Source organism: Bacteroidota bacterium (genome assembly GCA_017303975.1).
GTDB lineage: Bacteria > Bacteroidota > Bacteroidia > JAFLBG01 > JAFLBG01 > JAFLBG01.
In genome coordinates, this window is the sequence record JAFLBG010000002.1 from 57672 (window position 1) to 115342 (window position 57671).

Here is a 57671-nt window from a genome sequence, read left to right on the forward strand (position 1 = left end):
GTTATTAATGAGTACACTGCAACAGGAGCAAGCGCTACTTCTACTATAATGAAAATTGATGAGTTGAGAAATAAAAAAATTGTGTTTATCTATGATAATAGCTACACTCCAAGCTCAGGAACATCAACTTCTTTAAAAGGAACAAAAACATTTGAACAATAATCTTTTAAATCATACAAAAAATGAAAAAACATATTTTAACATTCGTTGCTATTTTAGGTGCGATAGTACTTTTTGATAGCTGTAAAAAAGGAGAAAACGATCCGTTTTTATCTTTACGCTCGCGCAAAGCGCGTGTAGCAGGGGAGTGGAAACTTACTTCCGGTGAAATGAATATAACCTCTGACGATGGTACTTCTTCAATGACTGCAGATGGCAGCACAAGGACATATACAGACAATTCAGGATTTTCTTCATCTGAGGTTTTTACATTGGTATATACATTTGAGAAAGATGGTACTTTTAAATCAACAGAAGTAAGTGGAACCGGATCTTCTGCTACAACTGTAGTTAGAGAAGGCACTTGGAACTTTACAGCAGGTGTTGGCAAAGAAGTAAAAAGAAAAGAGCAGATTGTACTAATTACTCTTACCAAAACTACTACCACAAGCTCTTCTTCTAGCACTGTTACTTATACAGGCGGAGATGCGCCAACTGATTATTGGATGCTTGACGAGTTGAGAAATAAGAAAATGGTTGCTTTATTAGATGGCACTTCTACTATTATTAAGCCAACTATGCTAGCTGATAATTATACTACTACAGGAAATTTAACGTTTGAGCAATAATTAAAATTTAATTAGTAAAAAAAGAGGGGTGGTTTTTAAAAACCACCCCTCTTTTTTTATTTTCGATATGCCTCTACAACGGCCGTCAAATGCTTTGCGCGAATAGCATCAAGTGTATTTACTCTAGAAAAAGCAGAAAGTCTCCGTAATACCTTCTTGGCATAAGAAGTAAAAAAAAGCAAGTACATTCCTAAAATCGGAATTGCCATTGCACAAATTAAAGCATTATAGTTACCTAGTAAACTCTTTATTGTCAATAGCTCTACTGTATATTGCACCAACCAAAAAATCATTCCTAAATTTAGGGCAAAGGATCCCACAAAAACATTATCCTTTACCATACGTTTTGTTAGCCAGCCGGATATAAGATAAGCAGGCGCATTTACTAAAAAAGCAACAGTAAAAAGAGGCACCGCCAGCACACACACAAACAAATGAAATATAAGATTCAACATTCCGGTATTAGGAACAAATAGTTGCAAAGCATCTTGAATATTGTTTTTTTTTAGCTCAACTAAACACGCTTCGCATGCTTTTTTCAGGGAATCTATATTCGCGGGATTTACATTTTGTGTATTGGATATTTTAGCGGCTATTTCTTTTTCCATTAAATACCCTTGCTCAACATTGTCAACTTCAAAACCTTTATCTACAAGCAATTTGGGCTTTAGCAGCAAACACAGTTGTTTAAATAAATCATCGTTCTCGGGATACTTTTGCACAACAACAGCGCCCTTTAAGCTATCTTCTATTTCTTGTGTAAAGTCTGTTATCGCCTTTGCTTTATTCTCTTTGTAGCTATTTGCATAGGATGCAGCAGAAATTGGCTTTCCAAACTCTACACACAAATTACTTCTAAATTTAGTCGGCTCGGAGTAATTTAATCCAACTGGCACAACTAGCACATCTTTCTCAAAATTAAATGCTTCTTCGGTATAAAATACAATACGGGCTAATCCTTTCTTTAGTTTACGAATACGTTTTTCTTGTACACAATCGCCTTCCGGAAAAATCAATATTGATTTGTTTTCTGCCAATAATTTCTTGCATTCTTCAAATGCTTGTTCATTCTTCTTAACCTCTGCAAACCCTTCTCTTATTCGATACATAGGACTAACACTCAGCGAATTCAAAATTCTTTTTTTTAGTGAGGAGTTAAACACATCGGAACGTGCAAAAAAACGAACTTTTTGTTTACAGGCAATGGCAATCACAATAGGGTCGACAAAGCCATTTACATGATTAGGCGCAAACACAACCGGTTTGCCCATCGGAATATTCTCTAACCCTCGATAATGAATTCGATAGAAAACATTGTGAAAGATGGTAACAAAAGGACGGACAAATGAATACAACATGTACAACTAAATTGCGCTGGCTAAATATCGGTACTAATTTTTTAATTGAAAAATATAGGTGTATACAACCCTCTATTTGTGCAAACCAAGTACTACCTATCAAAAAGAACTCGCATCCCTTTTTTAGATTCGTCAAACACCCCATCGTTGTAAACATGATGCCCATTGACAAACGTATGTTTGATTTTTGACTTAAACGTGTACCCTTCAAAAGGGCTCCAATTACATTTATACAAAAGATTTGACTTATCAACCGTCCACGAACTATTTAAATCAACCAACACTAAATCGGCATAATATCCTTCTTTAACATAGCCTCGTTTTTCAACCTGAAAACAATCTGCCGGAGCGTGGCACATTTTCTCTACAATTCTCTCTAAACTTATTTTTTGTTGGTGATAAAATTCTAACATGGCTACCAACGAGTGCTGAATGAGAGGCCCACCGGACGGAGCTTTTGTATATACCTGCATTTTTTCCTCCTGCGTATGTGGTGCATGGTCTGTTGCAATTATATCAATTTTATTTTCTAAAACAGCATTAAAAACGGCTTGCCTGTCTTGTTCTGTTTTAACAGCAGGATTCCATTTAATAAAATTGCCTTTTACATCGTAATCTTTTTCGCTAAACCAAAGATGATGAATGCAAGCTTCGGCCGTAATTCGCTTATCCTTTAAGGGAATATTATTCTTAAATAAACTAATTTCTTTTGCAGTAGAAATATGCAAAATATGTAAGCGAGTATTGTATTTAGCCGCCAACTCCGCAGCATAGGAAGACGATTTATAACAAGCTTCTTCGCTTCGAATAAGTGGATGAAAGCGCACAGGAATATCGTCTCCATATTGTGCAATAAACTGCGCTATTTTTTTTTTAATTGTGGGCTCATCTTCGCAATGAGTAGCGATAAGGGTTTTGCACTCGGCAAAAATAGTTTCTAGTGTTTGTTTATTATCCACCAACATATTTCCAGTAGAAGAACCCATAAATATTTTAACACCACACACCGTTTTAGGATTTGTCTTAAGCACCTCATCTCTATTATCATTCGAGGCTCCCATAAAAAAAGAATAATTTGCCAATGAAACCTCCGATGCCCTGCTATACTTTTGTTCTAACAAATCTTGTGTAAGTGTAGCAGGAATTACATTTGGCATCTCCATATACGTTGTTACGCCTCCGGCAACAGCAGCTTTAGCTTCGGTGTATATTTCTCCTTTGTGCGTTAAACCAGGTTCCCGAAAATGCACCTGATCATCAATTACACCGGGCAATAAATACAAGCCTTTCGCATCAATAATTTTAGTAGCGTTTTCTTTGAGTTGTGGTGCTATTTTTTTTATGATTCCTTCTAAAACATGCACATCTGTAAGGACTACAGAGCCTTCATTTACTAGCATGGCGTTCTTAATAAGGATAGACGACATAAAAAGAGTATTAGGGTATTATATTTTTTTCATTCTCATTTTCCAAACGCCAACAAATGCTTCCTTAAATATTTTGGTACTCATCTTGGAAGTCCCTTCTACTCTATCTTTAAAGGTTATAGGGATTTCTTTAAGTTTAAAGCCTAGTTTCCAGGCGGTGTACTTCATCTCAATTTGAAAAGCATATCCCATAAATCGTATGGAGTCGAGCGGCATTGCTTCCAACACTTTTCTGGTATAGCATTTAAATCCTGCAGTAGTATCTTTAACAGGAATCCAAAGTATTAATCTAACATACAACGAAGCAAAATAAGACATCAATATTCTGTCCAGCGACCAATCTTTTACCTGCCCCCCTTTCACATATCTTGAGCCAATTGCAACATCTGCACTGGAGTTTGCACAAGCATCTCTAAGACGAATTAAGTCGGATGGATTGTGCGAAAAATCTGCATCCATTTCAAAAACATAATCGTATTTATTTTTTATAGCCCACTTAAATCCATGAATATAGGCTGTACCTAACCCTAATTTTCCTTTGCGCTCCTCTATAAATAGCCTATCCGAAAACTCATTCATCAAGCCCTTTACAATAGCAGCTGTTCCATCGGGGGAATTGTCTTCCACTATTAAAATATGAAATGAATGTGGCAAAGAAAATACCGTTCGAATCATCTTTTCGATATTCTCTTTCTCGTTGTACGTTGGAATTATGACAATACTATCCGGCACTTTTCTATTTGTTTTACAAGGTGCATTAAGGTACAAAATATTTGATAAATAAACAGAAACGAAGGCGCTTTAAATATTGTCAAACTCACTATTTTAATGTACGTTTGTGCGTTGCTTAAACTCATTGCCCGTATGGTAGAACAAACAACTCCGCTTCGCGTTTCTCAACTAGCAGAAAACATTATTGGCTCAGAAATAATTAGACTTGCTGCCGAAGTAAATGAAAAAATAAAAAAAGGAGAAAAAATATACAATCTTACTATTGGAGATTTCAACCCTAAGCTTTTCCCCATTCCTGCCGAGCTTAAGTCGGCCATTATTACGGCATACGAAAATGACGAAACAAATTATCCGAGTGCAGAAGGAATGATAGACTTACGCAATTCGGTTTCTGCGTATTTAAAGAAATACGGTAATTTGAATTATGGTACGGATGAAATTGTAATATCAGGCGGTGCTCGTCCACTTATTTATTCGGCTTATCGAACGTTGATAGATCCGGATGACGTAGTAGTTTTTCCTACTCCATCGTGGAACAACAATCACTATTGCCATTTAACATCGGCAAAAGCGATAATTGTTGAAACAACAGCAGAAAATAATTTTATGCCCACTGCGGCAGAGCTAAAACCTTTTTTAAAGGATGCTACCATGTTAGCACTCTGTTCGCCTTTAAATCCAACGGGTACAACGTTTTCGAAAAATCAGTTGCGAGAAATTTGCGAGCTTGTATTAGATGAAAACCGCAAACGAGATTACACCCAAAAGCCGTTGTATTTATTGTACGATCAAATTTATTGGGCACTTACATTCGGAGATACCAAGCATTACGATCCGGTTTCCTTGCTTCCGGAAATGAAAAAATACACTATTTACATTGATGGTATTTCAAAATCGTTAGCTGCCACAGGCGTTAGAGTTGGCTGGGCTTTTGGACCTAAAAAAGTAATTGATAAAATGAAGTCTATAATTGGGCATGTAGGTGCTTGGGCTCCCAAGGCAGAACAGATGGCTTGTGCCGACTACCTATCCAATTATGCGAGTATAGATTCTTTTATGGTTAACATGAAAGAAAAAATCAACAGTAGACTACAGGCATTTTATACAGGATTTACGCAACTACAAAAAGAAGGATTTAAAGTTGCCTGTATAGCCCCACAAGCAGCTATATATCTTACGGCACAATTCCGTTTAATCGGAATGAAAAAAGAAAACGGGGAACAACTTTCTTCCACTAAAGAAATAACTGCGTATTTGCTGAATGAAGCAAAAATTGCGATTGTTCCGTTTTACGCTTTTGGAGACAAAGAAACATCTGACTGGTACAGAATATCCGTTGGTACTTGTAAGACAGAAGACATTCCTTTAATTATTGACAACATAAGACACGCATTAAAAAAATTATCGTAAAAAATGCAAAACCAGTATTGTGTAATAATGGCAGGCGGTGTAGGAAGCCGCTTTTGGCCCATGAGCAAAACAGCTCGACCTAAACAATTTATTGATGTATTAGGAACAGGTAGAACGCTTTTGCAACAAACATTCGACCGCTTTATAAAAATTTGTCCAATTGAAAACATAATTATTGTTACGCATAAATCGTATTTAGATTTGGTAAAGGAACAATTACCGGATATAAAACACGAAAATATTTTATGCGAACCGATTCGAAAAAACACCGCACCTTGCTTAGCTTACGCAAGCTATAAAATACACAAAAAAAACCCAAGGGCACTAATTGTAGCTGCACCTTCTGACCATTTGATAAAAAAAGAAGATACGTTTGTAAAAGCAATAAATTCGTGTTTTAAAAAAGCACAACAAGAAGAATGTATTGTAACACTTGGCATTAAACCCACTCGCCCCGACACCGGATATGGATACATCCAATTTATTGAATCCACGCACAAAGAGAGAGACAAGCGAATTAAACGAGTAAAAGTATTTACCGAAAAGCCGGATTTAGACATGGCTAAATTTTTTATGCAAAGCGGTGATTTTCTGTGGAACTCCGGCATTTTTATTTGGAGCTCAAAAACTATTGTAAAGGCTTTTGAAAAGTACGAGCCCGAAATGGCAGGTATTTTTTCAGAAGGAAGTAGCAAATACTACACTAAAGAAGAAGACGAGTTTATAACAGATGCATACACTCGTTGCAAGAATATTTCTATTGATTATGCTGTATTAGAAAAAGCGGAGAATGTATATGTGCGAGAATCTATTATTGGCTGGAGCGATTTAGGCACGTGGGGCTCTTTATACAATCACATAAAAAAGGATGACAACAAGAATGCGATTGTTGGGAAAAATGTAATGATGTACGGAAGTAAAAATTGTATAGTTAATATTTCTAAGGATAAACTATTGGTAGTTGAGGGATTAGATGATTATATAATTGTAGAGTACGACAACACCATTTTAATTTGCAAAAAACAAGACGAACAGCAAATACGAAATTTTGTAAATGATGTGAAAGTTACCAAAGGAGAACGTTTTGTATAATGCTATTGGATAGTAAAGGCACTAACAAAAAAGCTGAAGAGCTTATTCTCTTACTTATTCCTCTCTTACTAGGCATAGCTGCTTATGTCTGCTTATTTGCAATTGGTAGCTACTACTCTACCTACCCTGATTCTGTTTATATTTATTTGATTAACGGCACTCACATTGCCAATGGCGATTTTGAAATTGGTCATTATGACAACCCGGGAACTACGGTACATTTACTTGCCGGAATAATTATTTATGTTGCACATGCAATCCTTGGCACCCAAACTGTTTTTCAAGATGTATTGGCCAACCCCGAGTTGTATATTAAAATTTGCTCCGGAGTACTTATAGTTACAGGCGTTTTAGTTATCTACTTTAGCTCGAGAAGTATCTATAAAACATTTACAAATTTATACTTAGCACTTGCGTTTCAACTAATTCCGCTATGTGCTTATTTTTGTACCCACTATTTCTTATTAACGAGAATTGTTCCGGAAACATTAATTCTCTTTGTAGTAATTTATTATGCAGCATTCGTTTTAAAAATTTGCAACAAACTAAACAACAACGAAAAGTTAAGTGTAGGTAATATTTTAACTTTCTCAGCTATAACGGGCTTTTTGGTTGTAACTAAAATTACGTGCCTTCCCTTTTTTATACTTCCGCTTTTTTTAATCAGCTCCATCAAAAACAAACTTATTTTTATTGCCGAAACGCTTTTGTTTATTCTTTTGCTAACATTCCCTATTTGGCATAAACTTAGCGATGCTGTGACATGGTTTACAAACCTAACTACCCATACGGGAAACTACGGGCAAGGAGAAGAAAAAATAATTAACACTTCTCTTTTTTACGACAACCTAAAAAAACTTTTACAAAGAGATTTGTTTTATTATACATCTCTGCTTGTCCTACTAACTATACTAATATGGGGATTTGCTAAAAAACAATGGAGTAATTATTATTTTAAGTTGGTGTTTGCCGGAGTGCTAATTATGTTGAGCCAAGTAATTTTTGCAGCAAAACATTTTGGGTATCACTATTTAATTGCATCCCAGTCATTAACTATCCCGCTGCTAATTGCATCCATACTACTTATTAAAAAAGAATACGAAAATAAATACATCCCGATTGCATTGTTAGCCCTTGTGCTTATTTTCCAGTATGAAAAATTTGACGAACAATTTTCCATTTTTTCAGAGCCAAATGCAATTTATCAAACAAGTTTAGAAGTGGAAAAATATAAAGACACTCCGAAGATAATTACTACAGGTTATCAAGGCTCTTGCTTTGTAGCGTCCGCACTAAACTTTGGAGCTTTTTATCACGGCAACTATTTCTTTACAAACTATTATTATCTGCGAACACTTTATCCTACATCCTATTTTTACTCTATTGGAGAAAACAAAATAAGGCATTGGGAAATTGAAATAAGCAATAAAGAGCTTATAAAAAACAATCCAAACATCTTAGTTTACTTCAGAGAGATGGATGATGTGGTTCTGCTAAAAAAAATAACCGAAGGATGCGATTCTCTTATAAAAAAGATAACTCGTGTAAAAGAAAACAAAAACACGAGAGAAACATTTTATTTAATTGAAACCATTTACAGAGCTAACACAGCAGTGTATAAGACAACAAAGACTGTGCTTTGTGATTTCGAGCACATAAATAAAACAGCTAATACTTTTTTTTCTAGCGACAGCGCATTTCAGTTTAAAGGATTAGATAAAATAACCAATGTACTTTATACTTCGGGAAACACATCCATTAAAACAACTCCAGAAAATTCAATTGCCTGCGAAACAAGTATTCCGGTAAAGAAAGGAGACCGTATAAAAATATCTGTAAATAGCTTCTCGCAAGACATGCCAGGACTACTACTACTGCAGGAAGTGGATAAAAGAAAATTTAATTTTAGAAGCGAGTATGTTACTACTATTTTAGAAAATGGATGGAGAACAATTTCTCTTGAAGCTATAATTCCTGAAAACTATACGAGTTCCAAAATAGAATTCAACCTTTACTACTATGGAACAACAGAATGTTACTTTGATGATTTAAAAATAGAAATTCAAAGCCAATAGATAACACTAATAGGTATGTCCCTGCAATTTTTCCATTCTGCCGATTAATCTATTTAACTTTTAATAGGACTTATACAAAGAGTTCCTTTTGCAATCCCAACCACTCCAAGGCAGTACCATGTAATAGTTGTTCTTTAACATGCTTTGGATAGTGCGCGCTTTCAATTAATTTACCGGGTTCGGATTCCCCCAGTGGAAATGGGTAATCGCTGCCTAATGCAACACGATCCGATCCAAATAATTTTACAATTACATCCAATGCGCCTAAATCATGTACTAAAGAATCTACATAAAATTTTCCTAGATACTCTTTGGGATTTACATCGTTGTGAATGGCAACCAAATCGGGGCGACATTTAAAGCCATGTTCAATACGCCCAATGGTAGCAGGAAATGAGCCTCCACCGTGTGCAAATGCAATTTTCAATTTTGGCAATCGTTCAAACACTCCTCCAAATATCATGGAGCAAATTGCTCTTGATGTTTCTGCGGGCATCCCCACCAACCAAGGCAGCCAGTAGCGAGCCATGTGTTCTTGTCCCATCATTTCCCATGGGTGAACAAATATGGCTGCATTTAATTTCTGTGCCACTTCGTAAATAGGGAACAACGAAATAGAACCCAAATTCCAATCGTTAATTACGTGTGAGCCAATTTGCACACCACGCAAACCAATTTTCATACATCGTTCGAGTTCTTGTGCTGCTAAATCCGGGTCTTGCATAGGTATCGTTCCCAGACCAATAAAGCGTTTAGGATACCGTTGAACAATCTCTGCAATATGATCGTTTAAAAATTGAGACACGGCCAAACAATCCTTTGGTTGCGACCAATAATTAAACATAACCGGAACAGTTGATAACACCTGAACTTGCGCCTTGTGTGCATCACATTCGTGCATACGCTTTTCTGCACTCCAAGCATTATCTTCTACCTCTCTGAAAAATTTATCATCCACCATCATCTTTGCACAACATGGCTTGTGGTGATCTAGTCGTACAAATCCGCCATATCCAAACTTTTCTGCCCAGTTAGGCATTTTTTCTGGCAAAATGTGTGTATGTATGTCTATTTTAAGCATAGCTTACTTTTTATACGAAGCCGGGGGCTCCATTACAGCACTACACTTTTTACATGTGCGTAAATCTTCATTACCATAAAACTCTGCAAATGTATTTTGAAAAGCAATTTCAATATTTTTCATTTCAAAATATTTTTCGAACAGTTTGTTATTGCACTTCTCACAAAACCACAATAGTCCATCTTTTTCATTATCCTTCCTTCTGCGCTCCATAACCAGTCCAATGGTATTTGATCCACGCCCTGGACTATGCGGCACTTTCGGAGGCAACAAAAATATATCACCTTCTTTTATTGGCACCTCTACCGCCTTGCCGTCTTCTTGAATTTTAACAACAATGTCTCCCTCCAATTGATAAAAAAATTCTTCGCTTTCGTTGTAGTGATAATCCTTACGGGAATTAGGCCCTCCCACTACCATTACAATAAACTCGGTGTCTTGATACACCACTTTATTTCCTACAGGAGGTTTTAATAAGTGTCTATTATCGTCAATCCACTTTTTAAAATTAAAAGGTCGCTGTAAAGCCATAATAAAGAGATTTAACTAATTGTAGATAATTTAACAATACACTATTGCCTGCTTAGTGTAGCAGTTACACTATCCTTGGTACTACCATCAAAAACAGAATAGGTCATAAAAATAGCACTAGGGCCTTGCAAATTACCAGAGCCTTTTACCGTATTACCTGCAACAGTTTGTTGATTAATTGTAAAATTATTTGCATCAATTACTGCAGTAGCACTGTTATTATTTCCAAGTGCATAAAAATTTTGAAATACAATTTCATCATCTCCACTTCCCTTCACTATTTTAACTGTAAACGTTGGATTTGTTCCGGTAATAGAACTATTCTCGACACAAGACCAAGAACCTTCGTAATTATCTCTTGCATCAGTGCTAGGATCGGTATCTTCTTTCTGACAAGAAGAAAACACAAGTACTACGCCAATTAAAAAAGCGGTAAATGATTTGAAAATTGAATTCATTTGAATAAGTGATTTATTCTAATTTACTATTTATACCTGAATTGTTGCAAATTCGGAGCATATTTTCTAGTACGATTTACTTCGTAGTTATAAACAGCCTGTCCGATCTGCTTTAAAAAAGGGAAGCCAATTTCCTTATACTCATATTTACCATCATTTAGCACACCATCCTTATTTACATAAATTGCAGCCGAAAGGAAAAACTCTACATTGTTTTTAAAATCTACTATATAGGCACAGTCGCTCAAAAATCCATATGACTGACCAACTATATTGAATATTTTAACAGTTGTATCCATGTTTACATTCTTATCTGCTCCCCAAAATAAATATTTTTTATACGCATCGTAATACTCTTTTCTGTTGTAGGCAGGATTCTGAGATTGATAAGGCATCATAGCTAAGTATTTTCTAATAAAATCATACTCTCCAGAGGAAATCGCAAAGCGTTCCGCTTTATCAACATTAGTTGGGAACATCGTTGCCACAACCATTCTATGTACATCTTGTAAAGAAATATAATTCGAAAAAGTAAAATCCTTAGGTTGGGTAACAAGTTTGTTATTCGCATCTACATACGCGTTCCCAATCCGAATTACACCCAAGGGGTGGTAAAAATTATGCGTATCAATCTGCGGAGGCTTTGAATACACTAGTTTCATGCTATCGTTAAAAAAACGAATAGGATTAGTATATCTATTTTCTTTGGTGCCACACTGCGCATCAAATCGATGTATAATGTAAGAGCTTTTATATCCTTTATCGTGAAGCTTAGTATTAATATAATCTGCACCCAAAAATTCAAATACTCGGCTATATGCATTGTTATCACTAACAAGCAACATCTTTTTTATGTATTGCTCTATGGATGGCTTTTTGCTTTCCGAACTTTCATCTGTAAAATAGGACCGCTGACATTTATGTGCACTATCCGTAAACATGTACGAACTTTTAGTCAATTCCGGAAGATCCAATTCATTCAGTTTCTCTAGTGCCAATAAAGCAGTTGGCAGCTTAACCAGACTGGCAGGGTAATAATACTCAAGCGTATCTACCGAATAAAAAAAAGTTGAAAATGTGGGATTGTTAAGCGAGTCGCGATTTATTTGCGTATAAATTAGTTGAATATGGTACGTTGAGTCTTGTGTAGCTATTCTTTGTAAAAAAGCATTAGATGATTTTTTTATAATAGAATCGAGCAGTCCGTAAGGCTTGTCAACAGGTGGATTTATCTTGGCAGTATTACTACAATAAGAAAATAAAAAAAAAGTAACTACAAAAAAATATTTGTCGAGTTGTTTAGGGAAACCCATCATTGCTTTGTTCGTATTACCTGTAAATTCGATTCTCCGAGTTTATATTTGTAACCTATTCCAAATGGAAGTGGCTTCACCAAAGAAGCTTTCGCCTTGTAAGCAGCTACAAAATCGGGCTGATAAGAACCTCCAAACATTGGTATTGGGCCACTATACGTTCCGTACAACTGAACATCCCATTTTGTGGAATCAATAAATCTGTATGGAATTCCGGAATCATCCTGCACAATTTGCGAAGTGTTTGCTAAAATAAAATTTCTGATTTTAGAAAAATAAGTTTTGTGCATAAGATAAGAAGCAGATTTTAAGTATGTATTAAAACTGCCTTCCTTAGCAAGATAGGTGAACAATCCTTGGTTTCTATTTAATTTATCATCCGACAAGTCAACTGAAAAATAGTACACCTGTTTTATTTCTTTTCCATCAGTAAATTTAATAACACAGCCTTTATTTAAAGCAGAATCTAATTGTAGTGAGGTATAATCTAAAAAACTTTTTTCGTTGCCATTAGCATCAATAGCAACATAATTAAAACTTACCAATTGCAAATTCATACGCTTCAAAAAAAGCACAAGCAAATGAACCGTCCCATTTAATTCCTTTTGATGAAAATCACTTGCCATAGAAATGGTGCGAAAAAAACTAAAATTTAAAATGGCGTACAACGATGCATTTACAGCACTTGTGTAGGCATTGAATTTTGATGCATTTGAAAATACTGACGTATCGGGCAAACTACCAATTGGCTCTAAACCAATAAGTATATACTTATCAGCGTCAGGAAATAGTGTATATGCGTTTAGTATATCGGCTCCGGCAAAAGGATAAAACAAAAAATGGGTGGAATCATAAACCAACTCTTTGTTTCTCCATAGAGTCATGGGAAGCGTGTGCAGCGAGTCGTACCGAAGCCAACTAGCATTCATTTTATTGGCATACGTGTACCATTGTTCATTTTTAAGTTGATTAAATTGAGATAGTGTATAAGTTATACTATCTATACCCGCAACGGCTGCGGCTAATTGATTGAGGGGGGCGTCAATATTAATAGCAAGGGCATTTCTATTTGCCTGAAAAACTTTAGAGCTATCGGTAGATATTTCTACATTCTTAGATACTTCATTTTTACAAGAGAAAAAAAACAGAAGTATAAAAACACTAATTAGAAGCCTCATCTGATTTTGACAATAATTTATTAAGTACATAAAAAGCTACACCACTAAAAACAGTTGCTAAACCATACAACGATTCGGTGGGTTTTTGAAGAAATCCTTGATAGGTAAGCCATCCGCTAATAAGTAAAAACAATATCGGAATTAGTGGATATAACGGAGTTTTATAGGGACGAGGTAAATTAGGCTGTCTAACTCTCAAGACAATTAATCCAAGAACTGTTATTAGCAAAAACAGATTTAATGTAAAACTTATATAGGTAATCACCTCATCAAACTTGGCGGTGATAACAAATAAAATAGCAATAATGCCTTGCAATAAAATAGCGTAAATAGGAGATTCATTTTTACTGCGTCTGGCAAACAGTTTAAAAAGTTTAAAATCAGAACCAATTGTTTCGATTACTCTTGGACCAGCGAATATCATGGAACTAACAGAGGCCAATAATAATAACGCAATAATAAGCCCCATCACATTTCCACCTGTTTCGCCCAAAATAAATCGAGAAGCAATAATACCAACCTCCGCTTTACCTTTTATATCGGCTACGGGAGAGCATCTTAAAAAAACATAATTAATTAAAATATACAACACTCCTACTATAACGGTTCCCAGAAGCAAAGAGCGAGGTAAATTTTTATGAACATCTTTTATCTCTCCTGCAATGTAAGCAGAAGCGTTCCATCCTGAATAAGCTAGACTTACAAAGAAAAACGAAATAGCAAACCCTGAACTAGAAATATCATTTACCGAAAAAGCAAAAGAAATATCGCCAGTTGGTTTCACGCTTAGCCCAACAACAATAAGTGTGATTATAATAAGCACATTTAAAACAGTAGTAATTACTTGAAATTTTTTACTTACAGAAATATGTAGCGAATGAATGCCTGCTACTACCACAATTACAATTATAGCGGTCAATTGCGCGGAGCAGGTCGGGAAAACAGCATTTATATACTTACCAAAAGCCATTGCCGAAGCTGCAATAGGCGCAGAAAAACCAACGGTAGCAGAAATCCAACCGGACAAAAACCCCAATAAAGGATGATAAATAGTAGATAAAAAATTATACTCTCCGCCAGAGCGAGGCATAGCTGCCCCCAACTCCGCATAGCAAAAGGCTCCCAATAGAGCTGCAAATCCTCCTAACACCCAAAGCAGCAAAATAGAAAAACCCGAACTCAATCCTTCCACTTGATATCCGAGGCTTGTAAACACACCTACCCCTATCATACTTGATATTACGATAGAAGTAGCTGTAAATAAACCGATGGATTTCTTAGACATTTTATTTATAACTATTTTTTTTGATGTCCTACTTTATGGATATCTATAATTTTTATATGATTAGTATTGGCAAATAAAATACTGTATTCTACCACTCTTATTCTACAGTTAATTCACAATTACGTTTAAGCAAAAATACAAAAACCTTACCTAAAGCTGCTTGTTTTCGTCTCTGAATCACCTTGCTACAACAAGCTTAGTTGTTTTTCTTCTTCCTGAACTATTATCAATTGTTAGCAATTGATATATCCCGTTCGCGAATTTACTGGTTTCAACAATTACATAATTCGAGCTTGCCTGAGTTTCAAAAACTACAGCTCCGGAAATATCCATTACAGATACCGCATGCAGTCCATTTTCATTAAACTCAATATTTACAACATCACCAGCAGGGTTAGGATATACAAGCAATTGTTCGTCATTTGTATAGTTATTTACAAATGCAGGAATGGATAGCATTCCAAGGCTCTCTTTAAAAAGCCCTCTAACAGAACTTACAAGTATGGCATTATTACTTACGCTGTCTTGATTTGTAAGAACTGATACACTAACATTTGTAGTAGGCTCGAATAAATTTTCAGAAATATATCCAAAACAGGTACCTCCGTGAGAATAAACCGTTTTTCCCGCATAAAAATTAGTAAATCTAAATAGCCCCAAACCGTAGGAAGATCCACTTCCTGAGAATATAAATTGTTTCATGTCATTCAACGAACTTGCATTTAAAATGGTTTGGCTATGCATCAAATTATCCCAAAACCATGATAAATCTTCGGCAGTTGCACATATAGCACCGGCCGCGGAAGCCATTGACAAAAAAGCATTGTTAGACCATCCATAGTTAACTTGCATATCTTCTTGGTATCCCATAATATCAGCAGTCCAACCGTTGGGGATGGTGTCTAGAGTAGTTTCAAAAGGAGGAGTAATAGTGTGCTGCAAATTAAATGGAGTAAAAATATAATTTCGCAACGCCATATGGTAAGACAATCCGGTTACTTGTTCGATAATTAATCCCGCCAATAAATAATTCGTATTGCAATAATTGAAAGCCCCTCCGGGATTTGCAATTGGTGCCTTTATAAATTGAAACATCTCTGTAGGTTGCCAAGTTCTTGTAAAATCGGCATTCAAACTATCAAACGTGGCGGGGTTGGAATTAAAATAGTCGTACAATCCACTTTGATGGCGCAACAATTGTTTGATGGTAATTTTTCCGGGAATATTAGGATTGCCAGGAAACCACGTGCCAATTGTATCATTGATACTCAACAATCCTAATTCTTGCAATTTAAGAATCATTACGGCTGTATATGTTTTGGTATTGCTACCGATTGGGAATAACATACTTTTGGTGATTGGCACCCCAACTTCCGAAATTCCATGAACACCATTCCACACGCCAACATTAGGAATAAGAACATTTGCGGCAGCTCCTTTTATGTTGTGTGCATTACACACACTGTCAAAGACAAAATCTAATCGCGCCTTATATACCGAAGGAAATTGAGCAAATACAGAGGTACTCAGAAAAAAAACTGAAACTAAAATTAATAGCAATTTAGATTTCATGATGCAAACAATTTGGTTTGATTGAATATAAGGTTTAAAGGCTACCTAAGCAAATACAGACATTGCTTCACAAAATATATGTTTGAGCCTTTACTTACAAACTCTTGCGTACCAATACTTGTGCGGATTCTGTCTTTACCACTTCCACCTTATCACCTTTTTCAATATAGCCATTCATGGCAATAGCATCGTACACTTCCGATTCAATTTCTACTTTACCGGATGGTCTTAATACCGTAAAAGCTAGGCCTGATTTGCCAATCAAAAAAGAAGTATCTATATCAGCGCTTACGTACCCTTTGTTTGAAGCTTGTGTAGTTTGCAAAACAAATTTTCCAAACAGTTTTGTATCCATTAGCTTAGGCCCAAGATACATGGAAACGCCCACAGACAACACAATAGAAAGCACTACCACAAACAGTGATTTTACAAATCCTTCAAACGGAGGTAAATCAACCGGAGCGTCTATTGTTGGCATTGCGCCTACTAAACTCAATGTTAACCCTAACACAATGCACACAATACCCGAAATACCAATTACACCAAAGCCCGGAATAGCAAAAAGCTCTACAACAACTAATACTACACCCAACACAAATAATGCTATCTCCCAGTTAGCCGCAAGCCCTTCTAAGTAAAGAGGAGCAAAGTAAAGCACAGCAGCTCCAATAGCAGCAAACAGCGGAAAGCCAATGCCAGGAGCCTGCAATTCAAAATAGATTCCGCCAATAATTACCATAATTAAAATGCCACTAACGGCAGGACTTAGCAAAAAGTCAACAATAGCCTCAATTGTAGAAGGCTTGTATTCTTTTATTTCGGAATTTGTAATTCCTAAGCGCGCAATAACATCATCAATATTTTTTACTTCACCCTCGCAATAGCCATTTTTTATGGCTTCTTCCGTAGTAAATGTCAACACCTTGCCGGAATCATTTACGTTTTCAATTTTTATTCTTGGGTCGTTCATTGCTTCTGCAATTCTAGGGTCTCTTTTATTTACTTCTGCTGTAGCACGCAATTTTGAACGCATGTACGACTGGTATTTTTCCGGCTGAGGTGTACCGGCTTGATCAACCACAGTTGCAGCGCCAATGCTGGCTCCTGGAGCCATGTAAATACTATCGCAAGCAATAGAAATAAGTGCTCCGGCAGATGCCGCATTTTTATCTATAAAAACGATAACAGGAATTTTCGAATCCAAAATTTTGGTGCAAATTTTATCAGCCATATCCACCATGCCTCCGTAGGTGTTCATGTGAATAAGAATGTAATCGGCTTTTTGCTCCTCCGCATTGTCAAACGCTGCCTGCGTTTGACGCCATGCAGCTGGGTCTATCTCGCGCTTGATATCGAATTTATAGATAAGTTTGGATTGAGCTTGAATAAAACTGCTTGCGCATACAATTAGGATAAGCAGTAGAGTGAGTTTTTCTAGGGTACCTTTTTTCATCATGCAAAGATGGGGATAAAATTTATACATAAAAGGGTTCAGTTTTCTTGCTCAAAAATTAAAAACATAATCTCATAAATTTTTATTTTTCTAACACAGTAAAACCTATCAGAGTCTGCTTAAATTTATGTGCGCAAACCTGCACACGCATCTCTACTCTGCTCTATTTGACCATACGCTCAAAAGTGTGAGTCAAAGAATCTAGAAACGTATTTATACTAAATTTTCATATAAAGTTAAATGACTCTAGGAGTTATATGATTTTGACTCATATTTACTTGCAAAAAACTGAATATCAAATACTTGCATATTAAAAATTAAAAACAGGAGCATTAGATTTCACTAATTTCGAGTTGATTACCCCAACCGCTGAAAGTACTTTTGAGTAACCAACAACTAAAAATTACACACATGAAAAAATACAATATTAGCACGCTAGCTGTTTTATTATTTGTTTGCTCTTCGCTTTTTGCTAAAGAAAATAAAAGAAAAAATTATGTTTCAATAACAACCTATGGCGGCTATGTTCTTATGCAAAAATTAAAGTACGAGCAAATCAATACATTTCAAAAGGTAGATGCGAGTAATCCTAAAAATAGCAGCTATTTTAATGGATGTGGGATAAAAGCAGACATCCGATTAGCAAAACAATTCAGCCTTACGTTGGATGTAAACAGAACGCGAGTAGATGTAGAATATTTGTTCGATAATTTGGACGATAAATCCTATATGACAAGAGATATAAAAAAAGCAGGCGTTTCCGATGCAGGTAGCTATGTGGTGCAATACAACGATAGCAGGTATAGAGCACGAATTGGAGCTACCTATTTTGCAGATTCATTTGACGATTGGAGCGGTTACATTCATGCCTCTGTAGGACTTATGTATAAAAATGAGAGGTATGCCGCGTTCGGAAATAACATACAAGATGTGTATGTTTCTAGTTCAAAAACTTATGAAAAGAACTATGTTCCTACCGGTCGTGTTGCTGTTGGTTACCAAATACTAATGGGAAGATTTGTTGGAATAAATGCCGAATTGGGTGTGGGGGGAGGACCTTTGGCGTGCATAGGATTGCAGGTAAGGCTGTAATTGTAAACAAAAGATAATTAATGGATTTAATAAAATTGAACTTAATTAAAAAGCATGTAAAAATGAAAAATGTAATTTTATCTATACTGGCTTTGGTAATTATTTTATCTTCTTGCAAAACGAACACTTTCGTTGCAAGAAAATACACAAAAGGAAACTATGCTGAAAAAGCTACCAAATTAGATAAACAAACAAAGAAAATTGCTGTAATATCAGGCACTTCGGAGACAAAAAACAATACAACTCAAAAAGTGCCGATTGCAGAGCAAAGCACATCCTTCAATGGTGCAAAAACAGCGAACGAAAAACCTAATTTCTTTAAAAATTCAAATGCTCTTGTAGAGGCTAACAGAAAAGCAACAGTCAATTCTAAAAAGGTGTTTAGTATAAAAAACAATACGATAACTCCAGCAGTAGCAGAAGCTATAGATACAGAGGCGCAACTAAAAAAAGTTGAAAGGCATAGAAAGGCTAATTTTTTTACAGCACTGGGGGTTGCTATTTTGAGGGTATTAAATTTTCTGTTTTTTGTTACTCAGGTTTATGCGGCATTTGAACCTGCCGGTGTTTGGTTTGCAGGATTGGGCGCTTATTTAGTAGGCTTAATAGGATTATCTATAATAGGACTTTGCGTGTTTATTGTTAATTTGTTTGCATTAAAAGAAGCGAAACGAGCTTCAAAACAACCCAACTTAAACGAGGAGCAGAAACTAAGGGCAAATAAAGCAGTATGGTATGCAATAATTTCTTTACTACTATCTTCTGTTTTTCTTCTAATTTCTATATCTATACCCTTGTTTGTGCTAATAGCATAAAAACACCTGTTAATCTGTTTCAGGTTAAATTTATGCAGAAAAGTAGTTGAATAGCACTGGGAATCTTTATTATTGTTGATGCCTGATTAACTTGGAGAGAAATCCTCCTCCTTAATTAGGCATCATTTCTCTATATATAAAGTAGTCTTCTTGTAATTGTCAAAAACTATCTGTTTTAACTCATTCTGTATTCCCCTATTAGACGCAATCAATTCCCTACCAAATAAATAATTTTCGCCTCCTTCAAAATCCGTTACTACCCCACCTGCTTCTTGAACAATGATTACACCCGCAGCAATATCCCACGCATTCAATTTTTCTTGATAAAAAGCTTCTAGTCTACCACAAGCTACATAAGCCATATCTGCTGCTGCTGAGCCAAGACGCCTCACTCCTCGCGAGTTGCTCTGCAAATACTTTATTGTGTTAAAACTAGCATCGATTGTGCCTTTGCTATCATACGGAAAACCTGTCGCTATTAGTGACTTTGATAGGCTTAGTGTATTTGTTACACTAATCACTTTATTGTTTAAGTAAGCTCCCCCCTTCTCCCACGCATAAAAACATTCATCTAAGTTTATTTCATATATAACACCTAATATGGGTTTATTATTCTTTGCCAACCCCACACTTACACAATAGCAAGGCAATCCGTGTACAAAGTTAGTTGTACCATCTAGCGGGTCAATTATCCAATTATACACATCGCCCTTTTTATCAATAGTATTTTCCTCCGTTATAAAACCTGCCTCAGGCAGCAACAATTGCAGGTATTTTACTAATTGCTCTTCCGCTGTTTTATCTACGTAGGAAACCAAATCGTTTCCTCCTTTAAACTCTACCTTACTCTCATTAAATGTAATACGCTGTTGCTTAATAAAAAGCCCAACCGTTTTTACAACAGGAATAACTTCTTTGCAAATTTTCTCTAAGTCCATTAGTTGATTTTTAGCTCTGAGAAATAGTATTGGAGTGCTTTTTTCTAAAATATACTATCCCTGCAATACCCAGTAGTATCAATATACTTGAAATAATTTGAGCTTGGGTAATATCTCTTCCAAAGATATGATACACGGAGTTTACCCGAATGCTTTCTATCAAAAAGCGCTCTATCCCATTTAGCAATAAATACAAAGAAAACATCAATCCTGGCGCTTGTATTTTTTTTCGAACCATCCAAAGTACACCGAATAAGAATGTGCACATTATTGTTTCGTAAAAGGGTGTTGGAAAAACAGGATTAGCAAGCATGGCACAATGCTCTTCTTCCATGCAACCGGGAATGGGAATACCTACGCTATTTACATTGTGCGGATAATTGTATGCCCACATCCAGTCGGGCAAAAAGCTCATCCAATCTGGTTTGGCAGCTAAATTATCTATCCCCCAATCTCCATCTCCTGCCACTTGGCATCCCACACGACCAACTGCATAGCCCAACATAATAGCCGGAGCGGAGGCATCAACCACATGTAGAACTGTCAACTTGTTTCTTTTTGCATAATAAATCACACAAATTGCACCTAGAATCAACCCTCCATACATGGTCAATCCACTGAATGAAAACATGGCTCCCACCGGGTCTGCCATAAACTCATCCGGATTCTCCAGGTTGTGAAATATTTTAGCTCCTAAAATTCCTGACACTACTGCAATCATAATCATATTACCAACATGCTCGTAAGGATGCATCAACAATTCTTTTTCAACTTGTGCTTTGCCTTTTAATTTTTTCGCATCGCTATACTGCATGTACCATGCAATTGCCAAGCCAATAATTCCTCCAAATAAATTCCCTTTAGCAGACAATAAATACGCAGGCGGCTTCTGTATAAACTCATCGTAGTTCATTGTAATACCAAGCAATTTAAAGCCGAGCACAAACGAAATCAAGAGCATGAATATTCTTTCTACTAAACTAACTGGCGCATTTTCTATACGTTTTACTTTTTGTGGATTCAATAACCCAAGCTCTTCTTTGCGCTTTAATTCATTTGTCCAAAAAAAAGCAGCAGATAAAAATCCGAATGCAACAAAAAAGCCAAAACTCTGCACCACACGCAAAATGCCAATTTCAAAGCCAAACAAATCTTTTACTAAATGATAAATGGTAGGATACATTAGTGGGAATTAAGAATGTTGAATTATTAATGTTGAATTAGGCTTATTTATAATATGTTCTGCATTCTGCAAAATAGCGTCATCAATACTTACTTCAAAAACACCATCAGCGCCTATTTTAGTTAGTTTGCAATTTACAATTTGATTGGTCAACCTCTCCTCAAAAGGGTATTTAATCTTTAAATAATTATCCGAATACCCATATATAAAGGCATCTTTCGTTTCTGTCTCGAATAATACCTTGCGAGTAGTGCCAACAAACTGATTATAAAATGCCAATTGCTTTTTTGTAGATAAGATTCGAAGCATGTTGTTCCGCTGCTTCCTTACGGCATAAGGCACTACAGGCTTTATGCTCAAAGCGTCTGTATTATCACGCTCCGAATAAGTAAACACATGCAAATAACTTATATCAAGAGAATTCAAAAATTTATATGTCTCTAGAAAATCTTCTTCTGTTTCTCCAGGAAAGCCAACTATAACATCTACTCCTATGGCACAATGTGGCATCAACGATTTTATTGCTTGCACTCTGCTTTCGTACAACTCTCTTAAATAGCGCCTGCGCATCAACTTTAAGACTTTGTTGCTACCCGATTGTAGCGGGATATGAAAATGTGGCACAAATTTTTTAGAGCCGGAAACGAATTGAATTATTTCATCGGTAAGTAAATTAGGTTCGATAGAAGATATCCTATAGCGCTCTATATCCTCAATATTCTCCAACTGTTTTACTAAATCAAAAAAGTTTTCTTGGTGTTTTTTTAATTCGGGATTACTCTTTCCAAAGTCGCCCAAATTAACTCCTGTAAGCACAATTTCTTTTATACCATCTTGAGCTATTTTTTGCACTCTCTCTACAACACTTTGCACTGTACCACTTCTACTTTTACCTCTGGCTAAAGGGATAGTACAAAAAGAACATGTGTAATCACACCCGTCTTGTACTTTTAAAAACACACGTGTTCTATCGCCAAACGAATGCGAATCAACAAAAGTATTTACATCATCAATTTCGCACGACACTATTTTCTTATCCTCGCGCGTGGCAATACTTTCAATGTATTGAAGAATATTAAATTTTTCCTTTGCACCTAAAACTAAATTTACTCCCTCTATTTGAAGTATTTCATTAGGTTTTAATTGTGCATAACAACCCACAATAACAACAATTGAATCAGGAGCTCTTTTCTTTGCGGATTTTACAATTTGCTTACACTCTTTGTCTGCATTCTCGGTAACGGAGCAGGTATTAATCACATAAATATCTGCCGGATTTGCAAAGTCAACTTTTACGTATCCATTATCTTGAAAAACACGAGCAATAGTTGAAGTTTCGGAAAAATTCAACTTACAACCCAATGTGTGAAATGCTACTGTTTTTGTGTTCTGCTGCATGAAGGCGCAAAGATACGAATTTGGTTCAAACAGCCATAATCTACAGTCGGTCTAATTTACCCCATTTTACTAGCTTATAAAAGAATTTGTAGCACACAAACAAGAAAATATCCGTTGATAAATCTATTTTACTTTCTAGATTTAATTCAGCATATTTATATAACATGATTAGAAATTATTTACTTGCTTTTTGCTTGGGCGCTCTTTTGCTTTTTGCATGCGAAAAAAAACAAAAGAAAAACACTCAAGACATCAGGACAACCTTTCGCTACAACGAATTGTCGAGCATTACATCATTAGATCCTGCTGCTGCAAGTCGATTTGAAAACATTACTGCTGTTAATCAACTTTTTAATGGCTTAGTGAAAATGGATGACTCCTTGCGGATTGTAGGAGATATTGCTAAAAGATGGACTATTTCTGAAGATGGCAGAGAATATACTTTTATCCTTCGAGATGATGTATTTTTTCACAACGACACAATATTCAATGGTGGCAAAGGAAGAAAGGTTGTTGCAGATGATTTTGTACATAGTTTTTTTAGATTATATGATGCATCCATTTCTAACGCTACTACACTTTTAACAAATATAGATAGAGGCGAAAGAAGCAACAACAAAGGATTTATAGCCATAAACGACACTACATTTAAAATTTTTCTTAAAGCTCCTTTCACCCCATTTTTGGGAGTTTTAACGATGAAATTTTTTTCAGTTGTGCCACATGAAGTTGTAGAGCACTATGGGGCAGATTTTAGAAGCCACCCAATTGGCACCGGACCTTTTAAATTCAAGCTATGGGAAGAAGGTGTAAAATTGATTTTAGTTAAAAACGAAAATTATTTTGAGAAAAAAAACAATGAACAATTGCCATATTTAGATGCAGTTTCTATTTCATTTATAAAAGATAAAGAAACAGCGTTTATGGAATTCATGAAAGGCAATATAGACATGCTTTCCGGAATTGATGCTATTAATAAAGATGAAGTATTTACAAAAAATGGGGAACTGAATGATGTGTACAAAGCCAATTTTTATGTGCAAAGTCAACCTTATTTAAAAACTGATTACTTGGGTTTCTTAATTGACTCGAAAAATAAATTAGTAGAATACAGCCCTATTAAAATAAAGGCTGTGCGCCAAGCCATAAATTATGCCATCGACAGAAAAAAAATGGTTAAGTATTTGCATGCCGGCTTTGGAACTCCTGCCACAGCAGGATTTATACCACCCGGATTAAATGCATTTGATGCAACTAAAGTAGTTGGCTACACCTACGACCCAGACAAAGCAAGACAATTATTGACATCTGCCGGATTCCCAAATGGCAACGGACTACCAGAGATAACATTATACAGCACAGAACAATATGCCGACATATGTGAGTTTGTGCAAGCACAACTAAAAGAGATTGGAATAAGGGTAAATATAAACATTGAGAAAGCAGCAATATTGTACGAAGCTGTGGCTAGTTCGCAAGTATTATTCTTTAGAAAATCTTGGTTGGCTGACTATCCGGATGCAGAAACTTTTTTGTCGGTTTTTTATTCTAAAAATTTTTCGCCACAAGGGTATAATTATACGCATTATAAAAATGCAAAATACGATGCATTGTATGAGCAGGCTCAAATAGAATTGAATGAGAAAAACAGAAATGAACTATACCAACAAATGGATAGAATGATTGTAGAAGAAGCTCCAATTGTGCCTTTGTACTACGACCATGTAGTACGATTGGTAAATAAAAATATTTCCGGCCTAAGCTCCAACGCTATGAATATTCTTGATTTGCGAAATGTAAAAAAAACAAACAAATAATCCTTTTTAAAAATCAACAACCTAAACAAACAACAAAAAATGAAAAGAACAATTACACAATTACTTATCCTACTTAACAGCCTTTTATTTGCACAGGCGCCAAAACTATATGTGCATATTGTTTCACACAATGAGCCATCAGACAACCTACAAACACAAATTAATTATACAAAAGCCAAAAACAATGCCTTGCAAATGGCAAATATTGTTGACACCAAAAACGTTAAATGGAATCTACAAACATCAGATGGGTTTGTATTAGGCGCTCTTCAATATGACAATGGTGGAACAACAGCAAATGATATTTTTGAAATACTTGCTAGTACCCCTTATAACGACAACATTGAAATAGATCCTCGCTCCAAAAATATGAACGGCAGAAACATTGCTGACCAATGGTACTTGCTGGATTCTCTGGGTGCCAACCCTACACACCACTTGGGAGGATGCATATACGCCACTACAAACGCCACGCTTCAGCCTATTGATTGGTTGCAATACAGAAACCCCATTATTGGAAATGTATTTGGCAACTCTTGGCAATGTTCTATGATAACAGGTGCAGGAAGTTATCCTCCACATAGCAATGACTTAAATGATTTCGGCATTTTTAAACCTGACACAACAACTAATTTTTACAATCACAATCCAGCAAAAAACTTATGGTGTATGGGAACAGGATGTGCTCCGGTGCTAGACTCATTAGACAACGAACAAGATATTATTGATTTAATTCAAGGGCAAGTAGATAGTATTCAACAAGGATTATGGCCGGGAAATAAATTCTATGTTACTCGTATAATGACAAATCAAAGAGAATATGGCCCATTATTTTTTCAGAAAATAAACAAAGTAATCGATTCGTTAAACGCAATTGGCTCAAACAAACTAGAATGGGCTACCATAAGCGAGGTGTTTACTGCATTTCAAGCATGGCAACAAACTCCGGCTGATTATAGTCAATGGCTTTGCGGACAAACAGCTACAGGCATTGTCACTACAACTCTCCTGCAAGATGCGTTTACAATTTCCCCAAATCCATCTAATGGAGTATGTATGGTATCTGCAACCGATTTTAACAAACACGAAATTGTCGTTTATGATTATTTAGGAAAAAAAATAATGGATGCCACATTAACACAAAAATGCGAATTGAATTTAAGTAATTTAAACAGTGGAATCTATCAGCTTTTAATTGACGGAGCATTTATAAGCCGCATTGTAAAAGAATAAGACACATACATCTGCTTTATTATAATTTGTCTATTCAATTTTTATTGCCAAATAGCCCTTGGCGTTATTGTGGATTTGCATAATAAATGCGATATTTGCATCCATAAATTTTATAGATTAATAATAACAATTAAAAAAAACAAAAAATGAAAGCTAAATTTTTAGTAGTATCTGCTGCAGCTGCTGTAATGGCACTATCAGCTTGTAAACATGGTCCTAGTGCTGAAACAATGAAAGCTGTTGCTGATTTTGGTACAAACTGGACAACTTTAGGCTCTGAAGCTACAACATGGGCTGCAGACTTAGAAAAAGCAATTGCTGATTGTGATGCAGAATGCAAAAACCACGAAACAATGTCAATGGAAGGCATGAGTGAAGAACTTAAAGCAAAGGCTGCTGAAACAGCTAATGCTTGCAAAAGCGACAAGTCTTCTTTCGAAGCAATGAAAACTGAGTGGGATGCATTTAAAACTTCTTGGGAAGAAAACACAGCTGCGTTTACAGCTATGCAAGAAAAAATGAACAAAGGTGAAGTTGACGAAGAAACTGCTAAAAAACAATTAGCTGAATTGACTACAAAAATGGAAGAAAGCAAAGCGAAAGTTGAAGGATGGAAAGTTGCTTTTACTGCTGCTAAAGAGTCTTGCATGAAAAACATGGAAGCTAGCGCAAGCATTAAAAAAATGGCTGAAGAAGAAATGGCTAAAGCTCCTGCAAAAAAGAAGTAATTAATCGTTTTAAATTATAAAAAAAGGTGCGCCAATTTGGTGCACCTTTTTTTGTTAGTAATACAATCAAATAACTATTCTATCCAAACATTTCTTAAACCAAACGGTATAGTTTTGTGGATATCGCAACACATCTTGCTTAACCAACTCCAATGACTCGTACTTCCATTCCGAAGCCTCCTCAGTATTTATAACGGGAGCATCATTATACGTACCAATAAAAACATGGTCGTACTCATATTCAAATAAATTATTCTCCAGTTTAGCATCGTATATAAAACTGAAGGACCTTTGAAGCGAACACACAAATCCCATTTCTTCTTGTAATCTTCTAGTAGCTGCATTTATTGTTGTTTCATTTGGCCTAGGATGCCCACAACAAGTGTTTGTCCAAAGCCCGGCCGAATGGTATTTTGTTACAGCTCGCCTTTGAAGTAGAAGTTCTTTTTTATCATTGAAAACAAAAATAGAAAATGCGCGATGCAATAATTTTTTCTGGTGCGCTTCTATTTTTTCGCAAACACCAATTTCATTATCAAGCTCATCAACTAATATTAATTTTTCTTCTGTCATTTTAAATAATTCCATTTATAAATAAGAAAGCCTGCTGGTGCAGGCTTTCTTATTTTAATTTTATTTCATTTGCTGCTTTTAATAAAACAAGCAAGCTAAATAATGGTTCGTTACGTACTATAGAACTTTTACCTCTACACGTCTGTTTATCTGATTTTCTGCTTCCGTACATTTGGTAGCATCTTTACAATTATTCAACAATTTAGTTTCGCCATATCCCTTCGGAATTAAACGACTCTTATCAACACCTTCGCCAACCAAATAATCAAAACATGTTTGTGCACGAGCTTGAGATAGTTTCATATTGTATGCATCTCCACCAGCGGCATCCGTATGTGCACTTAGCTCAACTCTCACCTCTGTGCTCTCTTGCAATACACTAATTAAATTTTCAAGTATAGCATACGATTCTGAACGAAGCGATGCTTTATTGTAGTCAAAATAAATATTATCAATTCGGATAACAGTATTCTTCTTCATTACCGGAGTCATATCAAACCCTGTAGATTCAAGCTCTGCCAACACCTGCTTGCGAGATGGCTTTCTTTTTGAATCTGCGGTAGGCACAAATATTTCTCTATCTTGATAACCATCTTTTTTAAATACAAATTTGTATTCTTTCTTAGGATCGGATAAAAAATTAATACTTCCATCATCCGCAGTAACTATTTGTTTTAAGAAAACCGGCTTACCATTTACATACTCGTACACATCAATAGATACACCGGTAATAGGTTTTTTAGTAATTCTGTCTACTACTTTTCCTGAGATAGTATCAATAATTATTTTTTGGTTAAAATAGTACACTCTATCGTATCCGTGGGTTCCTTCTCTGTTGGATGCAAAATATCCTTTGTTTCCTTTCTCATGAAACACGATAGAAATATCGTCTTTAGAAGAGTTGAAAGGCTTGCCCATATTTTTTATATTTTTCACATCCTCTCCAACCAATACACCTTCGTATAAATCATAACCACCAAAACCTATTCTACCTTTGGATGCAAAATAAAATTTGTCTTTTACTACTTGCGGGTAAATTTCATCTTCTGCCGTATTCACGCCTTCGCCTAAATTAACAGGCTTAGTACACGTAGAGTCAGTTAAAAATTGGCATTTGTACAAGTCGAATCCTCCAAAACCACCAGGCATATTGCTTGCAAAATAAAGTGTTTTCCCATCTTCGGATAGAGCAGGAAATGCACAATCATACTGTACGCTATTGATGTTTAATACATTCAACTCTTCCCAAACACCTTCTTTGTTTTTACAGGAGTAAATCCCTAAAGTAGATAATCCGGATTTGTTTACACCTGCTTTATCAGCCTTGTTTACAGAGAATTTTTTATACCGGCTTCCGTTTTTCGAAAAATACAATGTCTTTCCATTCTTAGATAGACAGGGCGTAGCATCGTAATAAATTTCATTTATTTTATTGAAAGTGTATTCTTTTTTATTGAATGTTAATGAATCTTTTTGAGGAACAAAAACGATATCGTAATACACCGTTTCCATTTTAAACTCATTCCCCAATGGAGACGCAAAAATTAATCCGTTATTGTAAAACTCCATTCCCATGTATCTACCACCGGTTTCTAAATTGGTAAGGAACGAATTGAACTCCTTTACCGAATCTTTATGTTGGATAGCCCAATTGCATTTTTCTTCAAATGTTTTTTGCACCAATGGTCCTTTCCCAGATTTTTCTACATACTGCTGATGAATGGCTTTTGCATCGGCATACTTCTCATTGTTTACCAATATTTGAGCATAGTTGTAATAAATATCAGGAGTTGCATCACTTTTAAAAACCATCAATTTAGAGTACCATTTTTCTGCATTTTCGTAATCAAAAATACGTCTGTAGCATTCTGCAATTTGCTTGTTTACATAGTAATTTCTTGCAGCAGCAGGGTCCTTTACCATCTCTAAATACTCATCTAGCGCTTCGTAGTATTTAAATTCTTTAAAATAGTTATCGGCTGATTTAATTTGTTCTTTACTCTGTGCTTTAATTGAAGCAAAAAAAGAAACGAATGTAAAAAGAGCGAGAAAAATTTTTTTCATAATAAGTATTTGGGTGTTATTTCTAAAAACCTTCTATACAACTCGCAACTATTTTATTAGCAAGGGAAAAGGTCTATTAATTGGGTATAAATATAATTAAAATCTTGGGGCAAAAGGACGAACATTTAGTTTCTCCTCGTTCATGCTAAAAATAAGCATAATTTCATGGCTGCCGGAGTTGTAATTTTTAAGATTAGAGAATCCTAAATCATACGCATATCCTAAACGTATTTTTGATGTAATAGCTGCATTAGCAAGTATTACCAACTCTTTGCTGCTTCTGTAAGAAAATCCGAAACCATATTTTTTCAAATAAATAGCTTGCGCGTTTAAGTCAACTTGCAACGGAGAGTTGTTTACGTTTTTAATCATGGTAGATGCACCGATATCAAATTTCTCGGAAATTTTAAATAAATATCCACCTTGAATGTAGTAGTGAAAATCACTTACATTAAACTGAGTTTGACCTTTGTAAGCATTTTGAAACTCAACTTTATTTTCTAATAAATTATTGATGGCAAGTCCCACGTAATATTTTGGCGAAAAATGGTAGGTACCAAAACGAAAATTAGGCATTACAAAAGTGGGTGTATTACCTGTAAAATAAGGGTCATTAGGTTGATCTGTATTTACAGCAGCAAAATTACTTTGCACAAAATTTACATTAGCAGCCAATGCAAAAGCTAAATACTTAGATTCAGCTACTTGCACCCTATAGGCGTAATTTCCGGCTAATTCAAACGCTTTATTCACGCCAATTTTATCATTCATGATATTTATACCATAAAAACTTTTCTGACTCTTTCCGGGCAATGTAAAATTCAAGCCTGTAGTAGTAGGCGCACCATCAAAGCCAACCCACTGGCTACGATGAAAAATAGCCCCATTCATAAAATTATTATTTGCAATAGCTGCAGGGTTTACAAATGCTTGATGCAACATGTATTGGGACATGTTAAATCTATTTTGTGAATAGGATGTAATAGCAATAGCTAAAAACAAAATAGAGCCTAGTAATACTTTCTTCATAATATTTTAGTTTTCGTTACACAATATATCAATAAAACTTAGATATCTCAAGTACATAGTTACCTTTTCTGATGTATTCTAAAATTAGGACTATCACCTAAAAAAAATACAATGATTTGACTATCAGTACTGTTGTTTGCTTTTTGTAACAATATTCAGCATAGCTATTCACCGTTTTATTAATCTACTTTGTTCCAATTTACACTAATAACAATTTAATTTCCACCAATTTCTTTCTAAAAATGAGCAAATACTCCAACCTTTAACCAATGCAAATACACACAACTGGCTGACTATAAGTATTTTTTGTCAAAATCGCATAAGTTAATTCGGTAAGCATACTGTTTATTCATTTTAATTTACCTAATCACACTCACATGTCCCACATAATTGTGGCGTTTGCCAAAAATGTCTGTTAGTTGTACTTTCCAGACATACACATCCTGTTGAACAGTTTCTAAAATATTATTGACTCTGTCATTCCATGTTTGAGCTGTTTTAGGTAAATAAAGATGTATTTTTCGAGTAACAACAAACGGCTTTAAAATCATTCCATATTCTTAGCGTAACACGGTAACATATCCAACTTTGGCTTGTTTATTCTCTTTAGCGTTGTCTGTAGTTATGATTTTATAAACAAAAACTTCGCTTTCAGCCATACCTCCATTGTATTGCCCGTCCCATCGTTCGCTTAACGATGTCAACGTTTTTATATTTTCTCCCCACCTGTTATAAATTTCACACTTAAGTTCTTTCATGCACGTATACTCTACACCCCATGTATCATTTACACCATCACCATTCGGAGTAAAGCAGTTAGGAATATATAGTGTACTAATAAAATCTTCCTTAACTTCTATTTGCTTTTGTGTGGTATCGAGACACCCTAAACCACTTTCTACAATAAGTGTTAAACTATAGGAACCAATCGATGGTAAGCTAAGTGTTAAATTACGGTCGAATGAAATTGGTTCTGCATTTAAATACCACTTATTAAAATATTCGTTTATTGAATGGTTTATTACAAGCGAAGAGAAACTACACAGCGAATCTATTACTATTATATCAAAATCAGCAATGGGTTTTGTCATAGGTGATATTGTTTGAGAATATGTATTGACACAGTTATTGGTATCTGTTCCAATAACTGTAACTAGAGTCGAAGAATCTATTTGTAATTGGAATACATTCCCAGAAAATACATTATTGGGTGTAATCCAACTATAAGAACTTGCACCAACTCCATTAATAGTAGCATAACTCCCTTGGCATACATTCAGCGCTTGAAATGAAACAACTGGAAGTTGATTTACCAAAATAGTTTTAACCGCTGTTGCTGTGCATCCATTACTATCGGTTGCAAGCAAGGAGTAGGTGGTTGTTGAAGCGGGCATACTACTTACAACATTTGAAGTAGAACCATTAAACCATGTTATATTATAATTGCCGGATACACTCATGCTTATTGTGCCTCCAATACATATTTCGTGTACAGAAATAATAAACGGTGTAGGCAATGGATTTACAACAACAGATGCTGTAGTATCAGAAATGCAGCCATTTGAGTCTGTTCCTGTTAGCGTATAAGTAGTAGAAATAGATGGAGCAACTAAAATAACAGAAGATGAAGCACCATTAGACCAACTGTAGGCTAGAGCTCCAGCAGCTGTTAAGGTCGCTGTATTGCCATTACAAATGGCAACAGAATTAATCAAGAGAATAGGTAAAGGGTTTACTACAATATCAATACTATCAGAATTACTGCAGCCAAATTGATTGGTAACTGTAGAAGAGTAAATTCCAGATGTGCTTACAACTATGGCACCTAACGTATCTCCTGTAGACCACCAATAGCTACTTGTAGGGGATTGAACATTAATAACAACTGTATTCCCATTACAAAAACTTGTATCATTTCCAAGATTTACAATGGGTTTTGGATTTACGTTTACTTGAAGTGTGTCATATAAGGTATCGCACGGCAAGTATATAGACAAAACATACAGAGTGCTTGCATTTGGGCTTGCTTTAGGATTAGCAATAGCACTATTACTTAAACCACTTGTAGGCGACCAAGAATAGGTATTATTGGACGATGCTGTTGCTACACCAATTGAAATGGAGTCCCCCGCACAAATAGAAGTATCACTTATCGTGTAATTATAATTTATAGCGGAAACAAAAAAACGATTGTATGTATTAGGCAACCCTAACTTACTTTGTTTACCTGCTAACGCAATAGCATTAACAAATAGCCCAGGAGATAAATAATTATTGGGAGAAGACAACTCAGATATTGTGCCTGAATTACGCTCTGCTATATATAATTTCCCATTTGAGGCTTCCTGTATTAAACCAGGCTGAAATGGTAAAACAACAGAATTAATTGATGTAGCAATGTTTGTAGCAAACCTATCAAAGCCGTGCAAAGTATATGTTCCAGTATACTGAGTAAAATAAATTTTAGAATCATCGGGAGAAAAGGAAGCACCATAACAAGAAACATTCGGTAATAATACTCGCATATTAGAAGCAGCACCTGTTTGATTATTAAAATCTACAATGTGAGCACCACGATAGCTAGCACATGGAAGTGTGCCTGCGTTTGCTATAAGAATACTTTTCCCATCTTTTGATGCTGATATTGCACCATTTCCAGGAGCACAACCAACACCAAAGCCACTTACCACTGGCGTACAACTTACTTGACATGAAACATGAAATGCATAAATATTGCTTGTGGGTTGATGTTGCGTAATTATCCAATAATCATGGCCATTTGAGTGTATAGCAGCAGTAACTTTTTCATCTACCGAATCGAGCAATTGAATTTTATTTGAACCAGAAATATAATTACACTGAGTAGATAAAAAACTGGTGTCAATATCTCCAAACCCACCATTTAAATTCATATTTACTACTGTGTAATACAATCCATCCCACTTGCCTTGTGGACCTACATTAGGAAAGGAACTAGCTCCATCTGTGGTAAATACAAAATACTTATTAGTGTCGCCAATAAAAGGAGTTATTAATGCAGACTGGGTAGAACTCTCATCTCCTGAAAGCATTTTATTCCAAGATGTTCCGTCTGCAAGAGACATTTTCGTATGATTTTTATTCCAAATAATTCGACCGTCAGTATAAAACAAAAGTTGACCAACAGAATTAGAAATAGAAGCACAGCCCTCATCAGTTGCCATTTGGCTGTTTACTAATGGTATAGGAAAACCACTATTGAAATCAAGTCCAGCATTCTGCCCAAAATACCAAACATTAGACTTATTGCTATTTTGGGCTCGTGCAAAACAGAATACTAGTATATATAGTATAATAAGAAGGGGAAGTTTAATAGACCTTATAATCATTATGTTTCTAGCTATTCAAATTATTCAAACATTTTACTATCAATATAATCTCTTTTTAATAAACTCTCCACCCATTTTCCATTAAAAAAAGGCTACAAAAACACGCAAAAACAAAACAAAACACTGTATATCAACAGAATAAGAAAATTAAGATAAGGTTACACAAACAAGCCCTTGTTGAATAAAACCAAATAAAAAACACGTTGAAAGTAATTTATGCTTTAAGTATCCTTACTCAAAAAATATCCAATTGAAACCTAAAAATCTAATAACTAATTTTTTTAATCTTTAAGACCTCACAAGTGTTGTCTGTATTAATTGCTAAGGCAATGGAATTTATATCTATACACGTTACATCTAAAACCAGTTTTCCTTTTGAAAAATAGGAACACTCATTAGGCACAGCACGAGCTCTTCCAAAGGCATCTATTAATTCTAGTTTAGCTCTTTTACAAGAAAAATCTTGATATAAATAGATATAAATGAGTCCACCTTCAATATCATATAACACTTGATTCTTTTGTATTTTAGCTATTTCAACCCATTTGATTGTAGAATAAAAAAACTCTCCATCAAAATCGGTTTGTTTTAATCTATAATAGAAAACCCCTTCAATTATATCAAAATCTTGGTATGAATAATTGTTTATCACAAAACTATTCCCCTTCCCTTCTAAAAAAGCTATAGGTTTAAAATTCATTGCATCAATAGACTTTTCTAGTGTAAAGTAGTTATTATTTAGTTCGGAGTTTGTAGTCCAGTTAATTTGAACGACTTGATTCATTTTATTACTTACAGAAAAATCTGTCAATTCAATTGGGAGCCCCAAATTTACTGGACACGCTTCACCACAAGGAGGAATTCCTGTATCTAAATTTAACGTTGCAGAAACATGATCAATTTGAGCAATAGCAGTTCCAGAACCTGTCCCCCTTTTAACAGATATCGCGATTCCAAAAAATGAAGAAGTTACATCTACCGGATTACCACAATAATCCATTAAACTAAATGTATATGTACGATACGTATCAGAAGTTGGCCAATTTGCTCCAGAAGCAGCATTACAAGGGGCTTGAATTGCTCCATTTACCAATAATCTTACTTGGTCATCAATGATATTAGGAGTACTTCCATTAGGATTACTAATCTCAATTGAAAACGTTATTGAACTAACAAAACAGCCTCCTGGGACTGTAAAGCCAAAATTTCTAGCTATGATGTAATCTGTATAATTACCAGATGATGCTAGATTAGATGTATTAGATGCGTAACTATTATTTGACGTAGCTAAATTAGTTGAATTCGACCACCCTGAACTGGAACCACTTCTTGCTAAAACTTGTATTGTTGATGGGTCATTGGGACCAATTGTAGAGCAAGAAAACACATCAATTGTATACATTAAGAAAACTAAAAACACAACAAAAAAAAACCTCATAATATAAATATTTTAATTTTTGCTTATTAATCATTTTACATACAAAACACCAAAAACTACTCGTTAATACTTCTTAAAATCAAAGCTTCAACTAGCACTCAACTGAATAAAAAACACACCTGTATAAAACTATAAGCACTCGATTTATTATTGCCAATAAGTTGTGCAGATAAAATCCATAGTTTTACTTTAATAGTACTTTATGATTTATAGAAAATCAAAATCTCCTACCCTTTATCAATCAATGCAAATTGGACTTATTTAAACAAACCACCATTGGCAATATTTTATAATTTTATTTCCTGTTAATAGTTTGTTTCATCTGCAATTGTTGTTCCAAAATAAAGTTGAAGGTTTAAGTCGAGTTAGACATTAAAACTCCCCAACTTTTTAAACCTTCTAACTTTTTATTGTTTAATTATTTTCTTCACTTCTTTATTCCCATTCGCAATAACTTCTATAAAATACATTCCTACTGGTAGTTCAGAGATGTTCACGTTTGTTTCTGTCTCGGTAAGTGCAATTGTTCTTATGGCAACTCCACTGTAGTTATAAATTGTAGCTGTAGTATTCTCTGTGCTCTCTACCTTAATTGTTACAAAATCGGTAGCAGGATTTGGATATACCGATACGTTCATTGAACTTTCTTCCAAACCTGTTTTATAGGCTACACTGTTGCTCTCTTCTGCTTGTTCTTCGGGTGATAAGGCACTGCCACTAAAAGAATATTTAATCATGGCAGGACGATACATTTCAAATGTTATGTTCGGATTTATCAAATTATTGGCTCCCGAATAAAGTAGGTTAAACGATCCGTGAAGTTCTATTGATACGAAAAGACTATTTTTATATGTAAGAATTTGCGCATTTTTATACATCAAATCTCCTGAGTAAGCATTTGCGTTATAAATAGGATTATTCCATTTAGTTACACCATTAGACGTACTGTATTTTATTAGATGTGGAATGGTTTTATTGCTGGCATATAATTCCGAATATAAAAGTATTGGATCTCCATCTGTATCTACTTCTAAATCGTTATTTGTTAAATAATCAGAAGTTGCATTATGCGATCTGCTCCAAATATAGGAGCCTGCTGGGCCGTATTTTGCAATGTATACTTTATTAGATACTATCTTATTGGTTGCTACAACATCTGGGTTTATATCGATTGGTGAATTTGTATAAGCACTTACAAATATATTACCAAGCTTATCAACTTCTACTTTTGCTGTTTCAAACAAATTATTGGTTACACCACCATCAATAGCTTTGGCCCAAACAAAATTTCCAATGCTAGTATATTTAGCAATACAAATATCTTCTAAACCATCACTTCCTTGCGTTGTAACATTTGAAACAGAATTAGATGGATCAAAGTCTATATAAGAGTTTGAACTTGCAGAACCTTTTGAAAAAATCCCACCTACTATAATGTTTGAGTATTTATCTAAATGAATAGAATTTAAACCAAGTTGATTTCCTTTTGCCTCAATTTTTCGAGCAAATAAAAATTGTAACGAGGAACTAAATTTCAATAGTACAGCATCATTACTTTTTACTTTTACAACACCAGAAGTTCCATTTGCAAAGTTTATATTGTGTGAGCCATTACCTTCAATGTATCCTATATTTAATATCGCAAATAAATTACCGTATTTATCCGATTTAATATCGCTTAGATGTGCTTCACTTGGCATAGTATTAAGAGGAAGATCTAACGTTTTGGCTATTGTACCATTTTCATTGAGCTTTAAAACATATAAGTTGGAGCGATTATATATTGATGAAAACTGTTTACTTTCATACTTAAATTTTCCGGTATAAAGTCCAGCTACATACATTCCTTTCGAGTTACCAATATTGCAAATTGCATTTGCTTCTACAGCAGAATTATTACCATTTATAACATACTTTTTCGACCAAAGGTATTTTCCTGCTGAGTTACTTGCGTATGAAGCCAAAAAGGGGGTACCCAAACTATAAGGTATTGAGCCCTCTTCCATAAAGTCGAAATCTACACCAGCTATATTAGGTTTGTCGAGACTAGGATTAATCAATGCTTTTGAGACATCCGGATTCACATCAATTGCATCTTTTGCGTATCCAATTCGTATCCACTGATTTGATACTGAATCGATAGCAGATTCACCCCAATACATGCTGACATGAGGTTGTGGTGCGTATCCATTATCGGATGCAACTTGAAATTGAAATGAATTTTTCCAATCTACAGTAGCTTGAGCATTTACATTTTGTTTAGTGTTTGCTGCCAATAGCAATGCTAGCGCAGCTAGTTTAATTGTTTGCTTTTTCATGGTTTTGGTTTAAGTTTATAGTTGTTATAGCAAATTTTCATAAAGGCATAATTAGTATTCCAGTTCACCGGTTTATTAATGTTTTAACCTAACCCTAACTAACAAACCAGCAAACTGGCAAACTAATATTACTTATTGTTTAATTACTTTCTTTACTTCTTTATTCCCGTTCGACACCACCTCTACAAAGTACATTCCTGCTGGCAGTTCAGATATATTCACTTTTGTCTCTGTTTCGGCAAGAGCAATAGTTTTTACTGCTACTCCACTGTAGTTATAAATTGTAGCTGTAGTATTCTCTGTGCTCTCTACCTTAATTGTTACAAAATCGGTAGCCGGATTAGGATAGATAGCCACATTGGTAGTAGCTTCTTCTACTACTGTTTTGTACGCTATGCTGTTGTTTTCTTCTGTTTGGTCTTCAGGTGATAGGGCGGAACCGGATAGAGTATATTTTATCATCACATCTTTATAATCTGTAAATTGAGCTGCGGCAACACCAAATTGATTGTTAGAGAGAATTGCAGCTTCTTTATAATGCACTCCAACTGTCATTGCAGATAGTAAATAGAAACTATTTTTGTTTGCTAAAGCAGTAAGACCAAACATCCAAGTATCTTGATTTAAAGATCCAACTGTTGGAGATATTCTATTTTTCCAAATTTGTGCAAATGAGTTAGTAGTGCTATTAGTTTTGAGTTTAAACATATACAAGCTATTATCAAAAAACACTGTATAATAGATATTTCTCCTTGAGTCTATTGTAAAATCAAATTCGCCAGAAGTGCCAACAAGTAATGGCTTTTGTTCTTGATACATTCCTAGATAAGCACCTTGTTTATTATATTTTGCAACATACATAATAAGCATATTGGTTGCATTATTAATACTAGTAGTGCCGTTATACTGAAAATACTCTCCTTGCTCAAGCAAACCTGCTATATAAATATTACCCATATTATCGACTTTCATTTTTGTTTTATTAAACATGTACATAGGTTCGGTTTCAGAGTGTTTCAGTATGTTTGACCAGCTATAATTCATATTAGCAGAATATTTTATGAGAATTACAGATTGATTATGCAATTCATAATTAACAGCTGGTAAACTTTGCATACCACTTTGTTTACTATCTAAATCAACAGTAAATGTGCCCCCGTCTTGAGAAGCCGATGCTTTTAGTATAATGTTTTTACTAGCATCAAAGCTCACATCCTGTATATGAAGACTCAAACTATTTGATACAATCTTATTGTGATTTAAATAATTTAAATTTTTATCGTATTTAACCATAAAAACTTCACCATCTAATGCTGTAACACTTTTTACTCCTGCTCCCGGATCTAAATCTAATTTGCACGATTCTGCTTCAAACACTACTAGCAGGTTCCCATTAGGATCAACGGCTATTTGGGAAGAATATATACGAGATTGATTTGTAACATTACCAATAGGCTTAATAACAGCAGATTTTAATAGAATGCCTTTCTCATCTATTTTCATTAGTAAAATATCATCAGGATTACTTGAATGTAACGTGGGATTAAACGTACCATTAAATACTTTGGTTCCATAGGAAATTTTTCCCGAAAAACTAGCACTTACATATAACCCCTTTTGAGCGCCAATAGCTTCTATATCCTCAATGATAGGTGTTCCCCATTGATTGAACCCTTTTAGCTCATTCGCCCACTTGTATTTACCAGAGTTAGCATCGTAAGCAGCAATTGTATAGCCTTCTCTAATAGCTTTGCCGGCAGATGGGTCAACATCAAAATTTATGATTGTAAAACTCTCATCGTACTCATCGCTACTATATCTGTAAATTTGATTACTTAGCGTATCAAGTACACCATTTGAAGCAACCCGCTCTTCTTCATTTTGAGTATAGGGAGTTGCATCAAATACATTTCTCCAAGCTACCGTAGCCTGTGCGTTTACATGTTGTTTAGTGTTTGCTGCCAATAGCAATGCTAGCGCAGCTAGTTTAATTGTTTGCTTTTTCATGGTTTTGGTTTAAGTTTATAGTTGTTATAGCAAATTTTCATAAAGGCATAATTAGTATTCCAGTTCACCGGTTTATTAATGTTTTAACCTAACCCTAACTAACAAACCAGCAAACTGGCAAACTAATATTACTTATTGTTTAATTACTTTCTTTACTTCTTTATTCCCGTTCGACACCACCTCTACAAAGTACATTCCTGCTGGCAGTTCAGATATATTCACTTTTGTCTCTGTTTCGGCAAGAGCAATAGTTTTTACTGCTACTCCACTGTAGTTATAAATTGTAGCTGTAGTATTCTCTGTGCTCTCTACCTTAATTGTTACAAAATCGGTAGCAGGATTTGGATATACCGATACGTTCATTGAACTTTCTTCCAAACCTGTTTTATAGGCTACATTATTGTTCTCTTCTATTTGCTCTTCTGGAGATAAAGCAGTACCACTTAAAGTGTACTTTATTACTACATCAGCAGCTCCTTTTGCTACAGAAAATTTAGACAATGGGTTATTAACTAAATCTTTGTACGTATTTAATGAATGCCCATCACCTAGATTAGCAAATAGATACACCTCATTTTTATTTGCAATAATAGTTGGAAAAGATTGAATTGGCTTTGATGGATTAACATTAAAAATGCTGTTTTTCCAAATCCTGGTAATTGAGTTTCCTGCCGTATTCAACTTCGACATATAAAGTCCATCATTCACTATGCAAGACAAATAGGCATTATTTTTTGAGTCTATAAAAAAACTTAATTCATCCACGGAACTTTCTGGACCCTTTATACCATATTTTGTTTCGGAATAAACTGTTTTTAAAGTACCTAATTTATCGTATTTAGCTACAAATAATTTCAGACTATCTTTCACTGGTCCGTGTAGAGTTTTAGTAGCCGACAAATCTATACTAGTGTTAAATCCTCCCCATGACTGATCACCTAAAATACCTGAAACAAATATATTACCTTGCTTATCAACATTTGTTCTAAGAAAAAAATCTTGTGTCAACGATAAATTAACTGTTCGTGTAAATGAATTAGTCCATAACAATTGCATACTAGGAGAGTATTTCGCAATGTATCTTCCCGGTAGTCCGTTTAGCTTTTGTGCACCAGATTGTTTCGCATCAAAATCTACGCTAGTTTGACTTTGATTGAATCCATGACCAAAATCAACTCCCGAAATAATAAAATTTTTGCTTCCATCAAAAAATATTCCATCAACAGAAAACTCTTCGCCATATGAAACTATTTTATTACTATTAATAAATTTCAAATTTGAATCGTACTTAACAATTCCAACATCATTTGGCCCTAAAATCACTTGCTTAGTAGAAGAAAGTGGATCTATTAAATAACCATTTACTGCAGAAGTATAATTTGTGAACACAATTGCTAACGATCCGTTTACATCAACAGCTGCAGTAGACATAGCAAAACTTCCAGGATACATCACATCTGGTTTCAGGAATAATGATTTTATCAATGTTCCATTTTCATTAATCTTTAACACAAAAAGGTCGTCCACATCAATACCCTCAGTAATTGCACTAGGAGTATTTGTAGAAGTAAATGAAGTGTTTTGATATTTTATCTTGCCAGAAAAGCTTCCAATTATATATAAACCTTTCTGCTTCCCTATTGGAACTATCTTAACAATAGATATGCCCCCATATTTACTTACCAAGGTTAAATTATTCACCCAATCAAGAGCGCCAGTATTAGATGAGTATGCAGCAACAACAGCACCACTTTTCATTACTTTTCCTACACCTGGATCAAAATCTTTCAAAGTTTTCTCATCAAATCCAAATCTGTAAATTTTATTAGACAACGTATCGATAACAGCCTCAGATGAGGATTGATAATCGTTAACACCCTCAAAATAAGTGAATGGACTATTATTCAATTGAGTTCGCCACGCAACAGATGCTTGCGCATTAATTTCATTTTTTGCTGAAGCCGCTAGTAGCAATGCTAGTGCAGCCAATTTAATTGTTTGCTTTTTCATGGTTTTGGTTTAAGTTTATGCTGCAAATAAACTACCAAAAGGATATCTGTGTCAAAGCAAAAAAAAAGTAGATAAGCTTGAATTAATAGGGCAACTGCTTACAATAGTTTGAAAATCAGGAAAGTAAAAATTGATGATTAGATTTAATATCATTTTTCTTTTTTTCACAAACTCTATTTATTAACACTTGAATTGAATAAAATTAATGGGTGCACAAATACACGTGTTTTACTTAACATTCATTAAAATTCCGAGGGAGTATTTGGGGAGTTAAAAACACAATTTAACTCAAATTGAATATGAGAACTAGTTTATAGCGGTCACTACCTAATGACACTTACGTGTCCTATATAGTTATGGTGTTTACCAAAAATGTCTGTTAGTTGTACTTTCCATACATACACATCTTCTTGCACATTTTCTAATACATTATTTACTCTACCATTCCACGGAACCGCTGTTTCGGGAGAATTGGTTTTGTGTGTAGTATAGATCATTTGCCCCCAACGATCGTATATCCATAACTGGTATTCGGCTATACCTATTCCTGCTCCATTTAACAAATCATTAATTCCATCGCTATTTGGAGTGAAAGAATTGGGAACATAAAAACCAAAATCTTCTGTGATTGTTAAACATTGCTCGGTTGTATCTTTACAAGTATGTGCATTTTCTACTACCAATAGCACACAAATCCTACCTGTATCATCAAACGTTTTAAACATATTCCAACTAACACTATCTGGCCCCTCCCCTTCAATACTCCACTTCCACTTACTTGCATCGGTAGATGTATTTTTAATTTCTACTATAGGGTTGGTTATAGATACTACGCTGGATGATAGGCTAAAGTCTGCATTAGGAGAATTGTACACAGTAATTTGATTGGGAATAACTGATGTTGATTGACACCCATTTATATCCTTTACAGATACAGTTGTACTATAAACTCCTGGTTCTGTATAACAATGCATGGGAGTATATAATGTACTAGTGCCACCATCTCCAAAACTCCAAAAGGTATTTATTAGATTTTGAGTAGATGTACTTATGCTAAAAGTACTGCATAACAAGGGACAACCAGATGATACATCACTAGTATAGGTTACAACCGGTAGTGCATTTACTGTTATACTTTGCAATGCTGATGCAATACAACCATTTGCATCTGTTACTTCTAGGGTTACTATTTGAGTACTATCAGGGGCTATTGTAATTACAGAATTAGTACAAGCTCCATTATTCCAGTTATAAGAAAATGGGGCTGTTCCTCCTGTTGCACTTGAACCTATTACAATACTATCTCCTGCACATAAACTACTTGCGCCTGAAGTTGTTGCTATTAATACCAGCGGCTCTGATACCGTAAAGCTATCTACATCAAAACAACCCACTTGGTCAGTTACGGTAACTGAATAAACTCCATATTGCAAAAAAAACAATGAATCGTTCTCTTCGCTTGTCCCTAACCAAGAATAATCTATGACACCTGTTCCTCCTTGAGTTGAAGCCCATACCATTCCATCACTTCCACCATAGCAACTTACACTTTTTCCTGATATTGTTAATTGTGGCCCAGGAGTGTTGGTTATGGTATATACAGAAATTAGTTTACACAAAGCACTATCACTTACCTCTACCGCATATGTTCCAGATGACATACCCGTTTGGTTAGATCCAATTGCATTTGTAGACCAACTGTAATGATAATTGCCTACACCTCCGGTTGCAGATAAACTAATTGCGCCATCTGCTCTATTACAAAATGTGGAAGTAACAGTTGATGTAATAGCTATTACAGGTGGTTGTGCTATTGCTACCGAATCAACAAATAGTGCACCAACAGAATCGGTTACTGTTACGTAATATTTTCCTGCGCATAAGTTTGATATACTATCAGTTGTTTGTCCTCCGGGTTGCCATAAATAACTATAGGGTGCAACTCCTCCATACATCTTTATTTGTGCTGTTCCATCGCAACTTGAATTACAGGTTACATCGGTTTTCTTAATCTCTTTTTCTGATACGATGCAACTCATATTGTCAATCCCACAATATGTCCACCCAAGATAAGGATTGTAACTAGAAGAATTGCAAATTGCTTTTGGATTAATTACTTGACCATTATACCCCATGGTTAAATAACACCATGTTTGGGTAGGGGTAAACTTAAATTCAACACTCTTCCAACTTGTATTATTAATAATTGTGTCAAAAAGAAGTTCTGCCTGATGATTACAATTATTCCCCCCCCAAATGGCAAACTTTGGAAACATACACGTATCCGCATTTTGCTGATAATAAAAAAGTAAGACTAGGTCGATAGTAAATTTATACTCTACACCTGCCTTCAAACACCCAGGAACTGGCTGACAAACCCTTTCCCACCAACTTCCAGAATAATCGCCAGTTAGACCTTGAAATGTATTTCCTAATGATGCCGGCATAGTTATTCCCCAATGGCCAGGCAAAATATCTGGAGTAGCTCCATTAGCAGTATGCCACCCTGGAGCTGGACTATGCATTGTGGGAACTCCCTCAAAATCACTATTTGTTAAACATATTTTTTGAGCACATAGATTAGAAATGTTTAAATGATAAAACAAGATGAAAATTATTACTCGAGAACCTATTCTAGAAATCAATAATTGACTTTTAAATTTATACATCTAGATAATAATATTGTATGCTTCAATATAACTTAGCATATAAAAGAAAGCTCATCAATATTTTAGAAAATAAGGTTATACAACCCCAAAAAATAAACATAACAACCTAACAATCTGTCTGTTGAATCAAAATAAATTAAATTACATAACATGCAATACTAATCAACAAAAAAGCTTATACAAGCGTTTAACTAATTTCTAACAAGGTATTTTTCCTAAATTGAAGTAATAATGGCAAACATAAACAATGACTTATTTGAATTAATAAAATCTCTTACTAATGCAGAGATTAAACAATTCTATTTTTTTTGTAAAAATCAGGGGCATAAAGAGGAAAAACAGTATTTAGTTTTGTTTGAAGAGCTTAGAAAAGCAAGTTTTTATGATGAAGAACATACAAAAGAAAAACTAAAAAAAGTAATTAAAAATTATGCTGTTTTAAAAAACTACCTATTTGACCTCATCATCAAAAGCTTTATGCTTGATTTTACCAGTAGCAATCCAATATTTGAGTTAAACAAATCTTTAGTAGAAATAGAAATATTAAGAGGCAAAGGGCTTTTAAAAAGAAGTAATCATTTAATAGAATTGACAAAAAAGAAAGCACATGAGTGCGAAGAATATCAGATTGTGATTCAACTTATAGACCAGCAACTGAAAAATATATTTTTCAAAGGGCAGTTTAATAAAACAACATATTCTAAATTAATTGAAGAAAGAAGAACAGCAAATGACTTTTTATTTAGAAAAAACAAATTACATATACTCGTAAATGATTTGATTTTCTTAGAAAACACTACATCATTCATTGCCCCTAATTTCACAAAAAGAATAAATGAAATAAAAGAAGAATTACTAGCACTCCTAAATCAGCAGCCTAACCCTGTTTTTGTTGATATCATTTGCCTAGAAAACCTCTCCTTGATAGAGGCAAGAACAGAAGCTTTTGAAGAAGCAATAAAACACATAAGTGAATTACAAAAGAAATTCAAACAACTTTCAGAAAAGCTTTTTTTATTTAAACAGTTTCATTACAAATACTTCAACTCTATTTTGAATAAATTTTTTTATGAAATTCGCCTCAAAAAAATAGAGCAAGCTACAGTCTCCATCCATGAATTGGAGTCTACTGGTAGTTATTACAATAATAAACCCGAAAGCAATGCCATTTTATCTGACTTAACATTTGCAAAATGCTTTTACATGCTTTCTACTGGGAAATTTAATACGTACGAACTAAATGAATTTGACTCGCTAAATACCCCTAATAAAGTTTCTGCATCAATGCAACAAAACAGATCGTTTTTAATATATGCAACTTTATTATTATTCAAAAAAGAACTCAAAAAACTAACGCGTATTTTTTTTCAAATTGAAACAAGTGATACTCAAGTTTTCTCTGGTCAATTTTCAGGTGGCACATTATTGATATACGCTACTCTACAATTTGAAAAAGGGGATTACGAAGAGTTACTCAGATTAAAAAAACTAGCATTAAAAAACACAATCACTAATGAGCAAAGTGTACTCTACTGGATTGATAGTTTATTACAGCTCCTAAATGAGGGAATAAACGCTCTACCTATCAAACTAATGCAATTATCTCAAGCGATTAATAGCAATAACAACAAGACTTTATTGTCACAATATTTTTTAACGGACTGGCTTGAAAGCAAAATTCAGAACAGACCTATTGAGGAAATATTATCACAAAAAATATTAAAAGATAAAAACAGCTCTACCTAATCACACTTACATGTCCAACGTAGTTATGGTGTTTACCAAAAATGTCTGTTAGTTGTACTTTCCAGACATACACATCCTGTTGTACTATTTCTAAAATATTATTGACTCTGCCATTCCATGGAACGGCCGTTTCCGGTGAATATGTTTTGTGTGTGGTATAAAGCATCTGTCCCCAACGATTGTAAATCCATAACTGGTATTCGGCTATGCCAATTCCCCAACCATTGAACAAATCATTAATTCCATCGCTATTCGGAGTGAATGAGTTTGGAATATAAAACGCAAAATTAGGATTAACAGTTATACATTGAGAAGTGCTATCAATGCAACCTTTCTGGGATATTGCAATCAATTTGGTACAAAAGTAGCCTGTATCGGGATAGCTGTACGAAGGATTAACAATTGTACTTGTTGATTGAGAATTATCGCCAAAATTCCACAGGTACGATACCGCATTGGTACTTTCGTTGGAATAATTAACATTTGCATTTAACACATCTGTGCTATACGATGATGGCGTAAATGCCGCTTGTGGTAATCCATACACAGTTATAGAGTTAGTGCTGCTGATGTTATTTGAACAACCATTGTTATCTATCACCGTAACTGAATACGAGTAGCTGCCCGAATTGGCAAAGCATTGTGTAGCATTGCTCATAGTGCTTTGCGAGCCATCGCTAAAATACCATTGTACTTGTTGAGTATTATCTGTAGTGTTGGCAAGCTTTACACACAAAGGTGCGCAGCCTGCTGTATCTTGTGCTGTATAACTTACCTGCGGCAAAGCATGCCAAGTGAGCGTACTGGAATAACTGGCAGTACAATTCCTACTATCTGTTACTGTTACTTGATATGCTGTAGTTGTATTTACTAGCGTAGAAACGGTATTGGTAATAGAACTAAATGGTGTCCACTGGTAAGCAAAGCCACCATTGCCTCCTGTTGGTACAGCCGTTAAATTGCTTGTTCGTCCGGCACAAGCAGCGCTATCACCTGTTGTTGTTATAATTAATGCGGGTGGCTCTGTAATACTTATTGTTGCAGTATTTGTACAACCATTGCCATCTGCTACGGTTACGCTATACGTATTAGCGCTAACATTAGAAAGTGTGTTTGTAGTTTCTCCGTTACTCCAATTGTAAGAATAGGGGGCAAATGTATTTTGTCCTGCCACAGCAGCACTTCCATCACTCAGCGAATTACACGATACGGGAACAATAGTTGTTGTAGCAATACTTGGTAGCGCATTTACAGTAAGTGTGTAGGGTAATGTATAAGGACAGCCTTGTGTGGTGTTGCCGCTTACTGTATACGTAACACTAGTGGGAGGATTGGCAATAACTGTTGTACTTGTGGCAGTATTTAAATTACTCGCAGGACTCCAGTTGGCAGTACTTACACCCTTAACTTCTAGTATTGATAGGCTTCCTGTACAAAGTACACTATCTCCACTAATAGTAACATTATTATTCGGAATGGAAACGGTTACACTTTTGAAAACACTGTCGGTATTGCAAACAGAGCTAATAATTAGCTTAACTTGATAGGTGCCACTACTACTGTAGCTTACCTGTGGGTTAAAAGAAGTAGACGAACTTGGCGTGCCTCCTTGAAAACTCCATACAAAATTAGTACCACTCGGATCGCAGTAATGGTGTGGCGTATAGTTCACTTGCACCGAACACCCTTGCGGAACCACTGTGGTATCAAAGGTTACATCGCTGTACGTATCGTCACCACAGTTTAAGGCGCAAATTCGGCCAATAACCAAATCTTCAAAGCCGCCAGCATGTGTGGGTTGAAAGGAGTTTGCTGTTGTAGGATAACCACCTTGACCTGCATTTACAAAATAAATAAATCCGTTCTTTACTTTAATATCGCCACGCACATCTCCGTTATCCCAGTCATCTTCATCCGGACCACCTAAGTAAGTAGAGCATAAATAATCGCCTGTAAGTCCATCAAATTTTGCTATGTAATGATCTTCTATGCCTCCAAATGTATTCTGATAACCACAAGAGCTAGTAGTTATACTGGCTTCAAAATCTTCGTACTCGCCAAATATATAGGGATTGCCGTTAGCATCAAGAGTTAAAAATGGGAAAAGTTCTCTATCAGATGTTCCAAACGCTGTGGACCACAGAATAGAGCCATTAGCATTTAACTTAACTAAATACAAGTCTGTCCCTCCTTGAAAAGGATTATTAGTTGGAGGGGAACACGTATAAGCGCCATCTGCAGTTGTTGAAACGACTATATCATTTGAGGCATTACACTGAACATCGGGAAAGTTTCCTGGTATCATAGTAGACCAAACAATATTTCCGATAGCATCCATCTTTACACAAAAACTTTCGAAAACGTTTGTACTGCAACCAAATGGATTGATGGTTGTTGGATATAATCCTAATGGTTGTCCTACTAATACAATATTATTCAATGCATCTGCTGCTACTGCCTTTGATTCAGAACCCACAACAGCACTATAAAAATTTGCAAATACAATATTTCCCAACTTGTCGAATTTAGAAACGAATGCATTCCCTTTGGTATTTCCGGGATTTATGCTTTGAGTTGAAGATATGGGTAAACTATCCATAGCTGTACCACAAAAAACAATGTTATCATTTTGATCGATGGCAAGATCAGAAGAATAACCATCAATGTATGCCATAGCTCCTTGCCCTGAAATAAAAGCACGATAATAAGAGCTCCAATTAAGAATACCGGCAGAGTTTAATTGAAATAAAAAATAACAAAATACACCCATAGGATTAGAGCTTTGAAAAGCTCCTAAAGTGACAGGTAAGTTTAGAGAATTCGTAATGCCAAGTATAGATAGATTGTTTTGACTGTCGTGAGCAATTGCTTTTGACACTTCAAACTTGCTACCCCCAAAGTAGGTTGCCCAATTTCTACTACCTGTATTTGAAAAACTTGCAACCACAATCTCTTTTGTACCGGAACTAGAGTTGTTTACCACTTGAAAGGCTCCAACAGAAACTGGGAAACCGTTAGAGAATGTAGTTCCTGAGGTAATTAAATTATTCAAGTTATCAGCAGTAATTGTATTTGCGTAATCCATTCCACTGCCGCCCATAAATGTTATCCAGGCGCTACTAGGGTCTATTACTAACGAATAATTTTTATTGTATGCCCCCACAGAAAAAGAAAGAAAAAAAGATTGCTCCTTCGATTCGTCTTTTTTTACTATATACTGCATAGCTACATCCTGTATAGTTCCATCAATAGTTTGATACACTTTGGGCATCCACTCTTCTATCGTGCCTACCGATGTTTCGATATACAGCCTACCATTTACTTCTTTTATGTTATCGACACCTGTATAGTTTAGTTGTATGTCATTTACTTCTCCACCCGGATTTACAACCATGTCATATTTAATTCCATTCGCTTTGTTTCCATACGCTACAAAATCAATGTTGTTGTAAATGTTTTCGTAGGTTACTTTATTAAAGCCCTTTACATGCGTTATTCCTGTTGGGCAGTGCGCATAGTAATAATTAGTATAGCCTTCTACTTCTTGTTCTTTTCTTGTTTGAAAGGCGTTGTTAGCTCCTACAAAATTAACATCTACCCTGCAACCGTTTATTGGTCTGGTATCTGGACCAGCACCTAATTTTTCTTCTTCGCTAGCAAATGTGCGCACTAAATTTTCTAACAGTACATAGCTAATTCCCGTTTGACGCAAGTACACTTTGTTGCCACCTCCATCACCTACAAACAATACATCGGGACGCAGGTTTTGGTTCATATCCACTACCTGTCCCTTGTTCTCAATAAAGTTCATGCCATTTCCTCGCAAGGCAGTAGATGTTTCAGAAGTATTTCCTACGCAATAATTGCAAATAAAAAAAAGAAGAAGATATCTGAACTGCATAGTTGTCAAAATAGCTTAGAAAAGAAATTATACCAATTTAATTTTTGTATTAAATATGCTATTCTTACAGTTAAAATAAACACAAAACAATGATAATGAACTTATTAAAATTTAATAAGTGAGCTAATACCGCAGCTCCAAATATCCCTTATACGATTTGTTATCGTACTTAGTAGTAAATACATAAAAATAAGTACCGGAAACTACTTTGTCGTTGCCTAGTGCGGGATTAGAAACGTTAACGCTTCCATCCCACTGATTACGATAATTATCTAAAGTATACACTAAATCGCCCCAACGATTATACACTTCAAATGTATTTTCTAGATTTTTAAATGCACTTCTTATAACAAACGTATCGTTTATACCATCGCCATTGGGGCTAAATCCGCTGGGGATAAAAAGACTGTCTTTAATTACAATTGTTTCTGAAAAAGAATTTGAGCAGCCATACGCATTTGTTACCGTTTGCAAAACACTATATGTTCCAGGTTCTTCAAACATATGAACCGGATTCGATTCTTGCGAAGTGCTACCATCACCAAAACTCCACTGCCAGCTTACTACCGATTGCGACTGATCTATAAACGAATTTACAGTGCCCATATCACCACTAGAACTTACCGCAAACCCTGCTTGAGGAAGAGAAGCAACAGAAATATTGCAAACAGATACTGCTGACTTACATCCGTTTGCCGCCACCTGATAAACACTTATGGGTCCGGGACTATTATTCCAATCTACCAAAATAGTTGATGTGCCTTGTCCGCTGCTTATTTGAGTACCGCTAGGAGTTGCCCACACAAAGGTACCGCTGCCAGATGCCGAAATACTATTACCTGCTTTATTTGCACAAATGCTATCTATACAAGCTATAGAAGGCGCTACAGGAGACTCTTTGCTAAGCACCATCGAATCGTTAGAAAAATTATTCCAATTAGCTTTTTTCACAGAACTATAATTTGTAAAGGCATTGTTTGTTGCACCCACTAATCCGTTCCAATAGGATACAAGCGGAGTATTCCACTGTGCAATACCATCCCAATTGCCATCTGCTATTTGATCATAATAAATTTCAACCGCTGCACTGGTTGTAAAACTAGCAGCTCGTTTTACTTTATGAAAAAAATGTAAATTAATTCCACACACCGTTGCCGTATCTAGCTTATTGGTATTGGTAGGCAAGGCATTCACAAGTCGGGCTGAAAACGTATCGGCTAAAGAAGTTGATGGTGTAACAAAAACAGGCCTATATCTTGTTGTTCCTAAAGAAGAGCCTGTGGGATAAAAATAAGTGCTTGTACTATTTACAACCCTTGACAAACTACCGTTACCAATGCTACTTACAAAACCTTCGTTACCAAAAACAGTAGCATTCATAATAGCTGAAACGGATGGGTTGTTTACATAAAAAGTATTTGTATCAGTGTCTAACTCACGGTCACTAATTATTAACACACCAGTTGCATCAACTCCTGCATTCGTAGATTTTAAGCTCTTTTTTCGTGCATTGCCCGCTCCCAGTCCAGTTAAATGCAAATTATGAAATGTTGTTGGCGTATTGTTTGTACTTGTAATAAATTGTTGCGCAGTACTTGAAAATAATTCAACTGTGCTAGTATCAGCTATAAATGTAGCATCGTTCTCCCAATCTTGCTCCACACGATACAACCCACTTCCAGACAAAACGGAATTCCCTTTTAAATACAAAGAGCCAAGGTTTCCGCTATTGGCAATAGTTACAGTTCCATTGTTTACAATATTGCCAGAGGCAGTATTCCAAACATCGCCATTTACCATCACTAGCAAGCCCGGGCTTATTACAACTGTACTACATTGGTTGAATACAATAGGTTGAGCAAAAACTTTTAAATAAAACATTAGTGTTACCACAAACAGGTTAGCACTAAGCCTTGGAGTAAATGAACAATTAGTTATCATAAATTTATGCACTATCCGTTTGTTCTAGTTAAATACAATTCCATAAAGAGAAACGCCATCTGCTGTAACCCTATGAGTGCGATCTTGATTTCTAACTTCTAATGTGTAACTATATACTCCTGAAACAGAAGGGATGTCAACATATTGTATAGACATTGTCTCCCCGTATTCTAGAGGATTAGAATTTAATAAAGTCTTAGTAGCTATACCACCTGCTTTAATATAGGTTGAATTTCTTTTGATATACATATAAAAACCTTCTCGTAAAATTCCATTATGTCCACCCCATTGCCCAGTAAGACCACTTCTGTTAAAATCTGCACTTCCCATTAAGAACACTTTTTGTCCGGCAATAACATTAATTGTAAAAGTCTGAATAGCAATTGGTGTATTTAAACTTGTGGACATATAGGATATATCTAAAGAGTCTCTATCGGTAATTCCATTTTGTTGTGCATACTGAAAACCGGCAATACTAATGCCTGTGGGTGGGCAAGTAGATGTCCAGGTAGAGAGCATTGCATTGTACACAAACAAGCAGCCAACAGTGGTGTCGTACACAATTAAGCCATCGGCAGGGCTAGCAATAGCAAGGCGCTGAGTGGTTGTCATGCGAGGTGCCAGCAGCCCTTTGTTGGTAGAAGAAACATCAAGTATCGCGCTTGGGTCGGGGGTGTTGGTGCCTATACCCATATTGTTTTGCGCGGATGTGTAAAACCCGGTTACAACTAGATAAAAGAATAGTAGTGCTTTTTTCATTTGTATTGGTATTAAATTGTTACCTAAAATCTTTTAAAATTTCGCATATAGTTTTGTTGGATTATTCTATTTACAGCCCAATAACTTGATTAAAATGGTTGTGGTATAAATTAAGTTGGCTTCTCATTTTTTTAATGTGTTTATAGTTGGCTGTATTAAATTGTATCGTTACAATTTTCTTTACCGCATTTATCAGGTTAGAGAAATAACTTGGTGCTTTTTCGGGTGTAGTTTTTCTGTTCATAGCTTCCTATTTTAGGTGTTATTGTTTTATATAAATGTAGCTGCGCATGTTTTTTATTTCCATGTTGCTTTTGTTTATAATGAGTGGTTTATAAGCTCAACACAAAACAACAAAACACTCTATTTCAATTAATTAAAACAAAATAACAACCTTAAATATGAGCTATTCCTTTGTATAATTATAATCTATTTGTAACTTAAAGTAATTACCAATTTGATAATTAGTATGCGCAAAGGAGAAGACGATTTGTTTCAATTAATAAAATCACTCACAATTCCTGAGCGAAAACAATTTTATTCGTTTGCAAATAAATATGATGGAGATGAGAGCTCCGAAAAAACATACATGCTTTTATTTGAAGCAATAGATAAAAGCAAAAATTATAATGAATCTGATCTAAAGAAAAAATTTGCAGACACAATAAAAAACTTTGCCTTTACAAAAAAATATTTGTTTCAATTAATCATAAAAACCCTTAAATCTTTACCACTAGAAAATGATATTGATGCAGAATTAGAGGACATGATTCATACCACAAAAATTTTGCGGAACAAAAAATTATATCACAAGTGCTTAAAGAACTTGTACAAATGCAAAGAACTTGCGTATGCTCATGAAAAATATAGCTTCCTAGAGCGCATTTTGGCATTGGAAATAAGCCTACACATTCACTCCATAGGAATTTACAGAAGCAATCATATCGAGTTAACCGAAGAGTTTCAAGATGTATTTAATAAAAACAACTTTCAACGAGAAAAAAGCTTTATTCATCAAAAATTAATAGCACTATATAGTTCGGACGGGCTGAAGAATGAAAAGAAGAAAGAGATAGATAGTCTAATTTCGCGCTGTGTAGTTTTAGAAGCAGAGTTGACAATCCCAATATCAGTGAGATTAGATTTGATTACCATTATAATGGGATATTATTCAAGACTATATTACGAAACTATCGTTTTCGAATATTGCAACCGGTGGTGTAATTTATACGAGAGAAATAACGTAAAGGAAATTAAAGACAATATTCTTGATAGAAGATATTTACTTTATTTAATGAATGCAGCAGAAGGGGCTAGCCTTGCAAAAGATTTTGCAAAATACAACAACTTATTAAGCAAAATAGAGGTGGTAATTCACGAATATAATTCTGTCACCAACGATAATTTCATTCAAAGTAAATTACTTGGCATTAAATTGCTTCACTCCATTGACTCAGCCTCCATCTCAACTTTTAATTTTGATAGTATCGAGGCATTTTTAGCTAAAGAAAAGAGTTATACTTCTACCTATGTAAAATTGTATTTGTATCTGCAATCATACTTTCTCCTTTGTAAAAACTACAAAAAATTTGCAGCATACATGGTAAATTTCGAACACCAAAAGTTAGACAATTATATACTCAGCGAGTCTATTTTGCGATTCTACCACATACTCTGTTTTAATTATTACTACATCAAAGAGAATTATACTGAAGCGTCAAGAATTGCGAAGAATGCAATTGAAGACCCAAAAATAAAACTAGAACAATTTGACATCTTATGGTACAATTCCCTTATTGCAGTGCTAAATAGTGGCAAAGTGAATGAAAGTGAATCTCTGAAAAAACTTCTTAATGATTTAAGCGGAGTGAATGTTTTCGAGAACTCTTTCGGCCCCTACGCAAAAATATGGCTAGAAAGTATCATCAGAAATACAGATGTAGAAATTATTATCCGCGAACAAAACAATCAACTATCTTCTAATCTCTAAATATCCTTTGTACGGATCCATACCTTCAATGATTAACACATAGAAATAGGTTCCCGAAACAACCTTTCCGTTACCAATACTCAAGCCCTTATTGGGAGTTCCATCCCAATCGTTCTTATATGGTTTTGCCTCGTACACTTTATCTCCCCAACGATTAAAGATTTCCAATGTATTATTTCCATTTCCAAACCTGCTTAAATTTTTTAGCACATAGGTATCGTTTATGCCATCGCCATCGGGGCTAAATCCATTTGGAATAGACAACACCAACTCGGATAACACTTTTAAATACACTTTAGCAGTATCGCATTTCAACGTACAATACAAATCACATAACTGATAAGCAATAGAATCTTCGCCCGAAAATCCGGAGTTTGGCTTGTATTCAAAATATCCATTTGCATTGGAAACAATTGTGCCATTCTTTGGATTATCAATAATTACAATGTTATTGGCATTATTTCCGTTGTCGTTTCCAAACACATACACAGATTTAACTTCGTTAAAAAGCGTACTATCATAATCGTTTGTTGCAAGTACAACACCTGTAGATAATACCGAAATAGGGAACTGATAAGAAGCGCTACAGTTATTAGCATCCTCAACAGTAACAGTGTATGTACCGGACGTAAGCCCTGTAAAATTACCGTTTGAATTTGAAATAGAACCCGGGAACAGCTTATAAACCAATCCCCCACTGCCACCTGAGGCAACCACGCTTGCAGCTCCATCTGCAACTCCTGAACAACTTTCATCAGTTACAGATCCGCTAGATGCCAACAACTGTGATGGTTGAGAAATTGAAACAGTTAAGGTGTTTAACGAATTACAGTTATTCCCATCGCTAACCACTACAGAATATGTTCCGGAAGATAAGCCTGTAAAAGCACCTGAACTATTCGTAGTTGAGCCCGGATTTAATTGAAACGTATAAGAGCCTGTTCCGCCCGTTGCAGAAGCGGTTATTTGACCTGTAGAATTTCCAAAACAAGAAAGATTATTACTAGCACTTAATGTAAGAGTAATTGGCGCAGGTTGCGTAATTACAATCTGTCCTCCGGAAGATACAGCTATCGCAGAACAACTATTTGCATCAGCCACAACAATAGTGTACGTACCTGCTGACAGATTAGAAAACACACCGTTCGTATTCGAACTGTTAATTGGGAGTAATGTGTAGGTATATCCGGGCACGCCACCATTTGCAGCAACCACCAAGGATGCATTAGACGAACCGGAGCAAGTCAAAGAGCCTGTCATTGTTACCGTTGCACTAACAGCTGCCGAAGGCTCTGTAATAGATACTACTGAAGTAGAACTACAAAGATTTGCATCTGTTATTGTTACCGTATAAGTACCTGCAGCAACTCCTGTTATATTTTGAGTTGTTTGAGAATTACTCCACAAATAAGTAAATGGCCCAGTACCACCAGCAATAGAAGCTGATGCAGAACCAGTAGTAGTTCCAAAACAACTTATATTATTCAAAACACTTGCAGATGCAACACCTCCTGTGGTGTTGGCAAGGGTAGTAGTAGCAATAGCACTACAAGCATTTGCATCGGTAACTGTAATAGAATATATACCGGACGAAAGTGCCGTAGCAGTTTGCGTATTGATTAAATTACTCCACAAATAAGTATATGCTCCTGTACCTCCTGCAAAATTAGCTGTTGCAGAACCAGTACTACTATTACAACCTGATGGGATAGTAGAAATACTTCCGGTAAGTGTTGCCAATGGTTGAGTTATAGATACAGTACGTGTTACAGTACACCCTTTAGTATCAGTAGTTGTAACGGTAATTATACCCGATGTAAGATTATTTACAAAAGATGTTGTAGCTGCATTACTCCAAGAATACAAATAACCACCATTACCTCCGCTACTTGCAACAGAGGCTGTTCCGCTAGACCCTCCAAAACACAATACATTTGTGGAAGAAACAGTTGACGACAATGCAGATGGTTGTGTAACGGTATATGTCTTTACTATAGTACAATTATTTGCATCTCGAACAGTAACAGAATAATTACCGGCTGCTAATGTAGATATACTATTGGACGTACCGTAACCAGTTCCCCAGTTATATTGGTAATTGGCAACACCCCCGGCAACCGAAGCAATGGCAGCACCATTGGCTTGTCCATTGCAAACTACTGAAGTGGAAGATATAGTAGAAGTTATAACAGCGGGTTCGGTAACAGTATAGGTTTGTGCAGTTTTGCAGTTATAACTACAAACTCGTAAGGATAAGTCATCTATTACAAAATCGTTTCCTACGGCAGTAGCATTATTATCACGCAATGATAATGTACAAGTAGTTATTGCCCCGGAATTAAAAGTTATGCTGTACTTTGTCCATGTATTAGACAACGCAGGTAAGGTTTGTGCCGAACCAACATCAACCCCATTAAGCTGTAGCCTAACAACAGCAGGATTTCCAGAATATGTACTCGCTGCCCAAAAACTAAAACTGTAATTGGTATTAGAAGCTAGAATCGCATTCTGAATCCAAAATCTATTTGTGCTAACAGACGAGCCGTTAACCACTAATAAATTTCCGTTCCCTGTAGTATGATCTGTTAAAGCAGTCCACACGCTGTGTACTTTATCTGGATCTGTCTCAACAATTATAGAAGTTTCATCCAAGTCATTACTCATATCAAATGTTGCATAATTATAATCGGAAGTAAAGCCTGTGTTACCACTAGTAAAACTTCTATTAATAAGCAATTCGGGACCAATAGGCACACACACATTATCATTTACATTAACAGTATAATTGCCCGCAGATAAAGTATTGATGAAATTTGTAGTTGCATTTGAAGGCGACCATAGATAAGAATAAGGTGTGGTGCCGCCTGTAACACTAGTTGTTATAGCACCTGTAGAATTGCC

General features: G+C 35.3%; 41 protein-coding genes (2 of these 41 cut by a window edge). 12 read left to right on the plus strand and 29 right to left on the minus strand.

Translation table 11 applies throughout. The annotated features are described in order from the left end of the window. Positions 1 to 162 carry the 3' end of a hypothetical protein gene (locus J0M08_01270; protein ID MBN8701670.1) on the plus strand. 453 nt of this gene lie to the left of the window's left edge, so only the last 162 of its 615 coding nucleotides appear in the window; its start codon lies beyond the left edge, outside the window; it ends in the stop codon at positions 160 to 162. A gap of 20 nt (positions 163 to 182) precedes the next feature. Continuing rightward, positions 183 to 788 (plus strand): hypothetical protein, encoded by a 606-nt coding sequence (locus J0M08_01275; protein MBN8701671.1) that lies wholly within the window; start codon positions 183 to 185, stop codon positions 786 to 788. Between the two features lie 56 nt (positions 789 to 844). Here the strand turns inward: J0M08_01275 and J0M08_01280 are convergent, their stop codons facing one another. The 3 genes from J0M08_01280 to J0M08_01290 form a co-directional block, all read right to left on the minus strand. Continuing rightward, positions 845 to 2146: a 1-acyl-sn-glycerol-3-phosphate acyltransferase gene (locus J0M08_01280; GenBank protein ID MBN8701672.1), complete on the minus strand. Its 1302-nt coding sequence runs from the start codon at positions 2144 to 2146 to the stop codon at positions 845 to 847. A 92-nt stretch (positions 2147 to 2238) separates the two neighbouring features. Beyond that, the gene (locus J0M08_01285; GenBank protein ID MBN8701673.1) at positions 2239 to 3573 is read right to left on the minus strand and encodes a dihydroorotase; all 1335 of its coding nucleotides are present in this window, start codon (positions 3571 to 3573) and stop codon (positions 2239 to 2241) included. An 18-nt stretch (positions 3574 to 3591) separates the two neighbouring features. Further along, positions 3592 to 4305 (minus strand): polyprenol monophosphomannose synthase, encoded by a 714-nt coding sequence (locus J0M08_01290; protein ID MBN8701674.1) that lies wholly within the window; start codon positions 4303 to 4305, stop codon positions 3592 to 3594. Between the two features lie 132 nt (positions 4306 to 4437). Between J0M08_01290 and J0M08_01295 the strand changes: the two genes are divergently transcribed. Genes J0M08_01295 through J0M08_01305 form a run of 3 tightly spaced genes read left to right on the plus strand, consistent with a single transcriptional unit; the run spans position 4438 to position 8882 of the window. Next, positions 4438 to 5715, plus strand: coding sequence for a pyridoxal phosphate-dependent aminotransferase (locus J0M08_01295; GenBank protein ID MBN8701675.1), 1278 nt, complete (start codon positions 4438 to 4440; stop codon positions 5713 to 5715). A 3-nt stretch (positions 5716 to 5718) separates the two neighbouring features. After that, a complete protein-coding gene (locus tag J0M08_01300) occupies positions 5719 to 6807 on the plus strand; it encodes a mannose-1-phosphate guanylyltransferase (protein ID MBN8701676.1) in 1089 nt (362 codons plus the stop codon). Next, positions 6807 to 8882 (plus strand): hypothetical protein, encoded by a 2076-nt coding sequence (locus tag J0M08_01305; protein ID MBN8701677.1) that lies wholly within the window; start codon positions 6807 to 6809, stop codon positions 8880 to 8882. The genes J0M08_01300 and J0M08_01305 overlap by 1 nt, the downstream gene beginning before the upstream one ends. Before the next feature lie 70 nt (positions 8883 to 8952). Here the strand turns inward: J0M08_01305 and J0M08_01310 are convergent, their stop codons facing one another. The 8 genes from J0M08_01310 to J0M08_01345 all read right to left on the minus strand — a co-directional run bounded on the left by J0M08_01310 (position 8953) and on the right by J0M08_01345 (position 17753). Further along, entirely contained in the window at positions 8953 to 9963 is a 1011-nt protein-coding gene (locus tag J0M08_01310) for an amidohydrolase (GenBank protein ID MBN8701678.1), read from the minus strand. A 3-nt stretch (positions 9964 to 9966) separates the two neighbouring features. Further along, the gene (locus J0M08_01315) at positions 9967 to 10494 is read right to left on the minus strand and encodes a 3-hydroxyanthranilate 3,4-dioxygenase (protein MBN8701679.1); all 528 of its coding nucleotides are present in this window, start codon (positions 10492 to 10494) and stop codon (positions 9967 to 9969) included. Positions 10495 to 10535: 41 nt separating this feature from the next. After that, positions 10536 to 10952 carry a hypothetical protein gene (locus J0M08_01320; GenBank protein MBN8701680.1) on the minus strand — a complete coding sequence of 139 codons (417 nt, stop codon included), beginning with the start codon at positions 10950 to 10952 and terminating at the stop codon, positions 10536 to 10538. Between the two features lie 26 nt (positions 10953 to 10978). Continuing rightward, entirely contained in the window at positions 10979 to 12268 is a 1290-nt protein-coding gene (locus tag J0M08_01325; protein ID MBN8701681.1) for a serine hydrolase, read from the minus strand. Continuing rightward, positions 12265 to 13443 (minus strand): hypothetical protein, encoded by a 1179-nt coding sequence (locus tag J0M08_01330; GenBank protein ID MBN8701682.1) that lies wholly within the window; start codon positions 13441 to 13443, stop codon positions 12265 to 12267. The genes J0M08_01325 and J0M08_01330 overlap by 4 nt, the downstream gene beginning before the upstream one ends. Next, a complete protein-coding gene (locus J0M08_01335; GenBank protein MBN8701683.1) occupies positions 13427 to 14728 on the minus strand; it encodes an amino acid permease in 1302 nt (433 codons plus the stop codon). Before J0M08_01335 ends, J0M08_01330 begins: the two co-directional genes overlap by 17 nt. 177 nt (positions 14729 to 14905) lie before the next feature. Continuing rightward, positions 14906 to 16300, minus strand: coding sequence for a serine hydrolase (locus J0M08_01340; GenBank protein ID MBN8701684.1), 1395 nt, complete (start codon positions 16298 to 16300; stop codon positions 14906 to 14908). A 94-nt stretch (positions 16301 to 16394) separates the two neighbouring features. Further along, complete coding sequence (locus J0M08_01345; GenBank protein MBN8701685.1) at positions 16395 to 17753, minus strand: S49 family peptidase; 1359 nt, start codon at positions 17751 to 17753, stop codon at positions 16395 to 16397. Positions 17754 to 18164: 411 nt separating this feature from the next. Between J0M08_01345 and J0M08_01350 the strand changes: the two genes are divergently transcribed. Both J0M08_01350 and J0M08_01355 read left to right on the plus strand, forming a co-directional pair. Next, positions 18165 to 18845 carry a hypothetical protein gene (locus J0M08_01350; GenBank protein MBN8701686.1) on the plus strand — a complete coding sequence of 227 codons (681 nt, stop codon included), beginning with the start codon at positions 18165 to 18167 and terminating at the stop codon, positions 18843 to 18845. A gap of 62 nt (positions 18846 to 18907) precedes the next feature. Next, positions 18908 to 19660: a hypothetical protein gene (locus J0M08_01355; GenBank protein MBN8701687.1), complete on the plus strand. Its 753-nt coding sequence runs from the start codon at positions 18908 to 18910 to the stop codon at positions 19658 to 19660. A 122-nt stretch (positions 19661 to 19782) separates the two neighbouring features. On the opposite strand, the gene J0M08_01360 is transcribed toward J0M08_01355, so the two are convergent. The 3 genes from J0M08_01360 to mtaB are packed head-to-tail and all read right to left on the minus strand — an operon-like array spanning position 19783 to position 23179. Then, on the minus strand, positions 19783 to 20598 hold the full coding sequence (locus J0M08_01360; protein ID MBN8701688.1) for an inositol monophosphatase: 816 nt from the start codon (positions 20596 to 20598) through the stop codon (positions 19783 to 19785). Positions 20599 to 20608: 10 nt separating this feature from the next. Then, the gene (locus tag J0M08_01365) at positions 20609 to 21781 is read right to left on the minus strand and encodes a prolipoprotein diacylglyceryl transferase (protein ID MBN8701689.1); all 1173 of its coding nucleotides are present in this window, start codon (positions 21779 to 21781) and stop codon (positions 20609 to 20611) included. 9 nt (positions 21782 to 21790) lie between these two features. Next, on the minus strand, positions 21791 to 23179 hold the full coding sequence (mtaB, locus tag J0M08_01370; protein MBN8701690.1) for a tRNA (N(6)-L-threonylcarbamoyladenosine(37)-C(2))-methylthiotransferase MtaB: 1389 nt from the start codon (positions 23177 to 23179) through the stop codon (positions 21791 to 21793). A gap of 164 nt (positions 23180 to 23343) precedes the next feature. On the opposite strand from mtaB, the gene J0M08_01375 reads away from it, so the two are divergent. From J0M08_01375 to J0M08_01385, 3 genes are all read left to right on the plus strand, one after another. Beyond that, positions 23344 to 24996 carry an ABC transporter substrate-binding protein gene (locus J0M08_01375; protein ID MBN8701691.1) on the plus strand — a complete coding sequence of 551 codons (1653 nt, stop codon included), beginning with the start codon at positions 23344 to 23346 and terminating at the stop codon, positions 24994 to 24996. 39 nt (positions 24997 to 25035) lie between these two features. Next, positions 25036 to 26229: a T9SS type A sorting domain-containing protein gene (locus J0M08_01380; protein MBN8701692.1), complete on the plus strand. Its 1194-nt coding sequence runs from the start codon at positions 25036 to 25038 to the stop codon at positions 26227 to 26229. A gap of 146 nt (positions 26230 to 26375) precedes the next feature. Further along, on the plus strand, positions 26376 to 26957 hold the full coding sequence (locus J0M08_01385) for a hypothetical protein (protein MBN8701693.1): 582 nt from the start codon (positions 26376 to 26378) through the stop codon (positions 26955 to 26957). 66 nt (positions 26958 to 27023) lie between these two features. On the opposite strand, the gene idi is transcribed toward J0M08_01385, so the two are convergent. From idi to J0M08_01435, 10 genes are all read right to left on the minus strand, one after another. Then, complete coding sequence (gene idi / locus J0M08_01390) at positions 27024 to 27530, minus strand: isopentenyl-diphosphate Delta-isomerase (GenBank protein ID MBN8701694.1); 507 nt, start codon at positions 27528 to 27530, stop codon at positions 27024 to 27026. A 117-nt stretch (positions 27531 to 27647) separates the two neighbouring features. Beyond that, complete coding sequence (locus J0M08_01395; GenBank protein MBN8701695.1) at positions 27648 to 29594, minus strand: OmpA family protein; 1947 nt, start codon at positions 29592 to 29594, stop codon at positions 27648 to 27650. A 96-nt stretch (positions 29595 to 29690) separates the two neighbouring features. Continuing rightward, positions 29691 to 30623 (minus strand): type IX secretion system membrane protein PorP/SprF, encoded by a 933-nt coding sequence (locus J0M08_01400; protein MBN8701696.1) that lies wholly within the window; start codon positions 30621 to 30623, stop codon positions 29691 to 29693. A 359-nt stretch (positions 30624 to 30982) separates the two neighbouring features. Further along, positions 30983 to 31174, minus strand: a complete 192-nt coding sequence (locus J0M08_01405; GenBank protein MBN8701697.1) for a hypothetical protein — start codon at positions 31172 to 31174, stop codon at positions 30983 to 30985. 9 nt (positions 31175 to 31183) lie between these two features. Continuing rightward, positions 31184 to 33826, minus strand: a complete 2643-nt coding sequence (locus J0M08_01410) for a gliding motility-associated C-terminal domain-containing protein (GenBank protein MBN8701698.1) — start codon at positions 33824 to 33826, stop codon at positions 31184 to 31186. Positions 33827 to 34256: 430 nt separating this feature from the next. Then, entirely contained in the window at positions 34257 to 35429 is a 1173-nt protein-coding gene (locus J0M08_01415; GenBank protein MBN8701699.1) for a hypothetical protein, read from the minus strand. A gap of 407 nt (positions 35430 to 35836) precedes the next feature. Further along, positions 35837 to 37747, minus strand: coding sequence for a T9SS type A sorting domain-containing protein (locus tag J0M08_01420; protein MBN8701700.1), 1911 nt, complete (start codon positions 37745 to 37747; stop codon positions 35837 to 35839). Positions 37748 to 37879: 132 nt separating this feature from the next. Then, complete coding sequence (locus J0M08_01425) at positions 37880 to 39754, minus strand: T9SS type A sorting domain-containing protein (protein ID MBN8701701.1); 1875 nt, start codon at positions 39752 to 39754, stop codon at positions 37880 to 37882. Between the two features lie 132 nt (positions 39755 to 39886). Next, positions 39887 to 41764: a T9SS type A sorting domain-containing protein gene (locus tag J0M08_01430; GenBank protein ID MBN8701702.1), complete on the minus strand. Its 1878-nt coding sequence runs from the start codon at positions 41762 to 41764 to the stop codon at positions 39887 to 39889. A 323-nt stretch (positions 41765 to 42087) separates the two neighbouring features. Further along, positions 42088 to 44289, minus strand: coding sequence for a gliding motility-associated C-terminal domain-containing protein (locus J0M08_01435; protein ID MBN8701703.1), 2202 nt, complete (start codon positions 44287 to 44289; stop codon positions 42088 to 42090). A gap of 375 nt (positions 44290 to 44664) precedes the next feature. Here J0M08_01435 and J0M08_01440 point away from each other — a divergent pair, with 375 nt between their 5' ends. Then, the gene (locus J0M08_01440; GenBank protein ID MBN8701704.1) at positions 44665 to 46179 is read left to right on the plus strand and encodes a hypothetical protein; all 1515 of its coding nucleotides are present in this window, start codon (positions 44665 to 44667) and stop codon (positions 46177 to 46179) included. On the opposite strand, the gene J0M08_01445 is transcribed toward J0M08_01440, so the two are convergent. From J0M08_01445 to J0M08_01460, 4 genes are all read right to left on the minus strand, one after another. Then, positions 46172 to 50080 (minus strand): gliding motility-associated C-terminal domain-containing protein, encoded by a 3909-nt coding sequence (locus J0M08_01445; protein ID MBN8701705.1) that lies wholly within the window; start codon positions 50078 to 50080, stop codon positions 46172 to 46174. The two genes, J0M08_01440 and J0M08_01445, sit on opposite strands and share 8 nt — an antisense overlap. A 123-nt stretch (positions 50081 to 50203) precedes the next feature. Continuing rightward, entirely contained in the window at positions 50204 to 52021 is a 1818-nt protein-coding gene (locus J0M08_01450) for a gliding motility-associated C-terminal domain-containing protein (GenBank protein MBN8701706.1), read from the minus strand. A 24-nt stretch (positions 52022 to 52045) separates the two neighbouring features. Then, the gene (locus J0M08_01455; protein ID MBN8701707.1) at positions 52046 to 52780 is read right to left on the minus strand and encodes a hypothetical protein; all 735 of its coding nucleotides are present in this window, start codon (positions 52778 to 52780) and stop codon (positions 52046 to 52048) included. Positions 52781 to 52850: 70 nt separating this feature from the next. Continuing rightward, on the minus strand, positions 52851 to 53024 hold the full coding sequence (locus tag J0M08_01460; GenBank protein MBN8701708.1) for a hypothetical protein: 174 nt from the start codon (positions 53022 to 53024) through the stop codon (positions 52851 to 52853). 225 nt (positions 53025 to 53249) lie between these two features. On the opposite strand from J0M08_01460, the gene J0M08_01465 reads away from it, so the two are divergent. After that, the gene (locus J0M08_01465; GenBank protein ID MBN8701709.1) at positions 53250 to 54770 is read left to right on the plus strand and encodes a hypothetical protein; all 1521 of its coding nucleotides are present in this window, start codon (positions 53250 to 53252) and stop codon (positions 54768 to 54770) included. Here the strand turns inward: J0M08_01465 and J0M08_01470 are convergent. Next, on the minus strand, positions 54753 to 57671 hold the 3' portion of the coding sequence (locus J0M08_01470) for a gliding motility-associated C-terminal domain-containing protein (protein MBN8701710.1). It continues 975 nt past the right edge of the window; 2919 of the gene's 3894 nt are visible here — the last part of the coding sequence; the start codon falls outside the window, past its right edge — the gene reads right to left on this strand; its stop codon occupies positions 54753 to 54755. The two genes, J0M08_01465 and J0M08_01470, sit on opposite strands and share 18 nt — an antisense overlap.

Bases quoted from the DNA above. Each gene is read 5' to 3' on its own strand.
- J0M08_01435 (MBN8701703.1), bottom strand. From the start codon at position 44,289: ATGCATAGTCCAGCTCCAGGGTGGCATACTGCTAATGGAGCTACTCCA.
- J0M08_01395 (MBN8701695.1), bottom strand. From the start codon at position 29,594: ATGAAAAAAATTTTTCTCGCTCTTTTTACATTCGTTTCTTTTTTTGCT.
- J0M08_01340 (MBN8701684.1), bottom strand. From the start codon at position 16,300: ATGAAATCTAAATTGCTATTAATTTTAGTTTCAGTTTTTTTTCTGAGT.
- J0M08_01280 (MBN8701672.1), bottom strand. From the start codon at position 2,146: ATGTTGTATTCATTTGTCCGTCCTTTTGTTACCATCTTTCACAATGTT.
- J0M08_01285 (MBN8701673.1), bottom strand. From the start codon at position 3,573: ATGTCGTCTATCCTTATTAAGAACGCCATGCTAGTAAATGAAGGCTCT.
- J0M08_01325 (MBN8701681.1), bottom strand. From the start codon at position 12,268: ATGATGGGTTTCCCTAAACAACTCGACAAATATTTTTTTGTAGTTACT.
- J0M08_01375 (MBN8701691.1), top strand. From the start codon at position 23,344: ATGATTAGAAATTATTTACTTGCTTTTTGCTTGGGCGCTCTTTTGCTT.
- J0M08_01385 (MBN8701693.1), top strand. From the start codon at position 26,376: ATGAAAGCTAAATTTTTAGTAGTATCTGCTGCAGCTGCTGTAATGGCA.
- J0M08_01365 (MBN8701689.1), bottom strand. From the start codon at position 21,781: ATGTATCCTACCATTTATCATTTAGTAAAAGATTTGTTTGGCTTTGAA.
- J0M08_01415 (MBN8701699.1), bottom strand. From the start codon at position 35,429: ATGAGGTTTTTTTTTGTTGTGTTTTTAGTTTTCTTAATGTATACAATT.
- J0M08_01330 (MBN8701682.1), bottom strand. From the start codon at position 13,443: ATGAGGCTTCTAATTAGTGTTTTTATACTTCTGTTTTTTTTCTCTTGT.
- J0M08_01310 (MBN8701678.1), bottom strand. From the start codon at position 9,963: ATGCTTAAAATAGACATACATACACACATTTTGCCAGAAAAAATGCCT.
- J0M08_01380 (MBN8701692.1), top strand. From the start codon at position 25,036: ATGAAAAGAACAATTACACAATTACTTATCCTACTTAACAGCCTTTTA.
- mtaB (MBN8701690.1), bottom strand. From the start codon at position 23,179: ATGCAGCAGAACACAAAAACAGTAGCATTTCACACATTGGGTTGTAAG.
- J0M08_01425 (MBN8701701.1), bottom strand. From the start codon at position 39,754: ATGAAAAAGCAAACAATTAAACTAGCTGCGCTAGCATTGCTATTGGCA.
- J0M08_01450 (MBN8701706.1), bottom strand. From the start codon at position 52,021: ATGATAACTAATTGTTCATTTACTCCAAGGCTTAGTGCTAACCTGTTT.
- J0M08_01275 (MBN8701671.1), top strand. From the start codon at position 183: ATGAAAAAACATATTTTAACATTCGTTGCTATTTTAGGTGCGATAGTA.
- J0M08_01320 (MBN8701680.1), bottom strand. From the start codon at position 10,952: ATGAATTCAATTTTCAAATCATTTACCGCTTTTTTAATTGGCGTAGTA.
- J0M08_01410 (MBN8701698.1), bottom strand. From the start codon at position 33,826: ATGGCAACTGATGAGGGCTGTGCTTCTATTTCTAATTCTGTTGGTCAA.
- J0M08_01345 (MBN8701685.1), bottom strand. From the start codon at position 17,753: ATGAAAAAAGGTACCCTAGAAAAACTCACTCTACTGCTTATCCTAATT.
- J0M08_01465 (MBN8701709.1), top strand. From the start codon at position 53,250: ATGCGCAAAGGAGAAGACGATTTGTTTCAATTAATAAAATCACTCACA.
- J0M08_01405 (MBN8701697.1), bottom strand. From the start codon at position 31,174: ATGATTTTAAAGCCGTTTGTTGTTACTCGAAAAATACATCTTTATTTA.
- J0M08_01460 (MBN8701708.1), bottom strand. From the start codon at position 53,024: ATGAACAGAAAAACTACACCCGAAAAAGCACCAAGTTATTTCTCTAAC.
- J0M08_01420 (MBN8701700.1), bottom strand. From the start codon at position 37,747: ATGAAAAAGCAAACAATTAAACTAGCTGCGCTAGCATTGCTATTGGCA.
- J0M08_01300 (MBN8701676.1), top strand. From the start codon at position 5,719: ATGCAAAACCAGTATTGTGTAATAATGGCAGGCGGTGTAGGAAGCCGC.
- J0M08_01295 (MBN8701675.1), top strand. From the start codon at position 4,438: ATGGTAGAACAAACAACTCCGCTTCGCGTTTCTCAACTAGCAGAAAAC.
- J0M08_01350 (MBN8701686.1), top strand. From the start codon at position 18,165: ATGAAAAAATACAATATTAGCACGCTAGCTGTTTTATTATTTGTTTGC.
- idi (MBN8701694.1), bottom strand. From the start codon at position 27,530: ATGACAGAAGAAAAATTAATATTAGTTGATGAGCTTGATAATGAAATT.
- J0M08_01315 (MBN8701679.1), bottom strand. From the start codon at position 10,494: ATGGCTTTACAGCGACCTTTTAATTTTAAAAAGTGGATTGACGATAAT.
- J0M08_01355 (MBN8701687.1), top strand. From the start codon at position 18,908: ATGAAAAATGTAATTTTATCTATACTGGCTTTGGTAATTATTTTATCT.
- J0M08_01455 (MBN8701707.1), bottom strand. From the start codon at position 52,780: ATGAAAAAAGCACTACTATTCTTTTATCTAGTTGTAACCGGGTTTTAC.
- J0M08_01360 (MBN8701688.1), bottom strand. From the start codon at position 20,598: ATGGACTTAGAGAAAATTTGCAAAGAAGTTATTCCTGTTGTAAAAACG.
- J0M08_01305 (MBN8701677.1), top strand. From the start codon at position 6,807: ATGCTATTGGATAGTAAAGGCACTAACAAAAAAGCTGAAGAGCTTATT.
- J0M08_01440 (MBN8701704.1), top strand. From the start codon at position 44,665: ATGGCAAACATAAACAATGACTTATTTGAATTAATAAAATCTCTTACT.
- J0M08_01430 (MBN8701702.1), bottom strand. From the start codon at position 41,764: ATGAAAAAGCAAACAATTAAATTGGCTGCACTAGCATTGCTACTAGCG.
- J0M08_01445 (MBN8701705.1), bottom strand. From the start codon at position 50,080: ATGCAGTTCAGATATCTTCTTCTTTTTTTTATTTGCAATTATTGCGTA.
- J0M08_01335 (MBN8701683.1), bottom strand. From the start codon at position 14,728: ATGTCTAAGAAATCCATCGGTTTATTTACAGCTACTTCTATCGTAATA.
- J0M08_01400 (MBN8701696.1), bottom strand. From the start codon at position 30,623: ATGAAGAAAGTATTACTAGGCTCTATTTTGTTTTTAGCTATTGCTATT.